Annotated in this window: 51 protein-coding genes (2 of these 51 running past the window's edge); 13 read left to right on the top strand and 38 right to left on the bottom strand. The window is 75.8% G+C overall.

The features are described from left to right. From HNR08_RS15175 to rpsP, 7 genes are all read right to left on the bottom strand, one after another. Window positions 1-195: the start of a ribonuclease HII gene (locus HNR08_RS15175; RefSeq protein WP_146834972.1), read on the bottom strand. 579 nt of this gene lie to the left of the window's left edge; only the first 195 of its 774 coding nucleotides appear in the window; its start codon is at window positions 193-195; its stop codon lies beyond the left edge, outside the window. Next, the gene (gene lepB, locus HNR08_RS15170; RefSeq protein ID WP_146834975.1) at window positions 192-923 is read right to left on the bottom strand and encodes a signal peptidase I; all 732 of its coding nucleotides are present in this window, start codon (window positions 921-923) and stop codon (window positions 192-194) included. Before lepB ends, HNR08_RS15175 begins: the two co-directional genes overlap by 4 nt. A 125-nt stretch (window positions 924-1,048) precedes the next feature. Beyond that, the gene (gene rplS, locus HNR08_RS15165) at window positions 1,049-1,417 is read right to left on the bottom strand and encodes a 50S ribosomal protein L19 (RefSeq protein WP_146834978.1); all 369 of its coding nucleotides are present in this window, start codon (window positions 1,415-1,417) and stop codon (window positions 1,049-1,051) included. A gap of 193 nt (window positions 1,418-1,610) precedes the next feature. Further along, window positions 1,611-2,387, bottom strand: coding sequence for a tRNA (guanosine(37)-N1)-methyltransferase TrmD (trmD, locus tag HNR08_RS15160; protein ID WP_146834981.1), 777 nt, complete (start codon window positions 2,385-2,387; stop codon window positions 1,611-1,613). A gap of 1 nt (window position 2,388) precedes the next feature. After that, complete coding sequence (gene rimM / locus HNR08_RS15155) at window positions 2,389-2,940, bottom strand: ribosome maturation factor RimM (protein WP_146834984.1); 552 nt, start codon at window positions 2,938-2,940, stop codon at window positions 2,389-2,391. A 126-nt stretch (window positions 2,941-3,066) separates the two neighbouring features. Beyond that, window positions 3,067-3,306, bottom strand: coding sequence for an RNA-binding protein (locus HNR08_RS15150; protein WP_146834986.1), 240 nt, complete (start codon window positions 3,304-3,306; stop codon window positions 3,067-3,069). Beyond that, entirely contained in the window at window positions 3,306-3,737 is a 432-nt protein-coding gene (gene rpsP, locus HNR08_RS15145; protein ID WP_146834999.1) for a 30S ribosomal protein S16, read from the bottom strand. Before rpsP ends, HNR08_RS15150 begins: the two co-directional genes overlap by 1 nt. 238 nt (window positions 3,738-3,975) lie before the next feature. Between rpsP and HNR08_RS15140 the strand changes: the two genes are divergently transcribed. After that, window positions 3,976-4,815, top strand: a complete 840-nt coding sequence (locus tag HNR08_RS15140; protein WP_146835002.1) for an alpha/beta fold hydrolase — start codon at window positions 3,976-3,978, stop codon at window positions 4,813-4,815. Here HNR08_RS15140 and HNR08_RS15135 read toward each other — a convergent pair whose 3' ends face one another. The 16 genes from HNR08_RS15135 to HNR08_RS15060 all read right to left on the bottom strand — a co-directional run bounded on the left by HNR08_RS15135 (window position 4,816) and on the right by HNR08_RS15060 (window position 23,727). Further along, window positions 4,816-5,904 carry an amidohydrolase family protein gene (locus HNR08_RS15135; RefSeq protein ID WP_222596002.1) on the bottom strand — a complete coding sequence of 363 codons (1,089 nt, stop codon included), beginning with the start codon at window positions 5,902-5,904 and terminating at the stop codon, window positions 4,816-4,818. Between the two features lie 20 nt (window positions 5,905-5,924). Beyond that, the gene (ffh, locus tag HNR08_RS15130; RefSeq protein WP_146835005.1) at window positions 5,925-7,532 is read right to left on the bottom strand and encodes a signal recognition particle protein; all 1,608 of its coding nucleotides are present in this window, start codon (window positions 7,530-7,532) and stop codon (window positions 5,925-5,927) included. A 27-nt stretch (window positions 7,533-7,559) separates the two neighbouring features. Further along, window positions 7,560-9,326: a [protein-PII] uridylyltransferase gene (locus tag HNR08_RS15125; RefSeq protein ID WP_146835009.1), complete on the bottom strand. Its 1,767-nt coding sequence runs from the start codon at window positions 9,324-9,326 to the stop codon at window positions 7,560-7,562. A 21-nt stretch (window positions 9,327-9,347) separates the two neighbouring features. Next, window positions 9,348-9,689 carry a P-II family nitrogen regulator gene (locus HNR08_RS15120; protein WP_146835012.1) on the bottom strand — a complete coding sequence of 114 codons (342 nt, stop codon included), beginning with the start codon at window positions 9,687-9,689 and terminating at the stop codon, window positions 9,348-9,350. Beyond that, window positions 9,686-11,002 carry an ammonium transporter gene (locus HNR08_RS15115; protein WP_146835015.1) on the bottom strand — a complete coding sequence of 439 codons (1,317 nt, stop codon included), beginning with the start codon at window positions 11,000-11,002 and terminating at the stop codon, window positions 9,686-9,688. Before HNR08_RS15115 ends, HNR08_RS15120 begins: the two co-directional genes overlap by 4 nt. Window positions 11,003-11,159: 157 nt before the next feature. Then, the gene (gene ftsY / locus HNR08_RS15110; protein WP_146835018.1) at window positions 11,160-12,347 is read right to left on the bottom strand and encodes a signal recognition particle-docking protein FtsY; all 1,188 of its coding nucleotides are present in this window, start codon (window positions 12,345-12,347) and stop codon (window positions 11,160-11,162) included. A gap of 12 nt (window positions 12,348-12,359) precedes the next feature. Continuing rightward, on the bottom strand, window positions 12,360-12,809 hold the full coding sequence (locus HNR08_RS15105) for a hypothetical protein (RefSeq protein WP_146835021.1): 450 nt from the start codon (window positions 12,807-12,809) through the stop codon (window positions 12,360-12,362). 88 nt (window positions 12,810-12,897) lie between these two features. Next, window positions 12,898-16,470 (bottom strand): chromosome segregation protein SMC, encoded by a 3,573-nt coding sequence (smc, locus tag HNR08_RS15100; RefSeq protein ID WP_146835024.1) that lies wholly within the window; start codon window positions 16,468-16,470, stop codon window positions 12,898-12,900. Between the two features lie 46 nt (window positions 16,471-16,516). Next, window positions 16,517-16,948, bottom strand: coding sequence for a nucleoside-diphosphate kinase (gene ndk / locus HNR08_RS15095; RefSeq protein WP_146835027.1), 432 nt, complete (start codon window positions 16,946-16,948; stop codon window positions 16,517-16,519). A gap of 10 nt (window positions 16,949-16,958) precedes the next feature. Beyond that, a complete protein-coding gene (locus HNR08_RS15090; protein ID WP_146835030.1) occupies window positions 16,959-17,375 on the bottom strand; it encodes a DUF4233 domain-containing protein in 417 nt (138 codons plus the stop codon). Between the two features lie 10 nt (window positions 17,376-17,385). Beyond that, complete coding sequence (locus tag HNR08_RS15085) at window positions 17,386-19,008, bottom strand: MDR family MFS transporter (protein ID WP_146835033.1); 1,623 nt, start codon at window positions 19,006-19,008, stop codon at window positions 17,386-17,388. Between the two features lie 158 nt (window positions 19,009-19,166). Continuing rightward, window positions 19,167-19,790, bottom strand: coding sequence for a TetR/AcrR family transcriptional regulator (locus HNR08_RS15080; protein ID WP_221286370.1), 624 nt, complete (start codon window positions 19,788-19,790; stop codon window positions 19,167-19,169). Window positions 19,791-19,848: 58 nt separating this feature from the next. Beyond that, entirely contained in the window at window positions 19,849-20,592 is a 744-nt protein-coding gene (gene dhaM, locus HNR08_RS15075; protein WP_146835039.1) for a dihydroxyacetone kinase phosphoryl donor subunit DhaM, read from the bottom strand. Further along, window positions 20,589-21,239: a dihydroxyacetone kinase subunit DhaL gene (gene dhaL / locus HNR08_RS15070; protein WP_146835043.1), complete on the bottom strand. Its 651-nt coding sequence runs from the start codon at window positions 21,237-21,239 to the stop codon at window positions 20,589-20,591. Before dhaL ends, dhaM begins: the two co-directional genes overlap by 4 nt. 61 nt (window positions 21,240-21,300) lie before the next feature. Then, a complete protein-coding gene (gene dhaK, locus HNR08_RS15065) occupies window positions 21,301-22,296 on the bottom strand; it encodes a dihydroxyacetone kinase subunit DhaK (RefSeq protein WP_146835046.1) in 996 nt (331 codons plus the stop codon). A 135-nt stretch (window positions 22,297-22,431) separates the two neighbouring features. Continuing rightward, the gene (locus HNR08_RS15060; RefSeq protein WP_146835142.1) at window positions 22,432-23,727 is read right to left on the bottom strand and encodes a bifunctional folylpolyglutamate synthase/dihydrofolate synthase; all 1,296 of its coding nucleotides are present in this window, start codon (window positions 23,725-23,727) and stop codon (window positions 22,432-22,434) included. 101 nt (window positions 23,728-23,828) lie between these two features. Here HNR08_RS15060 and HNR08_RS15055 point away from each other — a divergent pair, with 101 nt between their 5' ends. Genes HNR08_RS15055 through HNR08_RS15045 form a run of 3 tightly spaced genes read left to right on the top strand, consistent with a single transcriptional unit; the run spans window position 23,829 to window position 26,925 of the window. Continuing rightward, a complete protein-coding gene (locus tag HNR08_RS15055) occupies window positions 23,829-24,509 on the top strand; it encodes an N-formylglutamate amidohydrolase (protein ID WP_146835049.1) in 681 nt (226 codons plus the stop codon). Next, window positions 24,506-25,684, top strand: coding sequence for a hypothetical protein (locus HNR08_RS15050; protein WP_146835052.1), 1,179 nt, complete (start codon window positions 24,506-24,508; stop codon window positions 25,682-25,684). Before HNR08_RS15055 ends, HNR08_RS15050 begins: the two co-directional genes overlap by 4 nt. Continuing rightward, window positions 25,681-26,925, top strand: a complete 1,245-nt coding sequence (locus HNR08_RS15045) for a folylpolyglutamate synthase/dihydrofolate synthase family protein (protein WP_146835055.1) — start codon at window positions 25,681-25,683, stop codon at window positions 26,923-26,925. The genes HNR08_RS15050 and HNR08_RS15045 overlap by 4 nt, the downstream gene beginning before the upstream one ends. A gap of 126 nt (window positions 26,926-27,051) precedes the next feature. Here HNR08_RS15045 and ileS read toward each other — a convergent pair whose 3' ends face one another. Further along, window positions 27,052-30,357 (bottom strand): isoleucine--tRNA ligase, encoded by a 3,306-nt coding sequence (ileS, locus tag HNR08_RS15040; RefSeq protein WP_146835058.1) that lies wholly within the window; start codon window positions 30,355-30,357, stop codon window positions 27,052-27,054. Between the two features lie 441 nt (window positions 30,358-30,798). Between ileS and HNR08_RS15035 the strand changes: the two genes are divergently transcribed. The 4 genes from HNR08_RS15035 to HNR08_RS15025 all read left to right on the top strand — a co-directional run bounded on the left by HNR08_RS15035 (window position 30,799) and on the right by HNR08_RS15025 (window position 34,242). After that, on the top strand, window positions 30,799-31,515 hold the full coding sequence (locus HNR08_RS15035; protein ID WP_146835061.1) for a hypothetical protein: 717 nt from the start codon (window positions 30,799-30,801) through the stop codon (window positions 31,513-31,515). A 65-nt stretch (window positions 31,516-31,580) separates the two neighbouring features. Beyond that, the gene (locus tag HNR08_RS21925) at window positions 31,581-33,035 is read left to right on the top strand and encodes a hypothetical protein (protein ID WP_246802966.1); all 1,455 of its coding nucleotides are present in this window, start codon (window positions 31,581-31,583) and stop codon (window positions 33,033-33,035) included. After that, window positions 32,945-33,583 (top strand): sensor histidine kinase, encoded by a 639-nt coding sequence (locus HNR08_RS21920; protein WP_338075836.1) that lies wholly within the window; start codon window positions 32,945-32,947, stop codon window positions 33,581-33,583. The genes HNR08_RS21925 and HNR08_RS21920 overlap by 91 nt, the downstream gene beginning before the upstream one ends. Continuing rightward, window positions 33,580-34,242 (top strand): response regulator transcription factor, encoded by a 663-nt coding sequence (locus tag HNR08_RS15025; RefSeq protein ID WP_146835067.1) that lies wholly within the window; start codon window positions 33,580-33,582, stop codon window positions 34,240-34,242. Before HNR08_RS21920 ends, HNR08_RS15025 begins: the two co-directional genes overlap by 4 nt. 1 nt (window position 34,243) lies before the next feature. Here HNR08_RS15025 and HNR08_RS15020 read toward each other — a convergent pair whose 3' ends face one another. The 10 genes from HNR08_RS15020 to HNR08_RS14975 form a co-directional block, all read right to left on the bottom strand. After that, window positions 34,244-34,744, bottom strand: coding sequence for a phosphoribosyltransferase (locus HNR08_RS15020; RefSeq protein ID WP_146835070.1), 501 nt, complete (start codon window positions 34,742-34,744; stop codon window positions 34,244-34,246). Between the two features lie 35 nt (window positions 34,745-34,779). Further along, window positions 34,780-35,310 carry a DinB family protein gene (locus tag HNR08_RS15015; RefSeq protein ID WP_146835073.1) on the bottom strand — a complete coding sequence of 177 codons (531 nt, stop codon included), beginning with the start codon at window positions 35,308-35,310 and terminating at the stop codon, window positions 34,780-34,782. A 45-nt stretch (window positions 35,311-35,355) separates the two neighbouring features. Beyond that, window positions 35,356-37,608, bottom strand: coding sequence for a DNA primase (dnaG, locus tag HNR08_RS21915; RefSeq protein ID WP_246802967.1), 2,253 nt, complete (start codon window positions 37,606-37,608; stop codon window positions 35,356-35,358). 63 nt (window positions 37,609-37,671) lie between these two features. After that, window positions 37,672-39,315, bottom strand: a complete 1,644-nt coding sequence (locus HNR08_RS15005; RefSeq protein WP_246802968.1) for a methyl-accepting chemotaxis protein — start codon at window positions 39,313-39,315, stop codon at window positions 37,672-37,674. A 275-nt stretch (window positions 39,316-39,590) separates the two neighbouring features. After that, a complete protein-coding gene (locus tag HNR08_RS15000) occupies window positions 39,591-40,862 on the bottom strand; it encodes a deoxyguanosinetriphosphate triphosphohydrolase (protein ID WP_246802969.1) in 1,272 nt (423 codons plus the stop codon). A gap of 38 nt (window positions 40,863-40,900) precedes the next feature. Continuing rightward, window positions 40,901-41,710 (bottom strand): AAC(3) family N-acetyltransferase, encoded by an 810-nt coding sequence (locus HNR08_RS14995; protein ID WP_246802970.1) that lies wholly within the window; start codon window positions 41,708-41,710, stop codon window positions 40,901-40,903. Continuing rightward, window positions 41,707-43,593 carry a glycoside hydrolase family 13 protein gene (locus HNR08_RS14990; RefSeq protein WP_183835102.1) on the bottom strand — a complete coding sequence of 629 codons (1,887 nt, stop codon included), beginning with the start codon at window positions 43,591-43,593 and terminating at the stop codon, window positions 41,707-41,709. The genes HNR08_RS14995 and HNR08_RS14990 overlap by 4 nt, the downstream gene beginning before the upstream one ends. 2 nt (window positions 43,594-43,595) lie before the next feature. After that, window positions 43,596-44,525: a sugar ABC transporter permease gene (locus HNR08_RS14985; RefSeq protein ID WP_146835076.1), complete on the bottom strand. Its 930-nt coding sequence runs from the start codon at window positions 44,523-44,525 to the stop codon at window positions 43,596-43,598. A gap of 1 nt (window position 44,526) precedes the next feature. Then, window positions 44,527-46,185, bottom strand: a complete 1,659-nt coding sequence (locus tag HNR08_RS14980; protein ID WP_146835079.1) for an ABC transporter permease subunit — start codon at window positions 46,183-46,185, stop codon at window positions 44,527-44,529. 76 nt (window positions 46,186-46,261) lie between these two features. Further along, window positions 46,262-47,509, bottom strand: coding sequence for a sugar ABC transporter substrate-binding protein (locus HNR08_RS14975; protein WP_146835082.1), 1,248 nt, complete (start codon window positions 47,507-47,509; stop codon window positions 46,262-46,264). 228 nt (window positions 47,510-47,737) lie between these two features. Between HNR08_RS14975 and HNR08_RS14970 the strand changes: the two genes are divergently transcribed. The 3 genes from HNR08_RS14970 (at window position 47,738) to HNR08_RS14960 (ending at window position 51,530) form a co-directional block, all read left to right on the top strand. Beyond that, window positions 47,738-48,766, top strand: coding sequence for a LacI family DNA-binding transcriptional regulator (locus HNR08_RS14970; protein ID WP_246802971.1), 1,029 nt, complete (start codon window positions 47,738-47,740; stop codon window positions 48,764-48,766). Between the two features lie 81 nt (window positions 48,767-48,847). Next, entirely contained in the window at window positions 48,848-50,605 is a 1,758-nt protein-coding gene (locus tag HNR08_RS14965) for a glycoside hydrolase family 13 protein (protein ID WP_371862366.1), read from the top strand. Window positions 50,606-50,618: 13 nt separating this feature from the next. Next, on the top strand, window positions 50,619-51,530 hold the full coding sequence (locus HNR08_RS14960) for a carbohydrate kinase family protein (RefSeq protein WP_146835088.1): 912 nt from the start codon (window positions 50,619-50,621) through the stop codon (window positions 51,528-51,530). A gap of 11 nt (window positions 51,531-51,541) precedes the next feature. Here HNR08_RS14960 and dusB read toward each other — a convergent pair whose 3' ends face one another. Beyond that, window positions 51,542-52,732, bottom strand: coding sequence for a tRNA dihydrouridine synthase DusB (gene dusB, locus HNR08_RS14955; protein ID WP_146835091.1), 1,191 nt, complete (start codon window positions 52,730-52,732; stop codon window positions 51,542-51,544). An 83-nt stretch (window positions 52,733-52,815) separates the two neighbouring features. Between dusB and HNR08_RS14950 the strand changes: the two genes are divergently transcribed. Both HNR08_RS14950 and HNR08_RS14945 read left to right on the top strand, forming a co-directional pair. Next, window positions 52,816-54,090 carry a YibE/F family protein gene (locus HNR08_RS14950; RefSeq protein WP_246802972.1) on the top strand — a complete coding sequence of 425 codons (1,275 nt, stop codon included), beginning with the start codon at window positions 52,816-52,818 and terminating at the stop codon, window positions 54,088-54,090. A gap of 146 nt (window positions 54,091-54,236) precedes the next feature. Then, window positions 54,237-54,716 (top strand): 2'-5' RNA ligase family protein, encoded by a 480-nt coding sequence (locus tag HNR08_RS14945; RefSeq protein ID WP_338075805.1) that lies wholly within the window; start codon window positions 54,237-54,239, stop codon window positions 54,714-54,716. 47 nt (window positions 54,717-54,763) lie between these two features. Here the strand turns inward: HNR08_RS14945 and HNR08_RS14940 are convergent, their stop codons facing one another. The 3 genes from HNR08_RS14940 to HNR08_RS14930 all read right to left on the bottom strand — a co-directional run. Beyond that, window positions 54,764-55,165: a RidA family protein gene (locus HNR08_RS14940; protein WP_146835094.1), complete on the bottom strand. Its 402-nt coding sequence runs from the start codon at window positions 55,163-55,165 to the stop codon at window positions 54,764-54,766. A 164-nt stretch (window positions 55,166-55,329) separates the two neighbouring features. Beyond that, window positions 55,330-56,457, bottom strand: coding sequence for a YibE/F family protein (locus HNR08_RS14935; RefSeq protein ID WP_246802973.1), 1,128 nt, complete (start codon window positions 56,455-56,457; stop codon window positions 55,330-55,332). A gap of 93 nt (window positions 56,458-56,550) precedes the next feature. Beyond that, window positions 56,551-57,671, bottom strand: partial view of a glycine--tRNA ligase gene (locus HNR08_RS14930; protein WP_146835101.1) — the 3' portion only. Its footprint extends 265 nt past the window's final position; the window shows 1,121 of its 1,386 coding nt (coding positions 266-1,386); its start codon lies off the right edge, out of view; the stop codon is at window positions 56,551-56,553.

Here is a 57,671-nt window from a genome sequence, read left to right as displayed (position 1 = left end):
CTGGGGCGCCGGCCGGGTCGCGGCCGTGACCACGACGACGCCGACGGTCACCGGCCCGCTCAGGCTGCCGCGGCCGACCTCGTCAGCGCAGGCCAGGGCCGGGACGCCGTCGCGCAGGATCTGCCGCTCGAACCGCAGCGTCGGGGCTGCGGACCGGGGCGGGCGCGGGGCGCGCGCGGGCACGGCGGCGGTCATGACGGGTCCGGGACGTCCGCGAACACGTCGCCGGGGTTGCGCAGCAGGCCGATGCGGTCGACCGGCCACAGCGTGACGAACGCGGTGCCGACGACGTCGGACACCGGCACCGAGCCGCCGCCCGGGTCTCCGAGGTGCCAGCGCGAGTCGGCGGAGTGCTGGCGGTTGTCGCCCATCACCCACAGCGAGTCCGGCGGCACGGTCACGTCGAACTGGATCTCGCTCGGGCTCGCCCCGGGCGCGAGGTACTCCGACTCGTCGACCGGCACCCCGTTGACGGTGATCGGGCTGCCGTCGCCCGCGGACGCCACCCGGTCGCCCGGCAGGCCGATGACCCGCTTGATGAGGTGGTCCTCGGACTGCTGCGGCATGAGCCCGATGGCGATGAGCGCGTCCTGCACGACGTTGGTGTCCGGCACGCTCTGCTCGCCCAGCCAGCCACCGGGGTCCGCGAACACGACGATGTCGCCGCGGTGCAGGTCGAACGGGCCGGGCGCGAGCTTGCTCACCAGCACGCGGTCGCCCTCGACCAGCGTGTCGTGCATCGAGGCGCTCGGGATGAAGAACGCCTGCGCGAGGAACGTCTTGACCACCCAGGACAGCACGATCGCGCTGACGAGGATGATCGCCGTCTCGCGGACGAACGAGGCCACCGGTCCGCGCCGGCCGGCGGGTGCGGGCCCTGCCCGGTGCTCGTGGCTGGCCCGTGCCTCGTCCTGGTCCGTCACCGGCTCACTCTCCCACGTCCCGCAGCCACCTGCCCACCACCCCGCGCGGTGCGCACGGGACCTCCCCGCGAAGACCGGCGGGCGGCCACCCGTGCTGGGTGCCGCCCGCCGTCGAGAACCGGTGCTCAGGCCTTCTTGGCCGGAACAGCGTCGCGCTTCTCCTTGATCTTGGCCTTCTTGCCGCGGAGGTTGCGCAGGTAGTACAGCTTCGCGCGACGGACGTCACCGCGGGTCGCGACCTCGATGGACTCCAGGGTCGGGGAGTGCACCGGGAAGGTGCGCTCGACGCCGACGCCGAACGAGACCTTGCGGACCGTGAAGGTCTCGCGCACGCCGTCGCCCTGGCGGGCGATCACGACGCCCTGGAAGACCTGGACGCGAGAGCGGTTGCCCTCGACGACCTTGACGTTGACCTTCAGGGTGTCGCCGGGACGGAAGTCCGGGACGTCGGTGCGCAGCGAGGCCGCATCGATCTGGTCGAGGATGTGGGACATCGTTCGTCGCTTTCCCGCCGTGCCACAGGTCACGCGCGTCGTCGTCGGCACCCTGCGGCGCCGGGATGGCAGTGAGCGGTCCGCGGCCGATCTCTCGGCAGGTCGTGGTTCGTCTCCCCTGTGGCAGAGACGCGACCGTCGCGCACCAGCCGTCCAGTCTGCCACAGGCGGGGTCCCGGAGAGAAACCCGGGGTCAGGCGCGCGCGACGCCCTCGTCGCCGACGCTCCAGCCCAGCTCGGCCAGCACGGCGCGGTCCGCGCGGTCGAGCGTGGCCGGGTCCAGCCGCTCGACCAGGTCGGGCCGCCGCTGCGCGGTGCGCGCGAGGGCCTGGTCGCGGCGCCAGCGCTCGACGCGGCCGTGGTGCCCGGACAGCAGCACCTCGGGGACGTCGAGGTCCCGCCAGGCCGGCGGCTTCGTGTACACGGGGTACTCGAGGAGTCCGGCGCTGCCGTGCGACTCCTCCACCAGGGACTCCGGGTTGCCGACGACGCCGGGCAGCAGCCGCACCACGGCCTCGACGAGCACCAGCGCCGCCGCCTCGCCGCCGTTCAGCACGTAGTCGCCGATCGAGTACTCGCTGACCCGCACGCCCGGGCGGGTGGCGTAGTGCGCGGCCACCCGCGCGTCGATGCCCTCGTACCGCCCGCAGGCGATCACGAGGTGCTCGTCGCCGGCCCAGGCCTCCGCGTGCCGCTGGGTCAGGGGCGCGCCGGAGGGCGTCGGGAGCAGCAGGTGCGCGCCCTCCGTCACGAGGTCGTCCAGCGCGGCGCCCCAGACGTCCGGCTTCATCACCATGCCGGCGCCGCCGCCGAACGGGGTGTCGTCCACGGTGCGGTGCCGGTCGGTGGTCCAGTCCCGCAGGTCGTGCACCCGCAGGTCGACCAGGCCGGCCGTGCGGGCCTTGCCGACCAGCGACAGGCCCAGCGGGCTCAGGTAGTCCGGGAAGATCGAGACGATGTCGATGCGCACGTCAGTCGTCGTCCCCCGCGGTCTCCTCGGAGACGACGAGGTTCGCCGCGTCGGAGGCGAGCAGCCCGCCGGGCGGGTCCAGCACGACGCGGCCGCCGGGCACGTCCACCACCGGCACGATCGCGCGGACGAACGGCACGAGCGTCCGGGCGCCGTCGGGCTCCCGCAGGACCAGCACGTCGTGCGCCGGCAGGTGCTCCAGGCCGGTGACCTCCCCCAGCACCCGGCCGTCGACGTGCTCGGCGCGCAGGCCCGCGAGCTCGTGCGGGTACCAGGCGTCCTCGTCCTCGTCGTCGTCCGCGACCTCGACGAGCAGGTCCACCCCGCGCAGCGCCTCGGCCGCCGTGCGGTCCGGCACCTCCGCGAACGCGACGTACCAGCGCCCCTGCTGCACCCGGGTGCGCGCGACGGTCAGCGGGCCGCGGTCCGCCGGCTCCGTGGGCAGCACCGCCCCGACCGCCAGGCGGGCGTCGGGGTCGTCGGTGCGCACGTCGAGGGCGACCTCGCCGCGCAGCCCGTGGGCGCGGCCGATGCGGGCGACCGTCAGCAGCATGGGGTGTTCCTCCCGGGTCCGGCGTCCGGACCAGCGTAGGGGTGGCACGGCACAGGCCCGACCCCTCGGGGGGCCGGGCCTGTGCCGGTGTGTCTCACCGGACCGCGGGCGGTCCGGGTGCGCGGCTCACCGCCGGGCGACGTCCACGACGTCCACGCGGACCGGACCCTCGGTCGACAGCGCACCGACGACGGTGCGCAGCGCGCGGGCGGTCCGGCCACCGCGGCCGATGACCCGGCCGAGGTCCTCGGGGTGGACCCGGACCTCGAGCAGGTCGCCGCGACGGAGCGTGCGGGCGTCCACCTGCACGTCGTCCGGGTGGTCGACGATGCCCCGGACCAGGTGCTCCAGCGCGTCGGCGAGCATCAGGCCTGCTCGTCCTCGGCGGGCGCCTCGTCGGCGGCCGGGGCCTCGGCGGCGGCCGCCTTCTTCTCGGACGCCTTCGCCTTGGCCTTCTCGGCGTCGGCGGCCACGGCGTCGATCTTCGCCTGGACGTCGGCCGGGGCGGCCTTGGTCCGCAGGGTGCCCTCGGCGCCCGGCAGGCCCTTGAACTTCTGCCAGTCGCCGGTCACCTTGAGCAGCGCGAGGACCTGCTCGGTCGGCTGCGCGCCGACGGACAGCCAGTACTGCGCACGCTCCGAGGAGATGTCGATGAGCGACGGCTCCTCGGTCGGGTGGTACTTGCCGATCTCCTCGATGACGCGACCGTCACGCTTGGTGCGGGAGTCCGCGACGACGACGCGGTAGTACGGCGCCCGGATCTTGCCGAGACGCTTGAGGCGGATCTTGGTGGCCACGGTGTGGTCTTCTCCTGGATGTCTACGAAGGCGGCCCGTCGCGGTCCGCACGTGGGGCATGCGGTCCGGTCCCGGCCTGGAGGACGCGGCAGCGCGCGGGTAGAGGGGCCGCGCACGCCGAGTACAGCAGGCCATTGTGCCAGACGCGGCCCGCCCCTCGCGACCGACCCCCGCGCGACGCCCGGCTCACCCGCGCCGGGTGCCCCGCCGCCGACCCCCGCCTGCGACGATCGGCGCCATGACCCCCGTCGAGTGGGCGGTGCGCGAGGTGGACGTGGCCGGCAGCCCGGTCACGGTGCGGGTCGGGCCGGAGGTGCCGGGCGCGACCCCGCTCGTGCACGTCCACGGGTTCGCGGTGTCGGGACGGTACCTGCTGCCGACGGCGGCGGCGCTCGCCGACCGCGGCACCACCTACGTCCCGGACCTGCCCGGCCACGGCGCGAGCCCCGGCCCGCGACCGCCGCTGTCCATCCCGCACCTCGCGGAGGCGCTGCTCGGCACGCTGGACGCCCTCGGCCTGGACCGGGTGGTGCTGATCGGCAACTCGATGGGCGGCCCGGTCAGCCTCGAGGCGGCGCACCTCGCCCCCGAGCGGGTGGCCGGGGCCGTCCTCGCCTCCCCCGCCGGCGGGGCGCACAACCAGCCGCTCGCCCGGGCGGTCACCCAGCTGCTGCGCGACTCCGTCCACGAGGACCCGCGGATGGGCCGGTACTCCCTGCCGGACTACGCGCGCTACGGCCCGGTCGCGGGGCTCGCCGCGTTCCGCCAGATGGTCCACTTCCCGTCCCTCGAGCGGCTGCTGCGGACCCCGGTGCCGACCCTGGCCGTGATCGGCTCGCGCGACCCGATGATGCCGCCGCCCCACCGGGTCCGCGAGCTCGCCCACCTCGTCCCCGGGCACGTGACGGTGGTCGTCGTGCTGGGCGCGGCGCACGCCATGAACTACAGCCACCCGGGCGAGCTCGCGCACGCCGTGCGGTGCTGGCTGGACGGCGAGGAGATCACCGACGACCCGGACTCCCCCGGCGTGGCCCGCGTGCTGCTCGTGCCGCGCGCGCCGACGGGGCCGGTGGCCTGACTACGCCACCCGGGACCCGCGCAGCACGACCGCCCGGGGCGCCGCGAGCACCCGCACGTCCGCCCGCGGGTCGGCCTCGTAGACGACGAGGTCCGCGCTCTCCCCCTCGGCCAGCCCGGGCACGCCGAGCCACGCCCGCGTGCGCCAGGACGCCGCGGCCAGGACCTCGCGTGCGGGCAGCCCGGCCGCCACCAGCTCCGCCGCCTCGTCCGCGATCCGCCCGTGCCCGATCGTGCCGCCCGCGTCCGTGCCGACCAGCAGCGGCACCCCCGCGTCGTGCAGGTCCCGCACGTGCGCGTACCGCCGGGCGTGCATGCGCCGCATCCGGGCGGCGTACGCCGGGTACCGGCCGGCGCGCTCGGCGATGGCGGAGAACTGCGCGACCTGGAGCAGCGTGGCGGTCACCGGGATGCCGGCGTCGGCGATCCGGGCGACGTGCCGGTCCTCCGCGCCGGTGGCGTGCTCGAGGCCGTCCACCCCGGCGTCGAGCAGCCCGTCGAGCGCCTCCGCGGAGAAGGTGTGCGCCGTGACCCGCGCCCCCGCCTCGTGCGCGACGCGCACCGCCTCCGCGAGCACGTCGTCCGGCCACAGCGGGCGCAGGTCGCCGTCGGCGCCGAGGTCCCGGTCGATCCAGTCCGCGACGACCTTGACCCAGCCGTCGCCGCGCGCGGCCTCCTCGGCCACGGCCGCGGGCAGGTCACCGGGCGCGGCGAGCTCGCGCCCGTAGTGCCGCAGGTAGCGCTTCGGCAGCGCGAGGTGGCGCCCGGCGCGGATCAGCCGGGGCAGGTCCTCGCGCTGGTGCACCCACGACGTGTCCGCGGGCGAGCCGGCGTCGCGGACGAGCAGGACGCCGGCGTCCCGGTCGGCCCGCGCCTGCGCCTCCGCCGTGGCCCGGTCGACGGCCCCCTCGGCGGCGAGGCCGATGTGGCAGTGCACGTCGACCAGGCCCGGGACGACCCAGCCGTCGACGGTGGTGGCGTCGCCGCCCGGGCGGTCGAACGTGAGGCGCCCGCCGATGACCCACGCCTCGCCGACGACCCGGTCGTCGTCCAGGACGACCGGCCCGGTCAGGTGCAGCACGTCCCCCACGGCGCCTCCTCGGCCCGGGCTCAGCGCCCGAGGAACTTCTGCAGGTCCTCGATGCTCGACGGGTCGAACGCGTCGTCCTGCCGGGGCGCGCCGCCCCCGAGGCCGAACGACGAGCCCTTCGCGGCGGCCGGCGCGGCCGGGGCGATGCCGGCGGCGCGGTCGGCCGCGGCCCGCTCCTGGGCGGCGCGCTTCGCCGGGTTGCCCGACTTGCCCTTGACCTTCTTGGCCGGTGCGACCGTCCGGCCGCGGCCCTTCTTGCCCATGCCGGGCAGGTTGCCCATCCCGGGGACCGGCATGCCGCCGCCCTTGGCCATCTGCTGCATCATCTTCTGCGCCGCGGTGAACCGCTCCAGCAGGCCGTTGACGTCCGACACCTGGGTGCCGGAGCCCGCGGCGATGCGGGCGCGCCGCGAGCCGTTGATGATCTTCGGGTTGTCCCGCTCGGCGGGGGTCATGGACCGGATCATGGCCTCGACGCGGTCGACCTCGCGCTCGTCGAAGTTCTCGATGGCCTCGCGCATCTGCCCCATGCCGGGGAGCATGCCGAGCATCTTCTTCATCGAGCCCATGTTCTTCAGCTGCTGCATCTGCTGCAGGAAGTCCGCGAGCGTGAAGCCCTGGCCGGAGGCGAGCTTGCCCGCCATCTCCTCGGCCTGCTCGGCGTCGAAGGCCTTCTCCGCCTGCTCGATGAGGGTGAGCACGTCACCCATGTCGAGGATGCGGGAGGCCATCCGGTCGGGGTGGAACACCTCGAAGTCGGTGAGCTTCTCGCCGGTGGAGGCGAACAGGATCGGGCGGCCGGTCACCGACGCGACGGACAGCGCGGCACCGCCGCGGGCGTCGCCGTCGAGCTTGGACAGCACGACGCCGGTGAACCCGACCCCCTCCTGGAAGGCGGTCGCGGTGGCGACGGCGTCCTGGCCGATCATCGCGTCGATGACGAACAGGATCTCGTCCGGCTGCACGGCGTCGCGGATGTCCGCGGCCTGGCGCATGAGCTCGGCGTCCACGCCGAGGCGGCCGGCGGTGTCGACGATCAGGACGTCGTGCTGGCGGGCCCGCGCGGTGGCCAGGCCCTCCCGGGCGACGGCGACCGGGTCGGCGCCGACGACGACGTCCTGCTCGGAGCCCTGGTTGCCGGGGTGCGGGGCGAACACCGGCACGCCCGCGCGCTCTCCGACGACCTGGAGCTGGGTCACGGCGTTGGGCCGCTGCAGGTCCGCGGCGACCAGCATCGGCGTGTGGCCCTGGCCCTTGAGGTGCAGGGCGAGCTTGCCGGCGAGCGTGGTCTTGCCCGCGCCCTGGAGGCCGGCGAGCAGGATGACGGTCGGCGGGTTCTTCGCCAGCGCCAGCGGCCGGTTCGCGCCGCCGAGGATCGCGACGAGCTCGTCGTTGACGATCTTGACGACCTGCTGGGCCGGGTTGAGGGCGCCGGACACCTCGGCGGACAGCGCGCGCTCGCGCACCGCGCCGGTGAACTGCCGCACCACGGGGACGGCGACGTCGGCGTCCAGCAGGGCGCGGCGGATCTCGCGCACGGTGGCGTCGATGTCCGCCTCGGACAGCCGCCCCTTGGTGCGCAGGTTCTTGAAGGTCGACGTCAGTCGGTCGGACAGGGTGGCGAACACCGCGCGAACCTCACGCTCTCTCGGCGGTCAGGGACGTCCCAGCGTACCCGCCAGCCGGGCCGACGCCCGCGTCACGAGGTCGTCGACGAGCTGGGCGCGCCACGCAGTCCAGGCGGTCGGCCCGGCGGACGACGCGTCGGCCTCGGTGAGCGCGCGCAGCAGGGTCAGCAGGTCGGGCCGGTGGTCCACCGCGGCCAGCAGCGCGTCCACCGTCGCGGGGTCGTCGGGGTCGGAGCCGGTGGCCAGGTCGGCGAGCGTCAGGTGCTCCCGGACCAGGAGCGCGACGTCCGCCACGTCGGCGGGCCCGAACCCCATCCGCTGCACGATCGGCACCGCCAGCCGGGCGCCCTCCGCGGAGTGGTCGGCGGCGCCCGCGCGCTTGCCGATGTCGTGCAGCAGCGCCGCGACGAGCAGCAGGTCGCCGCGCTCGACGTCCCGGCGCAGCGCCGCGGCCCGCGCCGCCGCCTCGACCAGGTGCCGGTCGACCGTGTGGCGGTGGATCGGCGAGCGCTGCGGCCGGTTCCGCACGCCGGCCCACTCGGGGATCCAGGTGGTGACGACCCCGGCGAGGTCGAGCGCCTCCCAGACCGGCACCTGCGCGGGCCCGGTCGCCAGGAGCTGCACCAGCAGCGTCCGCGCGGCCTTCGGCCACGGCGCCGGTAGCGGCGGCGTCCGCGTCAGGCTCGCGATGGTGATCGGCGACAGCGTCAGCCCGCTGCGCGCGGCGGTCGCGGCGGCGCGCAGGGACAGCAGCGGGTCGGTGGCCGGGCGGGCGTCCGCGGCGAGCACGAGCTCCCCGTCGTGCTCGACCAGCCCCTCGGCGACCGTCCGCAGCCGCGGCGGGGTGCGGCGCCCCCGGACGAGCACGGGCGCGCGGACCGGGCGGGCGAGCGCCTGCCGGGCGTTCCGGGCGGTCGTGTCCAGGGCGTAGGAGATGACGCGGCCGGCCTCCGCGAGGGAGGCGAGCAGGTCGTCCCGGTCGCCGATGCCGATCAGCTCGGCGACCTCGTCCTGGTCCGCCAGCAGCAGGCGGTTGGTGTGCCGGCGCGTCACGGTCTGCACGGCGTCGCGCACGTCCAGCAGGTGCGCGTGCGCGCGGTCGACGGCGCCGTGCGGCCGGTCCGTCAGCCAGGTCGCGGCGAGAGCGGACAGAACGACCGCGTCCCGGATGCCGCCGCGGGCCTCCTTGAGGTCCGGCTCGATGAGGTACGCGAGCTCGCCGTGCCGCTCGGCGCGCTGCCGGGTGGAGGCCAGCAGCTCGGGCAGGCGGCGCCGCGCCGCGGACCGCCAGTCGGCGAGCAGGGCCGAGCGGGCGCGGTGCACGATGCCCGGGTCCCCCGCGACCGGCCGCAGGTCGAGCAGGCCCACCGCGGCGGGCAGGTCCCGCGACGCGACCTGGCGGCACTGCGCGAGCGAGCGCACCGAGTGGTCGAGGTCCAGGCCCGCGTCCCACACCGGGTACCAGAGCCGGTCCGCGAGCCGGGCGAGCTCGTCCGCGGCCCGCCCCCGCCCCTCGTGCACCAGCAGCAGGTCCAGGTCGCTGGCCGGGCTCGCGTCGCCGCGGCCGACCGAGCCGACGGCCCCGAGCGCGACGCCGGGGGTCTCGCGGCCCTCGGTCGCCTGCTCCCAGAGCTCGGCCAGCCGGCGGAGCACCAGGTCGGACACGGCGGTCCGCCGCGCGGCGCCGTCGGCGTCCGGGCCGGACAGGCGGGTCGCCAGCGCGAGCCGCTCAGAGCGGAGGTCCCGCACCCCCACCGGTTCGCGGGGGTGCGGGACCTCAGGGGTCTCAGCCATGCGACGCGGCGCGCCGTCCGGTCACAGGGCGTCCGGGCCGTGCTCGCCGGTGCGGACGCGGGCGACGTCCTCGACCGGGACGACCCACACCTTGCCGTCGCCGATCTTGCCGGTCTGCGCCGCCTTGACGATCACCTCGGTGACGCCGGGGGCGTCCTCGTCGGTGACCAGCACGTCGATCTTCACCTTCGGCACCAGGTCCACGGTGTACTCCGCGCCCCGGTAGACCTCCGTGTGGCCGCGCTGCCGGCCGTAGCCGGACGCCTCGCTGACCGTCAGGCCGCGGACCCCCGCGGCCTCCAGGGCCGACTTCACGTCGTCCAGCCGGTGCGGCTGGATGACCGCCGTCACGAGCTTCGTCATGCCTTCACCTCCGTCACCACGCGGGCTCCGCCCAGCGTCTCGTATGCGGTCTCACCGTGCACCGCCAGGTCGATCCCGCCGACCTCGGCCTCCTCGCTGACCCGCCAGCCGAGGGTGGCCTTGAGGATCAGCCCGATGACCAGGGTCACCAGCCCGGCGAAGACCAGCGCGATGAGCGCGATCACCGTCTGCACGACGAGCTGCTTGACGCCGCCGCCGAAGAACAGGCCGGTGTCGGCCGCCAGGAAGCCGATGCCGATGGTGCCGACGAGGCCGCCGACCAGGTGGACGCCCACGACGTCGAGCGAGTCGTCGTAGCCGAACCGGTACTTCAGCGAGACCGCCAGGGCGCAGAGCACACCGGCGACGACGCCCAGGATGATCGAGGTGACCGGGCGCAGCGAGCCCGCGGCCGGGGTGATGGCGACCAGGCCGGCCACGACGCCCGAGGCGGCACCCAGCGAGGTGGCGTGGCCGTCGCGGATCTTCTCCGTCACGAGCCAGCCGATGACGGCGGCCGCGGTGGCGGCGGTCGTGTTGACCCACGCGAGGCCGGCGTTGCCGTCCGCGGTGAACGCGGAGCCCGCGTTGAAGCCGAACCAGCCGAACCACAGCAGGGCGGCGCCCAGCATGACGAACGGCAGGTTGTGCGGCCGCATCGGCTCCTTGCCGAAGCCCTTGCGCTTGCCGATGATCAGCGCCAGCACCAGGCCCGCGATACCGGCGTTGATGTGCACGACGGTGCCACCGGCGAAGTCGATCGGCGAGACGTTCGCGACGCCCGCCTCAGCGTCCCAGCCGAACAGCAGCGCGGCGATGCCGTTCTCGTCGAGGCCGGACAGGAAGCCGCCGCCCCAGACCATGTGCGCCAGCGGGAAGTAGCTCACCGTCACCCAGAGCGCCGTGAACGCGACCCAGGTGCCGAACTTCACGCGGTCGGCGATCGCGCCGCTGATCAGGGCGACCGTGATGATCGCGAACGTCACCTGGAAGGCGACGCCGACGACCACCGGCACCCCGAACCCGTCGATCGCGAACTCACCCGACTCGTCCCAGATCGTGCCCGCGAGGCCGAACTGGTCGAACGGGTTGCCGAACAGGCCGCCGACGTCGGAGCCGTAGGACATCGACCAGCCCCACAGCACGTAGACCACGACCACCACGGCGATGCTGATGAACGACATCATCATCATGTTGAGCACGGACTTGCCGCGCACCATGCCCCCGTAGAAGAACGCCAGTCCCGGCGTCATGAGCAGCACCAGGGACGCTGACATCAGCATCCAGGCTGTCGCTCCGGTGTCCAGATCCATGTGGAACGCCTCTCCCCTCGCCAGCCGAGCGGCCGGATCGGGGATCAGGTTGCTGAACCGGGGTTACCGCGGATGACGGCGGACGTTACACCGGTGTGACGGCGACCCGGGCCGCGTCAACTTTGTGTTACGCGGCCGGGATCGTCTCAGCCGGTGGTCAGCCGAGGATGCCGTCCACGAACTCCTCGGCGTCGAACGGCGCCAGGTCGTCCGGGCCCTCGCCGAGGCCGACGAGCTTGACCGGGACGCCGAGCTCCCGCTGCACCGCCACGACGATGCCGCCCTTGGCGGTGCCGTCGAGCTTGGTGAGCACGATGCCGGTGACCCCGGCGACCTCCGCGAAGACGCGGGCCTGGTTCATGCCGTTCTGGCCGGTGGTGGCGTCGAGCACGAGCAGCACCTCGGACAGCGGCGCGGTGCGGGTGATGACCCGGGTGATCTTGCCGAGCTCGTCCATGAGGCCGGCCTTGTTCTGCAGCCTCCCGGCGGTGTCCACGAGCACCACGTCCACGCCCTCGGCCACGCCCTCGCGGACCGCCTCGAACGCCACGGACGCCGGGTCGGCCCCGTCGCGGTCGGCGCGCACGGTCCGCACGCCGACGCGGGAGCCCCAGGTCTGCAGCTGGTCGGCGGCCGCGGCCCGGAACGTGTCGGCCGCGCCGAGCAGCACCGCGCGGTCCTCGGCGACGAGCACGCGCGCGAGCTTGCCGACCGTCGTGGTCTTGCCGGTGCCGTTGACGCCGACGACCAGGACGACCGCGGGGACGCGGGCGCCGTCCTCCCCCGACGTCGGGGCAGTCGCGAGCGACCGGTCGAGCGACGGGTCGACCAGCGCGAGCAGCTGCTCGCGCAGCAGCGCCCGCACCTGCGCCGGGTCCTTGAGGCCCTGCACGCGGGCCTGCGTGCGCAGCGCGTCGACCAGGTCGGCGGACGGGCCGGCGCCGACGTCCGCGAGCAGGAGGGTCTCCTCGAGCTCGTCCCAGTCGTCCTCGGTCAGGTGGTCGCGGGACAGCACCTGGAGCATGCGCGCGCCGAGCGGGGAGCCGGAGCGGGCCAGGCGGTCGCGCAGGCGGGCGAGCCGGCCGGGGACCGGCGCGGGGACCTCGATCGCGGGGGGCTGGGCGGCCTCCTCCGGCTCGGGCGCCACGACGACGGGCGCCTCGGGGGCCTCCGCCTCGGGGGCGGGGGCCGGGGCGGCCGGGCGCTCGGCGGTCGTCGTGCCGCCGGCCGGGGCGTCGGAGCCGGGGCGCCCGCGGCGGCGCGTCAGCACCGCGGCGCCGCCGCCCACGATCGCGAGGGCGGGCACGCCGACGAGCAGCAGGGTCAGGAGGTCGTTCGAGTCCACCGGGACAGTGTGTCAGCCGTCGTGGCCGCGCGGCGGCGCGGCCGGGACGTGCCCGGAGCGACGCGCGGCGACGGGGTGCGGCCGCGGCGTGCGCGGCCGGCCGGTGTGCGGCTGCGGCGCCGCGCCGTGCGGGTGCGGCTCACGCTCGCCGGCGCGGCCCGGCAGCAGCCGCCCGGCCCGCTCCCCGGTGCGCTCGATGACCTCCGCCAGCTCGTCGAGCTGCAGGTAGCCGTCGTCCGGCTGGGACGCCTCGGCGAACAGCTGCTCGAACGGCACGTCCACCGGCTCGGCCTCGTCGACCTCGTCGCGGGCGGACCGGTCCTTGACGCGGCGCAGCCCCGCCCGGAGGTCGGCCCAGAACGCCCGCAGGCTCGTCCCGCCGTCGCTCGCGACGCCCGCGGCGGCGATCACCCCCACCGCGGCCAGCACGGCCAGCCCGACCCCCCACAGATATGCGCCCATGGGAGGATTCTCCGTCGCGAACCTGGACGTCGCCCGGTCACGGGCCGGAGCCGTCGGGAACTCCCACGAGATCTTCACAGCGCGGCGCTCAGGCCGGGGCCCCGGCCTCCTCGCGGATCCGCTGGCTGATGACGGTCGTCACACCGTCGCCGCGCATCGTCACGCCGTACAGCGCGTCGGCGATCTCCATCGTCCGCTTCTGGTGCGTGACGACGATGAGCTGGGAGTCCTCCTGCAGCTCGCGGAAGATCTCGAGCAGCCGGCCCAGGTTGGCGTCGTCGAGCGCCGCCTCGACCTCGTCCATCACGTAGAACGGGCTGGGCCGGGCCTTGAAGATCGCGACCAGCAGGGCGACCGCCGTCAGCGAGCGCTCGCCGCCGGACAGCAGCGACAGCCGCTTGACCTTCTTGCCGGCCGGCCGCGCCTCGACCTCGATGCCGGTGGTGAGCATGTCGGACGGGTCGGTGAGCACCAGCCGGCCCTCGCCGCCCGGGAACAGCCGCGGGAAGACCCGGTCGAACTGCGCGGCGGTGTCCCGGTAGGCGTCGGCGAACACCTGCTCGACCCGCTCGTCGATCTCCCGGACGATCTCCAGCAGGTCGGCGCGCGACTTCTTGAGGTCCGCGAGCTGCTCGACCAGGAACTTGTGCCGCTCCTCCAGCGCCGCGAACTCCTCCAGCGCCAGCGGGTTCACCCGGCCGAGCTGGGACAGCGCGCGCTCCGCGGCCCGCAGGCGCTTCTCCTGCTCGGCGCGCACGTACGGCACCTCGGCGGGCGGCGCGTCCTCGGCGTCCGGGCCGGGCGGGGTCAGCACGGGCACGGCGCGGTGCGGCCCGAACTCCTCGACCAGCACCGCCGGGTCGATGCCCAGGTCCTCGACGGCCCGGGCCTGGAGCTGCTCGACCCGCAGCCGCTGCTCGGCGCGGGCCACCTCGTCGCGGTGCGCCGCGTCGGTGAGGTGCGCGACCTCGCGCTGCCGCTCGTCCACCTGCGTGCGCACCGCGCCCAGGGCGGTCTCCCGCTCGGCGCGGGCGGCCTCGGCGGCGTCCCGCTCGTCCGCGGCGCGCTGCAGCGCGTGCTCGATCAGGCCGAGGGCGTGCGCGGCGCCCTGCGCCACCGCCGCCGCGACGGCGACCTGCCGGGCCCGGGCCCGCTCGCGCTCGGCGGCCTTCTCGCGCGCCGCGCGCTCGGTGCGGGCGGCGCGGGCCAGCGACTCGGCGCGGCCGGACAGCGCGCGGGCGCGCTCCTCCGCGGTGCGCAGCGTGAGCCGGGCCTCGGTCTCCCGGGCGCGCGCGGCCGTGGCGGCCTCCCCCGCGGCGTCGCGCTCCGCGGTGCGCTCCTCGATCGCCGCGTCGGTGTCGGCGGGCTCGGCCTCGGCGGCGGCGAGCCGCTCGGTGAGCTCGGCGAGCTCGGCCGCGCCCTCGGCGAGCGCCTGCTCGGCCGCCGTCAGCGAGGCCTGCACCCGCTCCGCCTCGGCGCGGGCGGCCCGCGCGGTCGCGCCCAGGTGACCGAGCTGTTCCGCGACCGCGGCCAGCGCCGCGTCGTTCTCGTTCAGCCGGTCGAGCGTGTCCTGGAACTCCGCGCGGGCGCGCTCCTCGGCCTCGCGCGCGCCGACGATCGCGAACCGGGACTGCTCGGCCCGCGCGGCCGCGGCGTCCGCCCCCTGCCGCGCCTCGTCCAGGGCGGCCTGCAGGTGCAGCGCGCTCGGCGCGGTCGCGGAGCCGCCCGACGCCCGGTGCGCGGCCAGCACGTCGCCGCCGCGGGTGGCCACCACCAGGTCGGGCCGGTCCCGCAGCACGACGCGCGCGGCGACCAGGTCGTCCACGACCGCGACGCCGCGCAGCAGCCGGCGCACCGCGGGCAGCACCGTCGGCGGGGCCTGCACCAGGTCGAGCGCCCACGCGGCCCCGGCCGGCGCGTCGCCGGGGGCGTCGTCGGCCACCCCGGCGTCCGCGACCACGAGCCCGGCGCGCCCGGCGTCCTGCTCGCGCAGGTACCGGATCGCGTCCACCGCGGCCTCGACCGACTCGACCGCCACCGCGTCGGCGGACGCCCCGAGGGCGGCGACGACGGCCTCCTCGTCGGCGGGCGCCACGGCGATCAGCGCGGCCAGCGAGCCGACGACGCCGGCCAGGCCGTCCGAGGCGAGCAGCGCGCCCGCGCCGTCCTTGCGGGTCAGGCTCAGCTCGAGCGTCTCGATCCGGGACTGCAGGGCGGCGCGCTCCCGCTCGGCCTCGTCCAGCGCCTGCACCAGCTCCCGGACCCGGGCGGACGTCGTCTCGACGGCCTCCGCGGCGACCTCGTGCGCCGCGTCCAGGCCCTCCTCGCCCTCCTCGACGCCCGCGACCTGCGTCTCCAGGGCGGCGAACTCGACGGTCGCCTCGTGCCCCCGGCGCTCCGCCTCGGTGAGCGTGCCGCGCAGCCGGCCGATCTCCGCCTCGGTCGCCTCCAGGCGGCTGCGGCGCGCGCCGACCTGACCGGCCAGCCGGGCCAGGCCCTCGCGCCGGTCCGCGGCCCCGCGCAGCACGGTGGCCAGCGCCTTCTCCGCCGCGGCCGCGTCGGCCTCGGCCTGCTGCCGGGCCTCCTGCGCCGTCGTGAGCCCGGCGCGGGCCACGTCCACCTCGGCGGCGAGCTCGGCCTCGGAGGCGCGCACGCGCTCCGCCTGCCGCTCGAGCTCGTCCGGGTCCTGGCCGCGGGCCGGCTCCGGCGCCGCGGTGCCCAGCAGGCGCGCGCGGTCCGCGGCGAGCGACGCCGTGCCGCGCAGGCGCTCGCGCAGGGAGGACAGCTGGTACCAGAGGTTCGACGCCTCCCCCAGCGCCGGCGCCGCCTCCGCCGCCTCGCGCTCCAGGGCCGCCAGGCGGGCGCGGGCCGCGTCCAGGGCGGCCTCCGCCTCGGCGCGGCGGGCGCGCAGGGCGGTGTCGTCGGCGATCTCCTGCTCCAGGGTCGCCGTGAGCTGCGCCAGGTCGTCGGCGAGCAGGCGGGCCCGGGCGTCGCGCAGGTCGGCCTGCACGGTCTGCGCCCTGCGGGCGACCTCCGCCTGCCGGCCCAGCGGCCCGAGCTGGCGGCGCAGCTCCCCGGTGAGGTCGGTCAGGCGCGTGAGGTTCGCCTGCATCGCGTCGAGCTTGCGGAGCGCCTTCTCCTTGCGCTTGCGGTGCTTGAGGACGCCCGCGGCCTCCTCGATGAACCCGCGCCGCTCCTCGGGCGTCGCGCGCAGCACCGCGTCGAGCTGCCCCTGCCCGACGATGACGTGCATCTCGCGGCCCAGGCCGGAGTCGGACAGCAGGTCCTGGATGTCCAGCAGCCGGCAGGCCCGGCCGTTGATCGCGTACTCCGACCCGCCGTTGCGGAACAGCGTCCGCGAGATCGTCACCTCGGTGTACTCGATCGGCAGCGCGCCGTCGGCGTTGTCGATGGTCAGCGACACCTCGGCACGGCCGAGCGGCGGGCGCCCGGCCGTGCCGGCGAAGATGACGTCCTCCATCTTGCCGCCGCGCAGGGACTTGGCCCCCTGCTCGCCCATCACCCAGGCGAGCGCGTCGACGACGTTCGACTTCCCGGAGCCGTTCGGCCCGACGACGCAGGTCACGCCCGGCTCGAGGTGCAGCGTCGTCGCCGAGGCGAACGACTTGAACCCCCGCAGGGTGAGCGTCTTCAGGTGCACGGCGGCAGCCTAGTGGCGTGCGGCCGCCGGACCCGCGAGGCGGGGGTCAGCGCGCGAGCGCGGGGAACCACAGGGCGATCTCGCGCTCCGCCGACTCCGGGGAGTCCGACCCGTGCACGAGGTTCTGGGTGACCTTCAGGCCCCACTCCCGGCCGAGGTCGCCGCGGATGGTGCCGGGCGCGGCGGTCGTCGGGTCGGTGGCGCCGGCCAGCGACCGGAAGCCCTCGATGACGCGGTGCCCCTCGGCCACGACCGCGAGCACCGGGCCGGACTTCATGAACTCGACGAGCGGGCCGAAGAACGGCTTGCCCTCGTGCTCGGCGTAGTGCGCCTGGAGCAGGGCGTCGTCGGCGGTGCGCAGCTCGACGGCCGCCAGGGTGTAGCCCTTGGCCTCGACGCGGCGCAGGACCTCCCCCGCCAGTCCACGGGCGATGCCGTCGGGCTTGACCAGGACGAGGGTGCGCTGGATGTCGCTCATGGGCGTCACCCTAACCGGCGGCGCCACCCGAGTCGGGGTGCGCCGCGTCGTACTCCGCGCGCTCCCGGTCGATGCGGGCGCCGAGCCGCAGCGACACCACCCAGAGGACGGCGAACAGGATGCCGAGGGCGTACATCAGCGGGATCACCACGCCGCACGCGATGACGAGCACCTGCGCCACCGACCCGGCCACGTAGCCGCCGGGGGCGGTCACGAGCCGGGACAGCACGACGAGGACCACGAACATCGCGCCCGCGACCGGCCAGAGCACCTCCGGCGGGGTCGCGGTGACGCCCGCCGCCGCGAGCCCGTGCGCCGTCAGCGCCGCGAACAGCACCAGCACGCCCTCGAGGACCAGGATCATCGAGGTGAACTGGGGCTTCGCGGGACGCTTCGGGCGCCCGGGCCGCGGGGCGTGCATGCTCATCCCGCGCAGGCTACCGGGCGTCCGAGCCGACCGGGTCGGCGGCCGCCGGTGCGGCCGGTGCCGCCGTGGCCTCGCCGCGCGCCACCATGCCCGCCACGTCGGACAGCTTCACCTCGCGCAGGAACAGCGTGAGGACGAAGCCGAGCGCCAGCAGCGGCACCAGGTACCAGAACGCCGGGGCCAGCGCCTCGGTGTACGCCGTGACCACGCCGTCGTGCAGCGCCTCGGGGAGCTGCGCCACGAGGCCCGGGGTCAGCGACTCCGCGCCGCCCGAGGCGTCGACGCCGCCCGCGGGCACCCCGGCGAACACGTCCTCGAGCCGGGTCGACAGGCGGGTGGTGAAGATCGTGCTGAACAGCGCCGTGCCGACCGCCGCGCCGATCTCGCGGAAGAAGTTGTTCGCGCTGGTCGCGGTGCCGAGCTCGTGCGGGTCGACGGAGTTCTGCACCGCCAGCACGATCGTCTGCATCACGAGGCCGAGGCCCGCGCCGAGCACGAAGATCATCACGCCGAACAGCACCATCGACATGTCGCCGGTGATGGTGGTCAGCCACGCCAGGCCGACCGTCGTGATGCCCATGCCGACGATCGGGAACGCCTTGTACCGGCCGGTCCGCGTGATCGCGACGCCGGAGCCGATCGCGGTGAGCATGACGCCCACGGTCATCGGCAGCATGAGCAGGCCGGACTCGGTCACGCCCGAGCCGGTGGACATCTGCAGGAACGTCGGCAGGAACGCCAGCGAGGCGAACATGCCCATGCCGATGACCAGGCCGATCCCCGTGGCCAGGGTGAACGTCGGGTTCTTGAACAGCCGCAGCGGGAGGATGGGCTCGACGGCGCGCAGCTCGACCGCGATGAACAGGCCGATCGCGACGACGGTGCCGACCAGCAGGCCGACCAGGCGCGAATCGGACCAGTCGTAGCCGCCCGCGCCCGTCAGCGACGTCCACGACGTCACGAGCACGATGCCGGAGGTGGCGAGCGTCAGCAGCACGATGCCCGCGACGTCCAGGCGGCGGCCCGAGCGGTGCGACGGAAGCTTGAGCGTGAACCACGCGGTGACGAACGCCGCGATGCCGACCGGGATGTTGACCCAGAAGCACCAGCGCCAGTCCGCGTGGTCGGTGAACAGGCCGCCGAGGAGCGGACCCGCGACGGCCGAGACGCCGAACAGCGCGCCCATCGGCCCCATGTACTTCCCGCGGTCCTTCGCGGGCACGATGTCCGCGATGATCGCCTGCGACAGGATGATCAGCCCGCCGCCGCCGAGCCCCTGGATGCCGCGCCACGCGACGAGCTCCCCGAACGACTGCGCGAAGCCCGCGCCGGCCGAGGCCACCGTGAACAGCCCGATGGCCACGAGGAACGGCCAGCGCCGCCCCCAGAGGTCGCCGAACTTGCCGTACAGGGGCATGACGATCGCGATGGCCAGGATGTAGATCGTCACGACCCACCCCTGGTGCTCGACGCCGTCCAGCTCGCCGACGATCGTGGGCATCGCGGTGCCGACGATCGACTGGTCGAGGGACGACAGCAGCATGCTGGCCAGCAGCGCGCCGAAGATCAGCCAGACGGTGCGCTGGTTGAGCTCGACCAGCGGCTTGTCCGGGGCGGGGGCGGGGGTCGCCATGGGTGGGTCCGTTCTCGTACGGGCGGACGGCGGGCGCGCGCCGCGCGACGGCTCGCGGGCGGCGCCGTCGTCGGCGGGGTGGTGGCGTCCGGCGCCCGGGGGTGCGCCGGCGGAGGTGGTCGTGCGGGTGGTGCGGGTGGTGCCGGTGGGCGGCGGGGTCAGCCGGCCGGGCGCGCGGCCGGGGCGAGGATGCCCGCCAGGTCCGCGACCACCGACGGCAGGTGGTCGTGCACGTCGCCCGCCCCGCCGGTGGCGTCCCACCGGACGAACGTGGCGTGCGACAGCAGCATCAGCAGGGCACCGACCATCGTGACCACCGACTCGTCGGTGGCCGGGCCGAGCCGGCGCCGGACCAGGGCCGCGATCTCGTCGTGCAGGCCCTGCACGTGCGTGTAGGCGCGGACGAACAGCTCGGGGTGACCCTTGGCCACCTCGAACGCGCGCTCCATCCGCTCCTTGCCGAGCGGCGGGTGGTCGAGCACGCTCGCCACCAGCACCTGCATGTCGGGCAGCAGGTCCCCGCTCGGGCCGCCCGCGGCGAACGCCTCCGCCGCGACCGGGTCGATCCGCCAGTGCGCCATGCCGAGCACGGCGTCGTCCTTGGACTCGAAGTAGTTGAAGAAGGTGCGCACCGAGACCCCGACCTCGGCGCAGACGGCCTCCACGGTGACGTGGTCGAGGCCGTGCTCACCGGCGAGCCGGTGGGTGGCGTCGACGAGCGCCTCGAGCCGGGCGCGCTTCTTGCGCGCGCGCAGCCCCTCGGGCTCGTCGGATGCCTGCATGCCATGCATTCTTGCACGTCATGCAGAGTTGCTCCAGGCGACTACCGGGTGAACCGGCTCACACCTCGCCGAAGCCCTCCTCGACCGCCCCGACGAACGCGTCCACCGCCACCCGGGCCTGCGGGCCGGTGGCCGAGACCTCGAGCGTGCGGCCCTGCGTGGCGCCGAGCTGCATGAGCTCCAGCACGCTCGCGCCGTTCACCCCGTCCACCTGCACGGCGGCGTCGAAGCCGGCCATCATGCGGGCGAGCACCGCCGCCGGGCGCGCGTGCAGGCCCATCGGGTTCCGGACGACGACCTGCGCGGTGATGGGGTGCTCGGGCTCGTGCGCGGCGGGCGGCGCGACCGCTGCGGGCGCGGCGGCCGCCGGCTCCTCCGGGGGCACCTCGCCCGCCCCGACCGCGTGCGGGAACCCGGCCCCGGCCGCGACGGCCGCACCGAGCACCTCGCCGACCGGCGCCCCGCCCGCCGCGGTGACCCCCGCGGCGACCGCGGCCTCCACCAGCGGCGCGTCCGCGAGGTGCACCCGGGCCGCCACGTCCTCGTCGAGGAACTCGAGCACGGACTCCGCCGTGAGCACCGCCGAGCCGAGGTCCGTGAGCACCACCGCGGACCGGCGGTCGGCCGTCGCTTCGGTCAGCGCCTGCTCGACCAGGTCGAAGCTCGTGCCCAGCCCGCCCGACCCGTCCCCGCCCGCGGCGAGGATCAGCACGTCGGGCGCCATCTGCGCGGCGAGCTCGCGGACGCCCTCGGCCAGCCGCGCCGAGTGCGAGACGAGCACGAGCGCGACCGGCGCGGTCACGACGCGCCCCCCGCCGCGGTCGCCGCCGCGGCCTCGAGGATCAGCGCGCTCGACGTCGCGCCCGGGTCCTGGTGGCCCGCGGACCGCTCGCCGAGGTAGGACGCGCGGCCCTTGGTGGCGACGAGCGGGATCGTGGCCTCCGCGCCGGCGCGCGCGGCCTCGGCCGCCGCCGCGAGCACCGCCGCGGGCGAGGCCCCGGCGTCGGCCGCCTGGACGGCCGCCTCGACCGCGGGCGTCCAGGCGTCGACCATCGTCTTCTCGCCGGTGGTGGCCTTGCCGCGCACGACGATGCCCTCCAGCCCCGCCTCGAGCATCGCCACGACCGCGGCGCTGTCGAGCTCGGGCAGGCCGGTGACCTTCGCGGCGCGCAGGTAGGCGGTGCCGTACAGCGGGCCCGCCGCGCCGCCGACCGTGGACATCAGCGTGGTGGCGACGAGCTTGAGCACGGAGCCGACGTCGCCGGGCGGCGCGTCCAGGGCGTCGAGCTTGCCCAGCACCGCGGTGAACCCCCGGGACAGGTTCTCGCCGTGGTCGCCGTCCCCGATCTGCCGGTCGAGCTCGATGAGCTCCTCCCGGTTCTCGGCGACGACCTGCGCCGTCCGGCGCACCCAGGCGACCGCCCAGGCCGCACCCAGGGAATCCGTCATGCTCCGCTCCCACCTCCGCCGTCGGGACGACGGCCACGCACCCGGGAGGACGGCGAACCGGCTACCAGTGCAGCGCAGCCGTGCGCACCGGCGCGTCCCACAGCGCGGTGAGCTCGTCGTCCAGCCGGAGCACAGTGACCGAGGCGCCCTGCATCTCCAGTGATGTCACATAGTTGCCCACGAGCGACCGGGTCACGGTGACCCCGCGGCCCTCGAGCAGCCTGCGTGCCTGACGATAGACGACGTAGAGCTCGCTCAGCGGCGTGCCCCCCATGCCGTTGACGAACAGGAGCACGCTCTCGCCGGACGCCAGGGCGAGGTCGTCGGCCACCGGGGTCAGCAGCATCTCGGTGATCTCGTCCGCGCCGGCCAGCGGGATGCGCCGCCGGCCCGGCTCGCCGTGGATGCCGATGCCGATCTCGATCTCGTCCTCGGGCAGGTCGAACGACGGCTTGCCCGCGTGCGGCACCGTGCAGGCGGTGAGCGCCACGCCCATCGACCGCACGTTCGCGACGACCTTCTCGGCCACCGCGACGACGGCGTCCAGGTCGTCGCCGCGCGCGGCGGCGGCACCCGCGATCTTCTCGACCGCGACGGTGCCCGCGACGCCGCGGCGGCCGGCGGTGTACAGCGAGTCCTCGACGGCGACGTCGTCGTTCACCACGACGGTGCGGACCGTGAGGTCGTCGGCGTCGGCCAGCTCGGCGGCCGTCTCGAAGTTGAGGACGTCGCCGGTGTAGTTCTTCACGATCGCGAGCACGCCCGCGCCGCCGTCGGCCGCGGCGAACGCGGGGGCGATCTGGTCGGGCGTCGGCGAGGTGAACATGGCGCCGGGGACGGCGGCGTCGAGCATGCCGTCGCCGACGAACCCCGCGTGCAGCGGCTCGTGGCCGGAGCCGCCGCCGGAGACCAGGCCGACCTTGCCGCTGACCGGACCGCCCGCGCGGGACACGAACAAGGGGTCGGTGTGCACCTGCACCACGTCGGCGTGCGCGAGGCCGAACCCCTCGACGGACTCGGCGACGACGTCCTGCGGGTCGTTGATGAGCTTCTTCACGTCGGGATCCCCTTCGCAGCGACCGGGCGCGGCGCCGTCGCCGCGACAGTGCTCACACTCGCCGCGCAGGTGGCGGGCGTCAAGGGGCGACCGTGCGGCGCCCGTGCACGTTCGTGCAGGGCCGGCGGGGGCCCGTCACGCCCGGCCGGTCAGGACCCGGGCCTCGGCGACGAGCGGGAACGAGCCCGTGACGACCACGGCCGCGCCCCGGTCCACCTCGCGCTCGGCGAGGTCGGCCGCGAGGGTCACCGCGTCGTCCAGCCGCTCGCGCACGTGCACGCGGTCCTCGCCGAACACCTCGACCGCGATCTCGGCCAGGTCCTCGAGGTCCATCGCGCGCGGCGAGGACGACCGGGTGACGACGATCTCCGCGAACGACGGCTCGAGGACGGACAGGAAGCCCTCGGCGTCCTTGTCCGCCATGACGCCGACCACGCCGACGACGCGCTGGAACGCGAACGCCTCCTCCACCGCCGTCACGAGCGCCTGCGCGCCGGCCGGGTTGTGCGCGCCGTCCACCAGCACCGTCGGGCTGGACCGGACCAGCTCCAGCCGGCCCGGGGAGTCGACGTCCGCGAAGGCGGCCTCGACCACGGAGCCGTCGAGCGCGCCGCCGCCGGCCATCAGCGCCTCCACGGCGGCGAGCGCCGCGAGCGCGTTGTGCGCCTGGTGCTCGCCGTGCAGCGGGAGGAACACCTCGGTGTAGACGCCACCCGTGCCCCGCAGGTCGAGCAGCTGCCCGCCGACCGCGACCCGCCGGTCGACGACGTCGATGTCGACGCCCTCGCGGACCACCCGGGCGCCGTGCTCGGCCGCGGCGTGCAGGATCACGCCCTCGGCGTCCTCCTCCTGGCGGGACAGCACGAGGGTGGCGCCGTCCTTGACGATGCCGGCCTTCTCCCCCGCGATCTCGACCAGGGTGTGCCCGAGGTACCGCTCGTGGTCGTAGGCGACCGGGGTGATGACGGCGACCTCGCCGTCGGCGACGTTGGTGGCGTCCCAGCGGCCCCCGAGGCCCACCTCGACGACCGCGACGTCCACCGGGGCGTCCGCGAACGCGGCGAACGCCATGACCGCGAACACCTCGAAGAACGACAGCCGCGGCCGGCCCTCGGCCTGCTCGCGCGCGTCGACCATGTGCACGTACGGCGCGACGTCCTGCCAGACCTCGACGAACCGCTCGTCGCTGATCGGCTCGCCGTCGATCGCGATGCGCTCGGTCACCCGGTTCAGGTGCGGGCTGGTGAACCGGCCGGTGCGCAGGCCGTGCTCGCGCACCAGGCGCTCGACCATGCGGGCCGTCGAGGACTTGCCGTTGGTCCCCGTCAGGTGCACCACGCGGTACGCCCGCTGCGGGTCGCCGAGCAGCTCGCACACCGCCCGCACGCGCTCCAGGGTCGGGTCGATGTCGTCCTCGGGGGCGCGCTCCATGATGCCGCGCAGCACCTCGTCCAGCGGGTCGGTCACGAGGCACGAGCATACGGGCCGCCGGACCGGCCCGGCGGGCGGGGACGCCGTGGCACCCTGGGGCGGTGCACACCCCACCAGGTCAGACGGCCGTCGCCACCCCGTTCGCGCTGCGCTGGGCCGCGCTCGAGGCGCCGTTCGCCGCGGACGGCTACGCGGGCGACCCGGACGCCGGCGACCCGGACGGGCTCGTGGTCGTGGGGGCGGCCGCGCCGACCGTCGTCGTCACGGCCCCGCACGCGTGCAACCACCGGCGCGACGACCGCACCAAGCTCGCCGACCGGGGCACCGGCGGCCTCGCGCTGCTGCTGGCGGAGGTGACCGGCTGCGCGGCGGTCGTGGCCCTGGGCGCGGCCGGCGGTGACGCGAACTGGGACGCGCACCACCCGCTGAAGGACCGGCTCGCGGCGCTGCGGCCCGCGGCCGTGGTCGACCTGCACGGGATGCGGACCCGGCCCGGCTACGACCTGGACCTCGGGCTCGGCCCCGGCGTGCGGCCGGCCGGCACGGACGCCGCCGTCGAGGCGCTGCGCGCGACCGGGCTGCGGGTGACGACGGACGGGCTGTTCGACGCGATGCGGCCGACGACGGTCACCGCGTGGGCGCAGGCGCAGGGGGTGCCGGCCGTGCAGGTCGAGGTGGGGGCGCACCTGCGGCCGCCGGTCGCCGGGGAGCAGGGCCAGGAGCGTCTCGCCGGGGCGCTGCTCGCCGCGCTGGGGGCGATCGCGGCGGGGATCCGCGCGTGACGGCGACGCCGGAGACGACGGCGCTGGCGCCCCGGGTGGTGCCGGTCGCCGCGGGCTTCCCCGTCGCCGTGCTGCCGCCGGAACGCCTGGACCGGGACGCCGACCCCGTCCTGGTGACCGTGCGCCGCGGCGACCGCGCCGAGCACGCGTGGGCGTGGAGCCGGGACGACCCCGCCCTCCCGCCGTCCGCCGCCGGCCTCGGCCCGGGCGAGGTCGGGGTCTCCCGGCGGCTCGCGACGCTGCTCGGCGGCCCCGAGGACGCGCCGGTCGAGGTGACGGTGCCCCCCGTGCGCGCGCTGCGGGTGCTCTCCGTCCGGATCGACGACATGCCGGGGCCGGGCGAGGTGCAGGTCAGCCCCGGGGACCGCCCCGGCGGCCCCGCGCGGGCGCTGCTCGTGCACGAGGGGGTCGCCGCGGTGGTCACCGCCGTGCCGGCCGACCACGTCCCGGCCGGCGCCGTGCGGATGTCGTACGCCACCCGCGTGCTCCAGCACGTCGCCGCCGACACCCGGGTGCGCGTGGTGGACCTGCCCGCCCCGCTGCCGCCGTCCGGCACCCGGCGCGTACGGCCCGACCGCGCCCGGCGGGCGGTCGGCCGCGGGGTGGAGCGCACGCTCCGGGCGGTGTTCCGCGCGCCGTCGGTCGCGGTCCGGGTGACGCAGGCGCACGCCGGCGACGACGAGGCGGCGGTCGTCGCGCTGCACGGGTCGGCGTTCGAGCGGCTCGGCATCCGCCCCGGCGACCAGGTGCTCGTGGCCTGGGGCGCCCGCGAGGTGGTGGCCCTGGCGGTCACCGACCACGAGCCGCACACCACGGGCGGCCCGCTGCCCGGGGCGAAGGGCGCGCAGCGCGTCAACCTGCAGTCGGCCGCGCTGCCCGACGACTTCTCGCCGCACCTGGTCGCGCGGCTGTCCGCCCCGGCGCGCCGGGCGCTCGGCTGCCCGCCGGCCACCGTCGTGACCGTGCGGCGCCGCGTCCGGCCCGCCCTGGCGCGCAACCTCAACCAGCTCGTGGTGCCGGCCGCCGGCCTGCTGCTCGCGGGCGCCGCGCTGCCCGACCCGAACTGGCTCCTGCTCGGCGGTGGCACCGTCGTGATCTCCGCGCTCGCGCTCGCATCCGTGCGGATCCCGGACGTCGGCCGCCGGGCCGCGCCGGAGGGGGACGAGCTGCCGTGACCGGCACGCACCTGCCCGGCGACGAGGCGTACTTCGCGGAGTGGGCCGCCCGCCGCCCCGGGGACCGGCGGTCGCTCCCCCGCGCCCGGGCCGTGGCCGACCGGCTGCTCGCCGGGGCGACGCCCCCGCCGGTGCTGGCGGTCGTCGGGTCCAAGGGCAAGGGCACGGCCGCGCTGCACGCCGCGGCGACGCTGTCGGCGGCGGCGCGGCCCGGCGGCGGCGCGCCCCGGGTCGGGCTGGTGACGTCGCCCGGGCTGCGGTCGAACCTGGACCGGATCCGGCTGGACGGCGCCGCGATCGACGTCGCCGCGTACGAGGACCTCGGCGACCGGCTGCGCGCCGCGCGGGCCGCCGTGCCCGCCGAGCCGGGCGGCTACCTGTCCCCCACCGGGGCGTTCACCGTGGCGGGGGTGGCGTGGCTGACGGAGCGGGGCGCCGACGCGCTCGTGCTCGAGGAGGGCCTGGGCGGGCGCTCGGACGAGGTCAGCCTGTTCCCGCCGGCGGTCGTCGCGGTGACGCCGGTGTTCCGGGAGCACGGCGACCTGCTCGGCGGGACCGTCGAGCGCATCGCCGAGGACCTGCTCGGCGTCGTCGTCCCGGGCACCGCGGCCGTCGTCACCGTGCCGCAGGACCCGGCGGTCGCGGCGGTCGTGCACCGCGCGGCGAGTGCGGCGGGCGCGGAGGTCGTCGTCGTGGACGCCCCCGACCCGGCGCTGCCCGGCGGGCTGCCGCCGCTGGTCCGGTCCGCCGCGGGGCTCGGGGTCGCCGCGGGGCGTCGGCTGGCGGCGCGGCTCGGCGCGGAGGCGCCCTCGGACGGCCTGCGGGACCTGCTCGGCACGGTCCGGCTGCCCGGCCGGTGCAGCCGGCACGTCGCGCCGGGCGGCGCCCAGGTCGTGGTGGACGGCGGCATCACCCCCGAGGCCGTCGCCGCCGCGGCCGCCGAGTACGCCGCCTGGCGCGGGGTCCGGGACACCGCCGTGGTGTGCCTGCCGGACGACAAGCCCGTCGACGACTGCCTCGCCGCGCTGGCCGGGTTCGACCGCGTGCTGCTCGCCCGCACGGGCACGCACCTGCCGTTCGCCGCGCTCGCCCGGCACGGCGCGGTGCTGGACGCGGCGGACGCGCTGCGCGAGGCGGCCCGGGGCGGTGGCTTCCTCGCGGTCGGCACCCAGTCCTTCGTGGCGGACGCGCTCACGTGGCTCGACGTGGACACCGCGCCGGGCTACGGCCCGCGCCCCTGACCCACCCGGCGCACCCGGCGCCGGGAGTGCACGCGCACGCCCGGGGTACCCAGTGGAGGGTTCCGCCACGACACGCCGGGCGTGTCGGGCAGAACCCTCCACTCGAGAGGCGGAGGGCGCCGGCCGTCAGACCCGGGCGACCTCGACCGTCAGGTCGGCGGCCTGCTCGACCACGACCTCCGTCGCCAGGGTCTCCCGGGCGATGAAGTCCCGGTGCGCCGCGACCGCCGCCTCGTGCTCCGCAGGGACGCCGAGCGTGAGCCGGATCCGGTCGGTGACGACGAGGTCGGCCGCCTTGCGGGCGTCCTGCACGGCGCGGACCACGTCGCGGGCGTAGCCCTCGGCGCGCAGCGCGTCGTCGAGCGCCAGGTCGAGCACCACGAACCCGCCCGAGGGCAGGACCCCCGCGGCCAGGGTCGGCGCCTCGCCCTCGGCGGACGTGACGTCGATCGTCGTCGTGAGCTCGTACTCGCCGTCCAGCACCGGGACGTCGCCCTCGTCCGTGCGCACCACGACCCGGCCCTCGTCGTCGGCCGACCAGTCCCCGGCCTTGGCGGCGCGGATGACGGACTGCACGCCCCGGCCCAGGCGGGGTCCGGCCGCGCGGGCGTTCACCGCGAGGGTGCTCCGGACCGCGACGCCCCCGGCCGCGGCCTCCTCGACCGTGGACAGCGCGACGTGCTTGACGTTGAGCTCGGCGGCCAGCAGGTCGGCGAACGGGGCCAGCGCCTCGGGCGACGCGGTGGCGACCCGGAGCTCGTTCAGCGGCTGCCGGACGCGCAGGCCGTTGGCCTTGCGCAGCGCGAGCGCCGCCGAGACGGCCTCCCGCACGCCGTCGACCGCGGCGACCAGGTCGTCGTCGGCCGCGAGCGCGAGGTCGTCCGCTCCGCCGTCGCCCAGCACGGGCCAGTCGGTGAGGTGCACCGAGCGCCCGCCGGTCAGGCCGCGCCACACCTCCTCGCTCAGCAGCGGGGCCAGCGGCGCCATGACGCGGGTCAGCGTCTCCAGCGCGGTCCACAGCGTGTCGAACGCCGCCTGGTCCTCCGCCCAGAACCGGTCGCGCTGCGTGCGGACGTACCAGTTGGTCAGCAGGTCCAGGTGCACCCGCACGGTCTCGCACGCCCCGGGGACGTCGTACGCGTCGAGCTGCGCGGTCACCGTCTCGACGAGCCGGCGGGTCCGGGCCAGGACGTAGCGGTCCATCGTCGTGACGGGGGTGTCGGGCGTGACCCGCCGCGCGGTGATCCCGGCGCCGCCGTCCGCCGCGTTGGCGTACAGCGCGAAGAAGTACCAGGTGCTCCACAGCGGGAGCAGGACCTGGCGGACCTCCGAGCGGATGCCCTCCTCGGTGACGACCAGGTTCCCGCCGCGGAGGATCGGCGACGCCATGAGGAACCAGCGCATCGCGTCGGAGCCGTCGCGGTCGAACACCTCGTTGACGTCCGGGTAGTTCCGCAGCGACTTGCTCATCTTCCGGCCGTCGGAGCCCAGCACGATGCCGTGGGAGACCGACGTCCGGAAGGCGGGCCGGTCGAACAGCGCGGTGGCCAGCACGTGCAGCAGGTAGAACCAGCCGCGCGTCTGCCCGATGTACTCCGTGATGAAGTCGCCCGGGTAGTGGCGGGCGAACCAGTCCGCGTTCTCGAACGGGTAGTGCACCTGCGCGTACGGCATCGACCCGGAGTCGAACCACACGTCCAGCACGTCCGGGATGCGGCGCATCGTGGACGTGCCCGTCGGGTCGTCCGGGTTCGGGCGGGTCAGGTCGTCGATGAACGGCCGGTGCAGGTCCGGCTCGCCGGCATCGTTCAGGGGCAGCCGGCCGAAGTCGGCCTCCAGCTCGGCGAACGAGCCGTACACGTCGACGCGCGGGTACGCCGGGTCGTCGCTCACCCACACCGGGATCGGCGTCCCCCAGTACCGGTTGCGGGACACGGACCAGTCGCGGGCGTTCGCGAGCCAGTTGCCGAACTGCCCGTCCTTGATGTGCTCCGGCACCCAGGAGATGTCCTGGTTGAGCTCCACCATCCGGTCGCGGAACGCCGTGACCTTGACGAACCAGGACGACACCGCCTTGTAGATCAGCGGCTTCCGGCAGCGCCAGCAGTGCGGGTAGGAGTGCACGTACGACGCCTGGCGCAGCAGCCGGCCGTCGGCCCGCAGCCGCTGCGTGATCGGCTTGTTCGCGTCGAACACCTGCAGGCCCTGGAAGTCCGGGACCAGGGAGGTGAACCGGCCGCCCTCGTCGACGCTGAGCACGGTCGGGATGCCCGCCGCCTCGCAGGTCTCCTGGTCGACCTCGCCGTACGCCGGAGCCTGGTGCACGACGCCGGTGCCGTCCTCGGTCGTGACGTAGTCGGCGAGCAGCACCTGGTAGCCGTGCTCGGCCATGCCGGGCTGGTCGGCGAGGTAGCCGAACAGCGGCGCGTACCGCACGCCGAGCAGCTCGGCGCCGCGCAGCTCGCGGGCCACGGCGGCCAGGGCGTCGTCGGCGGACGCGTAGCCGAGGTCCTTGGCGTACCGGCCGACGAGGTCCCGCGCGAGCAGCAGCTGCCCGGCCGACGCGGTGGTGCCCTCCGGGCCCGCGGGCACGACGGCGTACGTGATGTCGGGGCCGACCGCGAGCGCCGAGTTGCTCGGCAGCGTCCACGGGGTCGTCGTCCAGGCGAGCGCGGCGACGCCGGCGAGGCCGAGCTCCTCGGCCCGGTCCCCGACGAGCGGGAACGTCACCGTCACGGTCTGGTCCTGGACGTCCTTGTAGACGTCGTCGTCCATCCGCAGCTCGTGGTTCGACAGCGGCGTCTGGTCGTTCCAGCAGTAGGGCAGCACGCGGTAGCCCTCGTACGCCCAGCCCTTGTCGTAGAGCTGCTTGAACGCCCAGATCACCGACTCCATGTACGTGGGGTCGAGGGTCTTGTAGTCGTGGTCGAAGTCGACCCAGCGCGCCTGGCGGGTGACGTACACGCGCCACTCGTCGGTGTACCGCAGCACCGAGGTCCGGCAGGCGTCGTTGAACGCCTGGATGCCCATCTCCTCGATCTGGGACTTGTCGGTGATGCCGAGGATCCGCTCCGCCTCGAGCTCCGCCGGCAGGCCGTGCGTGTCCCAGCCGAACCGGCGCTCCACGCGGCGCCCGCGCTGCGTCTGGTACCGGCCGACGATGTCCTTGGCGTACCCGGTCAGCAGGTGGCCGTAGTGCGGCAGGCCGTTGGCGAACGGCGGGCCGTCGTAGAACACGAACTCGTTCGCGCCGTCCTCGCCGGCCTCGCGGGCGTCGATCGACGCCTGGAAGGTGCCGTCCGTCTCCCAGTACGCGAGGACGTCCTTCTCCAGCGCCGGGAGGTCCGGGGACGCGGGCAGCCCGAAGGAGGCGCCGGGGGCGACCGGGGCGGCGCGGCGGCCGGTGGGGGTGCGGTGCAGCGGGTAGGCCATGGCGGATGGCGCTCCTGTGGTCGGCGTCCCGGCGGGCGGGGCGCGGTGCGGTGCGGTCCACGGGGACGACGCCCCGGGCCGAGACCCGGGGGCACCGCGGTACCACCCCGCTTGCCGTCCGCCGGCTCCCGGTGACCCGGGGTCCGGCGCGCGACCACTCTCGCTGCGGCTGTGACGGGCCTGCCCCGTCCGGTTCTACTGGGGGCCCCGCCGCAGCGGCGCCCTGTTCTTCCGGAGGCTCCCCGGTGATGGCCGGATCGGTGCCTGTGCGCACGAGTGTAACGACGACGCCGCCCGGCCCGCACCGCGATACCGCGGCCGGGGCGCCCGGCCGAACTGCCCGGCCACCCGGGCGCCGCGCCCTTCCGCCCGGGACGCCCGCCCGCCGAGCGTCGTGGTCAGCGGGAGGCGCACCGCCTCCCCTCGACCGAGGAGCACGACATGACCACGCACGACACCACCACCGCAGGGCGCTCGGCCGCCGTCGGTGCCGCAGCAGGGGGCGGCACCGGCGAGGCCCGCGTCCGGCCGCAGCCGCGGGGCTGGGCGTTCGCCGGGATCGGCGCGGGGCTCGCCGGCCTCGTCTCGATCCAGGCGTCCATGGCGCTCGGCGTGAACTGGGAGGAGACCGCCGGCGACGCCGAGGCGATCGTCGCGGACCTCTCGGGCCGGATCGCCACGCAGCTGCTGTTCCACACCGCGACGCTGATCGCCACGGTGCTCGTGGTGGTCTTCGCGGCCGGGCTGTCCCGGCGGCTCGCGCAGCAGGCACCCGCGGGGAGCCTGCTGCCGTCCGTGGCGTCCGGCGGGCTGCTGCTCGTGGCCGTCGCCGGGCTGCTCGGCTCCGGCCTGGACACGCAGTTCCTGTTCGGCCTGGGCGACACCGACCTGATCGTGCCGGAGTCCGGGGCGTTCTACGCCGACTGGGTCGCGACGATCCCGTGGCTGTGGGTGGGCGCGGGCCTGGCGGGGGTGGCGGTCGCCGTCGCGGCGCTGCGGCACGGCGCCGCCCCGCGGTGGATCGGCTGGGTGAGCGCGGTGCTCGGCGGCCTGACCCTGCTGCTCGGCATGTCGCCGCTGCAGTACATGGCGGGCTTCACCGGGCCGCTCTGGCTGCTGGTCGTCGCGATCGGGTTCGCCGCCGGCGACCGGAAGTGACGATCACCCGCACCGACCTGTCCGATCCCTCCCGCTCTGTGGTGGTTTGCCCCTACGGTGACGCCATGGTGCGGGAGGGGTCGGCGGCGCGCGCGGGCGGCGGCCTGCCCCGGGTCGCCGTCACCATCGCGCTGGTGGCCTGGCTGCTCGCCGGGACCGCGACCGTGCTGCACGTCGCGGCCGGGGGCGGCATGACCGCCGGGGACCTGCTCTTCACCGCCGTGGACGTCACGGTCGCGGCGGTCTACGGCACCGTCGGGGCGGTCATCCTGTCCCGGCGGCGGCACCCCGTCGGCTGGCTGGTGGCGTTCACCGGCCTGGCCGGCGGGGTCTCCGCCGTCGGCGGCGCCTGGGGCACGTTCGCCGCCGGGCGGCCCGGCGTGCCGCCGCTCGACTGGCTGGTGGGGACGTTCAGCTGGATCTGGGTGCCCGGCACCGTGGCCCTGTTCACCGTGGTGCCGTGGCTCGCCCGGGACCGGCGGCTGGGCCCGTGGGCCTGGGCCGGGGTCGCACTGGGGACCGGGTCGGCGCTGCTGCTGACCGGGACCCGGCTGCTGACGCCGTGGTCCGACGCCGCACTGGCCATCGGCCTGGTCGTCGTCGCCGGCCTGGTGACCGCCGCCGCGACCTGGTGGCGGTTCCGCCGCGGGCCCGAGGCCGAGCGGCGCGGCCTCGGGGTGCTGGCCGTGGCGACCGGGATCATGGCGGTGTCCTTCGTGCCGCTGCTGCTCGCGGACCCCGGGCCGGCGGCGTTCCTCGCGATCCCGGTGAGCCACCTGGTCTGCCAGGCGCTGTTCCCGGCCGCCCTGCTGGTGACCGTGCTGCGCAACCGGCTGTGGGGTCTGGACCTCGCCGTCAGCCGCGCCACCGTCGCCGCGCTGCTCGCGCTCGTGCTGGCCGGTGTGTACGCCCTGGTCACCGCGGGCGTGTCCGCGCTGGCGGGCACCAGCACGCCGGGTGCCCAGGTCGCCGCCGCCGTCGGGGTGGTGCTGCTGCTGCAGCCCGTGCGCGGGTGGCTCCAGACGCGCGTGCGGCACCTCGTGTACGGCGAGGCCACCGACCCGGGGCGCGCCGCGCTGCGGCTCGGGCGCAGCCTGGCCGGGACGGGCGGGGCGGCCGACCTGCTCGACGGGCTCGTCGGCAGCGTCGGCGAGTCGCTGCGGCTGGAGTCCGTCCGGCTCGCGACCACCGACGCCGACCCGCTCGCCGCGGCCTGGGGCACACCCACCTCCGCGCCGGTGCACGTGCCGGTCGTCCGCGGCGGGGTGGTGGTCGGCGACCTCGCCGTCACCGCGCCGCCCGGCGAGCGGCTGGACGCCCGCAGCCACGCCGCGCTCGACCAGCTCCAGCCCGTCGTCGCGGCCGGCCTGGCGCTCGCCGCCGGGCGCGGGACCTGGAGCGCGCCCGGGACGCCGCGACGTCCGCCCGCCTGCGGGAGCGCCGCGCGATCCGGCGGGAGCTGCACGACGGGCTCGGGCCCTGGCTGTCCGGCGTCCGCCTCGGCCTGCAGGGCGCGGTGAACCTGCTGGACAGCGGCCGGCCCGCCGACGTGGCCGCCGCCCGCGAGACCCTGGGGGCGCTGCACGACGAGGCGGAGCGCCGGGTCGAGGACGTCCGCGACCTCGCGCGCAGCCTGCTGCCGCCGGTGCTCGACGAGCACGGGCTGGGTCCCGCGCTCGCGGACCTCGCGGACCGGCTGGGCCGCGACGGGTTCGCCGTCGCGGTGGCCGGCGACGACCCCGGCGACCTGGACCCCGTCGTGGCCGCGGCGGCCTACGCGGTGCTGAGCGAGGCGGCGCGCAACGCGCAGCGGCACTCCGGCGCGGCCGGCTGCCGGCTCACGGTGCTGCGCCACACGGAGTCGATCGAGGTGCGGTGCGAGGACGACGGGCGCGGACCGGGCGGGACGGTCGGGGTCGGCACCCGGTCCATGCGCGAGCGCACCGAGGAGCTCGGCGGCTGGGTCGCGGTCGCCGACGCGGCGCCCGGGACGCGGGTGCGGGCGGTGCTGCCGCTGGTGCCCGGCTCCCCCGTCGCCGACGCGGCCGGGGCGGCGGTGACGACGTGACGGTGCGGGTGGCGCTGGTCGACGACCACCCCGTCTTCCGGATCGGCATGGCGGCGCTGCTCGGGTCCCTGCCCGGCGTCGAGGTGGTCGGGTCGGCGGCGAGCGCGGCGGAGGCCCGCGCGCTCCTGACCGGGCCGGGCGGCGCCGACCGGCCGGACGCCGACGTGGTGGTCATGGACCTCGACCTCGGCGACGGCTCCGGCGTGGACGTGACCCGCGACCTGGTCGAGGCGCGGCCCGGCGTCGCGGTGCTCGTGATGAGCATGCGCGAGGACGACGACGCCGTGGTGGCCGCGGTGCGGGCCGGGGCGCGCGGGTACCTGGTGAAGTCCGCGCCGCCGGAGCAGGTCGAGCGGGCCGTACGCGCGGTCGCGGCGGGCGAGATGATCCTCGGCCCCAGCGTCGCGGCGCGGGCCATGTCCTACGTGCTCGGCGGCCGGACCGCGGTGCGGGTGCCGTTCCCGCGGCTGACCGACCGGGAGCGCGAGGTGCTGGACCTGGTGGCCGGCGGGCACGACAACGTCGTCATCGCGCGCCGGCTCGGGCTGTCCGCGAAGACGGTGCGGAACCACGTCGCGAACGTGCTCACCAAGCTCGAGGTGCCCGACCGGTCCGCGGCGATCGTGCGCGCCCGGGCCGAGGGCCTCGGCGGGGCGTGACTCAGACCGGCGGCAGCGCCGACCAGGGGAACGTGATCCACCGGTCGGTCCGGCGCCACACGAAGTCCGGCGCGACGATCGAGTGCGACTTGGCGTACAGCACCGCGGTGCGCGCCTCCTCGCAGTGCCCCGCGACCAGCCGCTGCACGAGGGCCAGGGTCTCGCCGGTGTCCGCGACGTCGTCGACGACCAGCGCGCGCCGGCCGACCAGCGCGGCGGTGTCCAGCAGCGGCGGCAGCACCACGGGGTCGGGCAGCCGCGCGTCGATGCCGGTGTAGAACTCGACGTTCAGCGTGCCGCACGCCTTGAGCCCCAGCGCGTAGGACAGCGCGCCGGCGGGCAGCAGCCCGCCCCGGGCCACCGCGACGACCACGTCCGGCTCGAAGCCCGAGTCCCGCACCTCGCGCGCCAGGTCCCGCGCGGCCTCCCCGAACTGGTCCCAGCCCAGGATCTCGCGCTCGTCGGGCAGGTCCTGGCCGGGGGCGGCCTCCGCAGTCGTCATGGGCAGCAGGGTAGACGCCCCGGGCCGGCGCGCCGTCACGCCCCCGGTCGCGACGCCGCCGCGTGCTCGACGATGCGGCGGACGTCGTGCAGGTGGTGCAGCGCGTCGTGCGCGTTGTTCCGCGCCACGTCCTGCGCGCGCTGCGGGCCGCGGGTCGCGTGGTCCAGGACGACGCCCTCCGCGAGCGCCGCGCCCACCGCGTCCGCCCAGCCCGGCACCGCGCGGCGCAGGGCCAGCAGGGACGCCCCGACGGTGGCGTGCCGGTAGTCGCGCACCCGGGCGAGCTCGTCCGGGTCGTAGCCCTGCGTGGCGGTGCGGCCGTCCACCCGGGCGGCGTCCAGCCGGTACGCCCAGATCTCCAGGTTGTCGGCGACGTGCCGCAGGTACCCCGCGGTGGACCAGCCGAGGTCGGGGTGCCACAGCGGCTCGGGGGCGGTCACCAGGACGGCCGCGAACCGCCCGGGGACGTCCTCCACGGCGTGCACGGCCTCCTGCGGCGTGCGGTCCCAGACGTAGCCGCACTCCCGGCACGGCTCCCCGTACAGCGCGGCGCCCCACTGCTCCATCCGGGCACCGTACCGCCGGGCGGCGCGGACCCGGGCGGGAGCTCGTCAGGCGCTCTCGCGCAGCGCCCGCCGGCGGTTCTCGTGGTCGAACAGCTCCGCCGCCAGCGCGCGGTACCCGTCCGGGTCGGCCTGCGCGTCCATCCGCTGCAGCCGGCCCCGCAGGTCGGCGATGTGGCGGGTGATCTCCATCTCGACCAGCGCCATCACCAGGCCGCGCGCGTAGCCGGGCAGCCGGTCGGCGCGGTCCTCGGGCAGGGGCGCGACCGCGAGCTGCGTGATGAGCCCCTCGACCGGGCCGGCGGCCTCCTCGCGGACGGCCTCGACCCAGCCGACCGTGGCGCCCGGTCCCGACGCCGCGACCCGCTGCCGGGCGGCCGCCGCTCCCCCGGCCGCGCGGATGGCGGCGTGCACGGCGCGGTACGCCGGGGCGGTGAACGCGTCGGGCGCGAGGTCGTCGAACTCCGGCGGCACCAGGTCGGGCATCTGCAGCACGGCCTCGAGCGCCCGGCGCTCGGTGGCGGCGACGGGGTCGCGGGGGTCGGGCAGCGACATCCGCGGCGCGGGCAGCGCGACGGCGCCCTCGCCGGGGTCGTGGTGGTCGAGGTCGTGCGGGGGCTCCTGCGACGGGTCGTGGGGCGGCTCGCTCGGCGGGGGGTCCCAGCGGCGGTCGTCGCGCCGGCCGGGTCCGCCGCCGCGCTCCCAGCGGCCGCCGCCCGACCCGCCCGGGCCGCCGCCGCCCGGCCCGCGCCCGCCGCCGTACGCACCGCCGCGCCCGCCGCCGTAGGCACCGCCCCGGCCGCCCCGGCCGCCGTCCCGGCGCCAGTCCTGCTCCGGGCCCGGCGGCACGAACGCGGACCGGCCCTGCCGCGCGCCGTCCTGCCCGTGCGCCGCCGACCCCGCGCCGCGGCCGGCGCCGCCCCCGGCCGCGCGCCCGCCCGAGCGCGCCGCCGACTGCACCGCGCGCTGCACGCCGTCCATGTCCATGCCCAGCCAGCCGGCCAGCATCCGGGTGTACTCCGGCCGCAGCGCGGTGTCCCGGATGCCGCCGATGACCGGCGCCGCCGCGCGCAGCGCCCCGACCCGCCCCTCGGCCGTCCCGAGGTCGAAGCCGTCGAGCGTCGTCCGGATGACGAACTCGAACAGCGGCGCGCGGGACCGCACCAGCGCGCGCACGGCGTCCGGGCCCTGGGCCTGGCGCAGGTCGCACGGGTCCATGCCGCCGTCGGCCACCGCGACGAACGTCTGCGCGCTGAACGCCTGGTCCTCGCCGAACGCGCGCATCGCGGCCTTCTGGCCCGCGGAGTCGCCGTCGAACGTGAAGACGACCTCGCCGCCGACCGACTCCCCCGACGCGAGCTGGATGCCGCTGCCCGCGCCGCCGGCGCCCATCAGCCGCCGCACGATCCGCGCGTGGTCCGAGCCGAACGCGGTGCCGCAGGTCGCCACCGCGGTGCCCACGCCGGACAGGTGCATCGCCATGACGTCGGTGTAGCCCTCGACGACCACGACCTGCTTGTTCTTCGCGATCTCGCGCTTCGCCAGGTCGATGCCGTAGAGCACCTGGGACTTCTTGTAGAGCGGGGTCTCCGGGGTGTTGAGGTACTTGGGCCCCTGGTCCTCCTCGTACAGCCGGCGGGCGCCGAACCCGACGACGTCGCCGGTGACCTCCCGGATCGGCCACACCAGCCGGCCGCGGAACCGGTCGTACAGCCCGCGGTTGCCCTGGCTCATCAGGCCCGAGGCGGTGAGCTCCGCCTCGGTGAACGACCGGCCGCGCAGGTGCCGCAGGAGCGAGTCCCACCCCTGCGGGGCGTAGCCGACGCCGAACTGCTCGGCCGCCGAGCGGTCGAAGCCGCGCTCCGCCAGGAACGCCCGCGCCGCCGCCGCGCCCGGGGTCAGGAGCTGCTCCGCGAAGTACTCCGCCGCGACCCGGTGCGCCTCCAGCAGCCGCTGCCGCTTGCCGGGCTCGTGGCCGGGGCGCGGGGCGCCGCCCTCCTCGTACCGGAGCGTGACGCCCGCGCGGCCGGCCAGGTACTCGACGGCCTCGGTGAACGGCAGGCCGTCGATCTTCTGGATGAAGTCGATGACGTCGCCGCCCTCGCCGCAGCCGAAGCAGTGGTACAGCCCCACCTGCGGGCGGACGTGGAACGACGGGGACTTCTCGTCGTGGAACGGGCACAGGCCCTTCATGGAGCCGACGCCCGCGGACTTCAGGCTGACGTGCTCGCCGACGACGTCCTCGATCCGGGCACGCTCGCGGACCGTCTGCACGTCCTCCCGCCGGATCCGTCCCGCCACGGGGACGATCCTAGGTCCCCGTGGCGGGCGGTCCGGGCGCGTCCCCGCGCCGCGCCGCCGGCCTCAGTAGCGGAAGCGGCTGACGCGCGCCTCGAGGTCGGACGACAGCTGCGCGAGCTCGACCACCGACTGCCCGACCTGCCCGAGCACGTCGGACTGCGACGCCGCCGCGGCGGCCACGCCGGTGATGTTCGTGGCGATCTCGCCCGAGCCCGTCGCGGCCTCGGCGACCGACCGGGACATCTCGTTCGTCGTGGCGGTCTGCTCCTCGACCGCGCTCGCGATGGTCAGCTGGTAGTCGTTGATGCTCGCGATGATGTGCGAGATCTCCCCGATCGCCGCCACCGCACCGCTGGTGTCGTCCTGGATCGCCTCCACCCGGCGCGCGATGTCCTCCGTCGCCTTGGCGGTCTCCTGCGCCAGCTCCTTGACCTCGCCCGCGACCACGGCGAAGCCCTTGCCCGCCTCACCGGCCCGCGCCGCCTCGATCGTCGCGTTCAGCGCCAGCAGGTTCGTCTGCTCCGCGATGCTCGTGATGACCTTGACCACGTTGCCGATCTCCTGCGACGAGACGCCCAGGCGGGACACCTGGTCGTTGGTCGACGCGGCGACGTCCGTGGCCTGGCCCGCGACCTTGGCCGCCTGCGAGGAGTTCTGCGCGATCTCCCGGATCGAGGCGCCCATCTGCTCGGCACCCGCCGCGACCGTCTGCACGTTCCGCGACACCTGCTCGGCCGCCGCGGCCACCACGCCCGCCTGCGTCGAGGTCTCGTCCGCGCTGGACGTCACCTGGCTGGAGGCCGCGGACAGCTGCTCGGCCGCCGCCGCGACCGCCTGGGCCGAGTCGCGCACGCCGCCGACCGTCGCCCGGAGCGCCTCCTGCGCGGTGCCGAGCGCCCGGGCCATGTCGCCGATCTCGTCGCGGGACCGCGCGTCGGCCGGCACCGTGAGGTCGCCGTCCGCCATCGCCACCAGCGACGTCCGGACCGCGGCCGCAGACGCCCGGATGCGCCGGGCCACGACCACCGCGACCGCGATCGCCGCGGCCGCACCGACGCCGAGCCCGATCCAGGTCACCGTGATCGCCTGCGAGGTGCGGGCGGCGACGTCGTCGGCCTCCGTGTCGATCGTCGCGGCGATCTCCTCCTGCACGGTCGCGACGCTCTCCACGAGCGCGGTGCCCTTGGCGCCCGCGCCGCCCTCGCGCATCTGCGCGAACCCGGCCCGGTCGTCCGCCTCGGCCAGCGGCATGAGGTCCTGCTCCAGCATCTGCCGGTACTCGACCCACGCGGTCTGGTACTCGTCCCAGCCGGACGGCGTCGCGTCGAACGAGACGCGGTACGCGTCCTCCAGGTCCGCGGCGGCGGCCTCGACGGCGGCGTAGCCGTCGGTGATCTTCTGGATCTCGCCGTCCTTCGTGCCGAGCGGGTACGTCGCGACCATGCCGGTGAGCATGCGGACGTTCCACAGCGCGGCCTGGAACTGGGACAGCGCGCCGTTCACCCGCGCGTCCGACGCCGACATCGCGGCGGTCATCGAGCGGATCTGGGACATCTGCGCGACGGCGAACGCGCCGACCGCGAGCGAGAACAGCACGGCGACCGCGGCGGCGCCGACGATCTGGGTGGCGAGCGGCAGCCGCACCCCCGCGGCGCGCGCGGGGCGGGACGGAGCAGGCACGGCGGCGGCCCGGGACTCGGCAGGCACGATGGGTCTCCTGTGGGTCGGCCCTCCCCCTGCGGCCCACGGTGCGGGCCCCTTTCCTCGGGCTCGTGTCCCCTATCGGACCGAGCGCGTCACCCGTGAGGACCACGTGCCGGTCGCAACCGGGTGAAACCGGACGGACCGGCCGCGCGGCCGCCCCACCCGGGGGTACGGCCGGCCGCCCAGGTCGACGGTTGCGCCTCCTGGCGGGGGCGCGGGACCGACGACCTCGGGCGCAAGCGACGACCTCGCCGCGCGCCCGCGGGCGCCCGCCGGCGTCAGAAGCGCGGCGGCGGGGCCAGGCGGGCGTGCCAGGCGGCGGCGGAGACGTCCGTGAGGCTCGCCACCTGGTCGATCACCACGCGCAGCCGCGCGGCGTCGTCGGCCGCCGCCTTCCAGTCCGCCGCGAACGGCGGCTCCAGCGCGAGCGGCGCCCGCTCGGACAGCACGTGCACCAGGTCCGCGAGGATCTCCCGCTGCCGCTGGTAGAGCGGCTCGAGCTCGCGCGGGGCCATGACGTAGGCGACCGCGAGGCCCTTGAGCACGAGGATCTCGGCGGTCGTGGCGTCCGGCACGATGAGGTCGGCGCCGTACCGGGTGAGCGGCCCGGGGCCGTAGACCTCCCGGGTGGCGACCTGCGCGGCGCGGGCGAACCGGCCGATGAGCTGGCTGGTCGTGTCCTTCAGCGTGGCCAGCGCGCCCCGGGAGCCGTCGAAGCCCGGCACCCAGAGGTCGGCCGCGACCAGCCGGTCCATCGCCGCCTCGAGCCCGGGGCCGTCGACCGCGTCGCCGTACCAGGTCTGCACGGCCTCGACGACCCGCGCGCGCTCCTCGGCGACGGTCAGCACGGACAGGTCGAACCGGCCGCCCACCACCGCGTCCTCGACGTCGTGCACCGAGTAGGAGATGTCGTCGGCGAGGTCCATGACCTGCGCCTCGAGGCACTTGCGCCCGGCCGGGGAGCCGTCCCGCAGCCAGGTGAAGACCGGCAGGTCGTCGGCGTACACGCCGAACTTGTGCGTCGGGCGCCCGGTCGCGGACAGCGGCCCCTCCCCGAGACCCCAGGGGTACTTGACCGACGCGTCCAGGCTGGCCCGGGTGAGGTTGAGGCCGACCGACTCGCCGCCCGGGCCGGTGACCTTCGGCTCCAGGCGGGTGAGCAGCCGCAGCGTCTGGGCGTTGCCCTCGAAGCCGCCGATGCCGCGCGCCAGGTGCGCGAGCGCCCGCTCGCCGTTGTGCCCGAACGGCGGGTGCCCGAGGTCGTGCGCCAGGCACGCGGTGTCCACGACGTCGGGGTCGCAGCCGAGGGTCTTGCCGATCTCGCGGCCGACCTGCGCGACCTCCAGGGTGTGCGTCAGCCGGGTGCGGACGAAGTCGTCGGTCGACGGGCCGAGCACCTGGGTCTTCGCCCCGAGCCGGCGCAGCGCCGAGGAGTGCACCAGGCGGGCGCGGTCGCGCTCGAACGGGGTGCGGGACAGCGACTTGGGCGCCTCGGGGACCCAGCGCTCCCGGTCGGCGTCGACGTAGCCGTCGGGGTGGTCGTGGGTCACGGGTCCCAGCCTAACGACCGGGCCGGGCCCGGCCCGGGTCAGACCCGGGCCGGGCGGGTGCGCGCGAACCAGTCCGCCGCGTGCGCGACCAGCGCGCGCTGGTCCATCAGGCGCGCCGTGGCCCCGCCGACCGGGCCGGTGCGCTCGCCGCCCGCCGCCGCGAAGTCCCGCCCCACCGCCACGAAGTCGCTGTCGTCCACGACCGGCTCGGTGAACGGCACCCAGACCCGGCGCCCCCGCTCGAGCAGCGGCGCCGCGTTCGCGACCCGGGCCGTCGCCGTGCCCGACCGCGCCTCGGCGAGGTGCAGCGACGTGTTCTTGTCGTGGTCCACCCCGAGCAGCAGCACCTGCCCGTCGCGCCGGTGCACGGCCGACAGCGGCGAGCCCTCCCCGACCGGGTCGTCCAGGTCGTGCCGCGCGAGGATCTCCGCGGCGAGCGGCCCGCGCGCGGCGAACGACCGGTGCGGGTGCCCCGAGCGGAGCGTGCCGGGCTGCGTGCGCACCGCCTCGGCGACCGCGCCCATCGACCGGCTCGGCGTCCACCGCGGGTCGTAGGGCGGCAGCGCGGCCCGGACCGCCTCCCACGCGGCCGGCGGGACGCTCGGGTCGGCCAGGTACTCCGGGTCGCACAGCTGCCAGCTCTGCGACGGCACGACCAGCGTGCCGTCCGGCCCGAGGGCCGACTCCAGGGCCAGCGCCACGGCCTCGGCCCCGCCCACGACCCAGCCGAGCGACGACAGGCTGACGTGCGCCAGCAGCACGCCGCCGGGCCGGATCCCGAGCGCCCGCAGGTCGTCCACGAGCCGCTCGGGCGTCACGACGGGGCCGCCGCCCGGGCCGGCCGTCACGCCAGCCGCCAGACCTGCACCCCCGGGCCGTCGCCCGGCAGGTGCACCCCGTCGGCGTCGACCCGCAGGTCCGCGCCGCCGTACAGGTTCTCCGCGCCGGACGCGAGGCGCCCGGGCAGCGTCGCGCCCCGCCACGGCGCGCGGGCGGCGAGCACGAGCACCCGCTCGTCAACGGTCTCCCGCAGGTAGGCGACGGCGTCGTCCTCGACGACGGCCCAGCGCAGGCCGCCCTCGCGCAGCGCCCGGCTCGACCGGCGCAGCGCGATGAGCCGGCGGTACACCTCGAAGGTCGCAGCGTCCCACCCCGGCCCGCGGCCGGGGTCCCGGCCCTCGATGGCGTCCCACGGCATCGGCACCCGGGCGTTCTCCCCGTTCCAGCCGGTCAGCCCGCCCTCGTCGCCCGCGAACATCGCCGGGGTGCCGGGGTAGGTGAACAGCAGGCCGGCGGCGACCTCGACCAGCTCGCGGCTGCCCACGACGGTCCGCAGCCGCGGGGTGTCGTGCGAGCCGAGCATGTTCCACTGCGAGCGCGTCACCCGCCACGGCACGGTCGAGTCGAACTCGCGCATCGTCGCGACCGCGGAGGGCCCGGTGCGGCGCGGGATCAGGGTCGGGATGCCGAGGAAGTCCAGCGTCGTGGCCGGGTCCACCAGCCAGGTCCACACCGGCTTGGTGAAGGCGCCGTAGTTCATGTTCGCCTGCCAGCCCGCGCCCGAGAGGTCCCCGCCCGCGTCGTGGAAGTGCTCGCTGACCAGCACCGCGTCCGGGTTGGCGGCCGCCATGGTGGCGCGGACCGCCCGGGCGACCTCGTGCGCGAAGTCGTCCCCGCCGAACCGGCCGGTCATGTTCGCCACGTCGATGCGCCAGCCGTCGAGCGCGTACGGCTCGGCCAGCCACCGGGCGATCACGGAGTCCGGCCCGTCCACCAGCCGGCGCGCCAGCTCGCGGGAGCGGTAGGAGAGCTTGGGCAGCGACGGCACGTCGAGCCACGCCGCGTAGCCCTGCTCCGAGGAGTCCCAGTAGTAGAACTCCCGCTCCGGGGCCCCGGGGTCGGCCGACGCGCGGCGGAACCACTCGTGGGCGTCGCCGGTGTGGTTGGTCGTGAGGTCCCCGACCAGCCGCATGCCGCGCCCGTGCAGCGCGCGGCTGAGCGACGCCAGCGCCTCGTCCCCGCCGAGCAGCGGGTCCACGTGCCCGAACGTCGAGGCGTCGTACCGGTGGTTCGACCGGGACGGGAACACCGGCGTCAGGTAGACCGTGTCCACGCCGAGCCGCTGCAGGTGGTCGAGCCGCTGCTCGATGCCGAGCAGGTCGCCGCCGTACAGCTGCACCGGCGTCACCGGACCGCGCCCGACCGGCTCCTCGTCCCACGCGGCCGGGACCGCCCAGTCCGGGAACGGCCGCTCGGCCCCGGAGCGCGCGAACCGGTCCGGGAAGATCTGGTAGACGACGGCGTCCGAGGTCCACGCGGGCGCGCCGGGGTGCACGGTCAGCCGGAAGTCCCCGGCGTCGGTGACGTCCCGGTCGAACGCGCCGCGGCCGGTCAGCCAGCGGTACCCGCCGGGCTCGTCGAGCAGCCAGCGGTAGGAGGTCACGGGGTTGTGCACCGGCACCTCGGCGACGTACCAGCGCTCGTCGCCGTCCTCGCGGTCGAGGCGCGCCGGCACGAGGTGCGGCTCGGCGTCGCGGACGGTGCGCACCCAGACGGCGCGCTCGGGCGTGCCCGCGGGCACCCGCAGCCGGACCGGGACGACGTCGCCCAGCGCGGGCACGTCCTGCGGCGCGTAGAGCTCGCTGCCGTCGTGGTGCGGCACGTCGAGCAGGTGCGCCGCGCGGGGCCCGGCGCCCCGGGCCGGTGCGGGGACGGTGGTCGTGGTGGCCATGCTCACCCCTTCACGGAGCCGGCGGTCAGGCCGGAGACGATGTAGCGCTGCAGGAACTGGAACAGCAGGATCACGGGCACCGCGGCCAGCACGGCACCGGCGGCGAACACGCCCCAGTACTCGGAGAACCGCTGGCTGACGTACTGGTAGAGCCCGACGGCGAGCGTCTGCTTGTCGGGGTCGACCAGCACGATCGACGCGATGAGGAAGTCGGAGAACGTGCCGACGAACGACAGCAGGCCGACGACGGCGAGGATCGGCGCCACGAGCCGCAGGATGATCGTGAAGAACGTCTGCGCGTGGCTCGCGCCGTCGAGCTTGGCCGCCTCGTCGAGCTCGCGCGGGACCGTGTTGAAGAACCCGTACATGAGGTACGTGTTCACCCCGAGCGCCCCGCCCAGGTAGACGAGGATCAGGCCGAGCCGGCTGCCCAGGCCGATCGCCGGGAACAGGTCCCGGAGCATCACCATGAGCAGGAAGATCGCCACGTACGCCAGCAGCTGCGGGAACATCTGGATCAGCAGCAGCGACAGCAGCCCGCCGCGCCGGCCGCGGAACCGGAACCGCGAGAACGCATAGGCCGCGCACGAGCCGAGGAACACGGTGCCGATCGCCGTGACCCCCGCGATCACCAGCGTGTTGACGAACCACTTGGCGTACGGGTGCACCGGGTCGCTGAACAGGTCGACGTAGTTGTCGAGGGCCAGCGTGCCGAAGAGTCGGTTCGAGCCGATCAGCGACCCGCTCGGGTTCAGCGACGACGACAGGATGTACAGGATCGGGAAGATCGCGAACACGAGCGCCGCGAGCGCGACGACGTGGCGCCAGCCGATCTCGCGCCACCAGCGGCGCGGGGACAGCCGCCGGGGGGCGTCGGGGGCCGAGCGGGCGCCGCGGGCGGCCGGGACGGCGGTGGTCTGGTCGGTCGCCATGTCAGCTCAGCTCCTCGAGCGCGCGGGTCTTGCGGAAGCTGATCGCGGAGATCGTCGCGACGATCAGGAAGATGAGGATCGAGATCGCGCAGGCCAGGCCGTACTGCCGGTTCACGCCGCCGAAGGCGATCTTGTAGACGAAGGTGATGAGGATGTCGCTCGCCCCGACGTCCACCGGGGCGGACAGGTCCTGCGGTCCGCCCTCCGTGGTCAGGTAGACGACGTTGAAGTTGTTGAAGTTGAAGGCGAAGCTCGAGATCAGCAGCGGCGCGGTGGACACCAGCAGCAGCGGCATCGTCAGCGACCGGAACATCCGCCACGGCTTCGCGCCGTCCAGCCGGCCCGCCTCGTACACCTCGTGCGGGATGGACTGCAGCGCGCCGGTGCAGATGAGGAACATGTACGGGAAGCCGAGCCACAGGTTGACGGTCAGCACGGCGACCTTGGCGAGCACGGGGTCGGTCAGCCACGGGATCTCCGCGCCGCCGAGCAGGGTCTGGTTCACGAACCCGAAGTCCCGGTTGAGCATCCCCCGCCACACCAGGGCGGACAGGAAGGCCGGGAACGCGTACGGCAGGATCAGCAGCGACCGGTACACGGTCCGGCCGCGCACCCGCCAGTCGTTCAGCGTGATGGCGAGGAACAGCCCGAGCCCGAAGGTCAGGACCACCGAGCCGATTGCGAACCCGAACGTCCAGAGCAGCACGCCCACGAAGGGCCCGCGCAGCGAGCCGTCGGTCAGGACGCGGGCGAAGTTCTCGAAGCCGACGAACACCCGCCAGCCGGTGCCGAGCGCGGTGCCGTCCGCGGCGACGAAGGACCCCTCGGACTCGTCCGCCGTGTACACGGTCCCCGTCGTGGTGTCGGTGATCGTCCCGGCGGCCTCGTCGTAGACCATGGTCGACGCGTAGACGTACCCGGACGACCCGTCGGTCGTGCGCAGGCTGCCGTCGTTCGGGTCGTCCGACATCGGCACGCGCATCGCGAACACCTCGGACTGCCGGGCGACGACCTGCGCGAAGTCGAGGACCTCGTAGCCGTCGACCGCGACCACGCGGCCGCCCTCGACGTCGGCCCCCTCGGCGGGCGCGAGCGGCTGCTCGGCCGCGCCCAGCAGGGCGTCCCCGTCGGGGTCCACCACCGCGAACGCGAGCTCGTCGCCGCGGGTCACCACCGACAGCGGGTAGGTCGGCGAGTCCGCGACCCGGGCCTCGTCCTGGATGAGGATCGCCTCGACGGCGTCCGCCCGGGTCGAGTTGTGGCCGTCGCCGTAGTTGGTGAACGCGGTCCAGCCCGTGTAGGCGACGACGAACACCTGGTACACGAGCAGGAAGATCAGGCCGGGCACCAGGTACTTCGCCGGCACGGCCCGCCGGGAGAAGTAGACGACGTTGACGACGAGCAGCGCCGCCACGAGGAACGCGAGGACCCCCCACTGCTGCTGCGCCGCGGAGGCCAGCACGCCGTAGACGCCGAGCGCGTCGACCAGGCCGACGAGCACCAGCTTCGCGACGAAGCCCACCGAGAACGTCTGGGCGCCGATCCAGGTCCGGGGGCCGCGGGGGCCACCGGGCCCGCCCGGCCCGCCGGGCCCGTCGTCCGGCCCGCGGGCCGTCCGGGAACGGGGGGACGCCTCGGGGGGCGTCGTCGTGCGGTTCATGCTCTCTCCACGCTGAGGGGTCCGACGAGGGTGAGCCGGGCGGGCGGCGGGTGCGCCGCCCGCCCGGCGGGGCCGGTCAGGCCGCGGCGATCTTCGCGGCGATGGACGCGCTCATCTGCGTCCAGAGCTCGCCCGGGTCGCCCTGCTGGTTGATGATCGCCACCTGCGTGGCGCCCCAGTCGGACCAGACGGAGTCCATCGCGGGGATGGACGGCATCGGCACGCCGTTCTTGCCGACCTCGGCGAAGCCCGCCACGACCGGGTCGTCGGCGATCATGTCGACCGCGGCGCTCAGCGCGGGCGCACGGCCGCCGGCCTCGTAGAGCTCGAGCTGCACGTCCTCGGTGCCCAGGTAGTTCACGACGAACTCGTTCGCGAGCAGCGCGTTCTCGCTCTTCGCCGAGATGAAGAAGCCCTGCACGCCCACGAACGGCTGCGACTCGCCGCCGCCCGCCGACGGGATGCCCTCGATCGACACGTCCATGCCGGCGTCGACGAAGTCGCCGACGTTCCACGGGCCGGTGATCATGTACGGCGCCTTGCCCTGCAGGAACGCCTCCTTGGCGATGTCGCCGGAGACGGTGGTCTTCAGCACGCCCTCGGCGCCGAGCTTGCCGACGTACGCGGCGAACGCGCGGCCCTGCTCGGTGTCCATCGCGAGCTGCGACCCGTCGTACGCTCCGGTGTCGTCCTGCGCGAACACGGGGGCGCCGAACGAGGTCTGCAGCGGGTACAGGTGGTACGGGTCGCCGTCCGTCTCGTCCTGCTGGATGAGGACGGAGTGCTCGGTGCCGACCGCCTTGGCCTGCTCCACCAGCGCGTCGAACGTGTCGGGCGTGGGCTCGGTGACCAGCGCGTTGTTGCGCACCAGGCCGATGTTCTCCACCGAGTACGGCAGCCCGTACAGCGTGCCCTCGTAGCTCATGGCCTCCACGGACACGTCGAGGAAGTCGCCGGCCTTGTCGCCCAGCTCGATCGGCGCGACGACGCCGTTCTGCACGAGCTTCCCGAGCCAGTCGTGCGCGCCGACGATGATGTCCGGGCCCTGGCCGGTCGGCACCTGCGAGATGAAGTCGTCGCGGATCTTGCCGAAGTCCTTCTGGACGAACTTCACGGTCACGCCGGTGTCCGCCTCGAAGGTCTCCGCGACCTTCTTCACCGGGCCGGACCGGGTGTCGTCCACCCAGACCGTCAGGGTGCCGGCGGACTCCGCCGGCTTCGTGGACTCGTCGCCGGTCGCGGCCTCGCCGCCGCCGCCCGAGCAGCCGGCGAGCACCAGGGACAGGCCCAGGGCGGTCGCCAGCGCGGGGATGCTCCGTCGCATCGTGGTCTCCGTATCGCAGGAAGGGTGCCGGGCGGCACATGCGCCGGCCCTGGCTTGACGGGTGTGGACGCTAACGCTGTTCCGGGGCTCTTCGCAAGGGGTTGCAGCAAGTTTCAGAACACGCATACAGTGAGGCCCGGCCGCACCGACGACGGCGCCGCCCGGGGCTCTGCCCTGCATCCGGAACGATGAGGACGAGGAGGCCGGGTGTCGCCTACGCTCGCCACCGTGCGCACCCGTCTGACGGACCTCGCCGACCAAGCGGGGGTCTCCACCGCGACGGTCTCGCGCGTCCTCAACGGGAAGTCGGGCGTCTCGACCCAGGCGCGGGAGGCGGTCCTCGCCGCCCTCGACGTCCTCGGCTACGAGCGCCCCGAGAAGCTCCGCACCCGCTCGACCGGCCTGGTCGGGCTGGTCGTGCCCGAGCTGTCCAACCCGGTGTTCCCGGCGATGGCCCAGGCCGTCGAATCGGTGCTCACGCGCCGCGGGTACACCCCCCTGCTGTGCACCCAGTCCCCCGGCGGCACGACCGAGGACCACTACGTCGAGATCCTGCTCGAGCACGACGTGGCGGGCATCGTGTTCGTCTCCGGCCTGCACGCCGACACCACCGCCTCGACCGAGCGCTACCACGCGCTGCGGGGCCGGGGGGTGCCGATCGTTCTGGTCAACGGGCGCGCGGACGACGTGGACGCCCCCGCGGTCGCCTCGGACGACGCGGTGGCCGTCGACCAGGCGTTCACCCACCTGCTCGCGCTCGGGCACCGGTCGATCGGCCTGGCCACCGGCCCGACCCGGTTCGTCCCCGCCCGGCGCAAGCACGCCCGGTTCGCCGAGCTCCTGCGCACCCGGCTCGGGGTCGAGGACCCGGACGGGCACGTCGTGGCGACGCTGTTCTCCGTCGAGGGCGGCGTGCAGGCGGCCCACGAGCTCCTCGACTCCGGGCACACCGCGATCATCTGCGGGTCCGACCTCATGGCCCTGGGCGCCATCCGCGCCGCGCGGTCCCGGGGCCTGGACGTCCCCGGCGACGTGTCCGTCGTCGGCTTCGACGACTCCCCGCTCATCGGGTTCACCGACCCGCCGCTGACCACCGTGCGCCAGCCGGTGCAGGCGATGGCGCAGGCCGCCGTGCAGGCGCTGATGGGCGAGATCGCCGGGACACCGGCCTCCCGCACCGAGCTGCTGTTCCACCCCGAGCTGATCGTGCGGGGCTCCACCGGCGCCGCGCCGGGCCGCCCCGACGCGACCGTCTGACCCCGCGCGGGTGCTCCCGCGCCCGCGCACCGCCCCTCCGGTCCTCCACCGGACCACACCCTGCGACCCGAAGGCACGCCCGTGACCGCACTCGCCCCCTCGCCGCTGACCACCGCCGACCCCGCCGTGGTGCACGAGCCCGGCCCCGCCGACGGCCCCTGGTGGCGCGACGCCGTCATCTACCAGGTCTACCCCCGCTCGTTCGCCGACGGGAACGGCGACGGCATCGGCGACCTGCCGGGCGTCACCGCCCGCCTGGACCACCTCGCCGCGCTCGGCGTGGACGCGGTCTGGCTGTCGCCGTTCTACCGCTCCCCGCAGGCCGACGCCGGCTACGACGTCGCCGACTACCGGGACGTCGACCCGCTGTTCGGCACGCTCGCGGACTTCGACGCCCTGCTCGACCGGGCGCACGCGCTCGGCCTGCGCGTCGTCGTCGACCTCGTGCCGAACCACTCCTCCGACGAGCACGTGTGGTTCCAGCAGGCGCTGCGCACGCCGCCCGGGTCGCCCGAGCGCGCGCGGTACCTGTTCCGCGACGGCCGCGGCGCCGACGGCTCGCAGCCCCCGAACAACTGGGACTCCATCTTCGGCGGCCCCGCCTGGACCCGGCTCACGCCCGAGCAGCACGGCGTCGACGACGGCCAGTGGTACCTGCACCTGTTCGACTCCAAGCAGCCCGACCTCGACTGGACCAACCCCGAGGTGCGCGCCGAGTTCGAGGACGTCCTGCGGTTCTGGCTGGACCGCGGCGTCGACGGGTTCCGGGTCGACGTGGCGCACGGCATGGTCAAGGCCGACGGCCTCCCCGACTGGGACGGCCACGTCGCGATGATCGACGGCGCCGAGGGCGACGGCGCGGCCGACGGCGAGCCGATCGGGTCCGGCAACCAGGGCCCGATGTTCGACCAGGACGGCGTGCACGAGATCTACCGCTCCTGGCGCGCCGTGCTCGACGAGTACGACGGCGACCGGATGCTCGTCGCCGAGGCCTGGGTCGAGCCGCTGTCCCGCCTGGCCCGGTACGTCCGGCCGGACGAGATGCACCAGGCGTTCAACTTCGCCTTCCTCGCGACCGGCTGGGACGCCCCGAACCTGCGCAAGGTCATCGCCGCGTCCTACGCCGTGAACGACTCCGTCGGCGCGCCGACCACCTGGGTGCTGTCCAACCACGACGTCGTGCGGCACCCGTCGCGGCTCGGCCTGCCCGTCCCGGGCTCCCGCCCGAACGGCATCGGCCACGGCGACGACCAGCCCGACGAGGTCCTCGGCCTGCGCCGCGGGCGCGCCGCCACGCTGCTCATGCTCGGCCTGCCCGGCTCGGCGTACCTGTACCAGGGCGAGGAGCTCGGCCTGCCGGAGCACACGGCGCTGGACGACGACCTGCGCCAGGACCCGGCGTTCTTCCGCACCGGCGGCGCCGAGCGCGGCCGCGACGGCTGCCGCGTCCCGCTGCCGTGGTCCGCCGCCGAGCCCGGGTTCGGGTACTCCCCGACCGGCGCGACGTGGCTGCCGCAGCCCGCGTCGTGGGCCGCGTACGCCGCCGACGCGCAGGACGGCGTGCCGGGCTCGACGCTCGAGCTGTACCGGGCCGCGCTGCGGCTGCGCCGCGACGAGCTGCTCGGCGGCGGCGGGGCGGCCTGGGAGCCGGCCTACGCCGACGAGCCCGACGTGATCGCGGTCCGGAACCGGGACGTGCTCGTCGTCGCGAACCTCGGCTCCGCGCCGGTCGCGCTGCCCGCGGGCGCCGAGGTGCTGCTGTCCTCCGGCCTGCCGGGCGACCCCGCCGTGGGCGCCGAGCTGCCGGGCGACACCACCGCCTGGCTCCGGCTCCGCTGAGCGCGGCGACCCGATGACGACCGGGGGGCCGGCCGCGGGCCACGTGCTCGTGGTCGGCCCCGCGTCGTGGAACACGCTGGTCCACCTCGACCGGCTGCCCGAGCCGCGGCCGCAGACCCTGTTCGCGTCCGCGCACCACGACGGGCTCGGCGGGACGTCCGCGGGCAAGGCCGTGACGCTCGCCGCGCTCGGCCTGGACGTGCGCCTGCGGACGGTCCTCGGGGACGACGAGCCCGGTGCCCGGGTGCGCGCCGCGCTGGCGCACCCCCGCATCGCGCTGGACGCCCGGGCCGCGCGCGGCGGGCGCACCGAGCGGCACGTCAACCTGCTCGCCGCCGACGGGTCGCGGGTGTCGCTGTATCTGGAGCTCCCGGTCCCCGCCGCCGAGCCGTCGCCCGCCGACGGGCTCGCCGGCGCCCGGGCCGCGGTCGTCGACCTGGCCGGGCACGCGGTGCCGGTGCTCGCCGCCGCCCGCGCCGCCGGGGTGCCCGTGTGGTGCGACCTGCACGACGACGACGGGACCGCGGAGTTCCAGCGACCCTTCGCCGACGCCGCGGACGTGCTGCTCGTGTCCGAGGCCCGGCTCGCCGACCCCGCCGGGTACCTGCGGGCGCGCGTCGCCGGCGGCGCCCGGCTGGCCGTCTGCACGCGCGGGGCCCGGGGGGCGCTGGCGTGCGACGCCGACGGGTTCTGGGAGGTGCCCGCGGCGCCGGTCGCCCGGGTGGCCGGCACGGACGGGGCCGGGGACGCGTTCCTCGCGGGACTGCTCGCGGCTGACCTGGCGGGGCTCGGGACGGCGTCCGCGCTCGCGCGCGCGGCAGCCGCCGGGGCGCTGGCCGTGGGGACCGCGGACCTCGGGGCACCCGGGGCGACGCCGGCGGCCGTGGCGGCGCTGGCCGCGGGCGTGGCGGTGCGGCGGGCCTGAGACGCGGCGGGTCAGCCGCCCGAGACGCTGAGCTCCGCCTCGTGCAGGGACCGGCGGAACTCCTCCGACAGCTCGCGCGAGTCCAGCCAGCCGTCCGGCAGGTGCGGCCGCTTCGGGGTGCCCGCGCGGCCGCGCTGACCCTCGGCCGCGACGCCGGGGTACGGCTGGTCCAGGTCGATCGCGGCCAGCCGGTCGTCGAGCTCCGCCAGGCTGGACACCAGCGCGAGCGCCTGCCGCTGCTCGCCGCCCACCACGTAGCCCTTCCAGTACCAGGCCATGTGCTTGCGCAACTCGCGCAGCGCCTTCCCCTCGTCGCCGAAGTGCTCGATCATCAGCTCGGCGTGCCGGCGGATCACCTGCGCGACCTCCCGGGCGCCGGGACGCACCCGCACCTCCGAGCCCGCGAACGCCGCCGCCAGGTCGGCGAACAGCCACGGGCGCCCCTGGCAGCCGCGACCCACGACCACGCCGTCGCAGCCGGTCTGCCGCACCATCTCCAGGGCGTCCTCGGCGGACCAGATGTCCCCGTTCCCCAGCACCGGGACGTCCGTGACCGTCTCCTTGAGCCGGGCGATGGCCTCCCAGTCGGCGGTGCCGGAGTAGTACTGCTCCGCCGTCCGGGCGTGCAGCGCCACCGCGGCGACCCCGAGGTCCTGGGCCCGCAGCCCTGCCTCCAGGTAGGTGAGGTGGTCGTCGTCGATGCCCTTGCGCATCTTCACCGTGACGGGCACGCCGTACGGCTTCGCCGCGTCGACGGCCGCGCGCAGGATCGACTCGAACAGCTCCCGCTTCCACGGCAGGGCCGACCCGCCGCCGCGCCGCGTGACCTTGGGCACCGGGCAGCCGAAGTTGAGGTCGACGTGGTCCGCGCGGTCCTCCGAGGCGATCAGGTGCACCGCGGCGCCGACCGTCGCCGGGTCCACGCCGTACACCTGCACCGAGCGCGGCTTCTCGTCCGGGGCGTGCGAGATGATCCGCATCGACTCCTCGCCCCGCTCGACCAGCGCGCGCGACGTCACCATCTCCGCGACGTACAGCCCCGCGCCCGACTCCCGGCACAGCCGACGGAACGCCGCGTTCGTCACGCCGGCCATCGGGGCGAGCACCACGGGGGTGTCGATCGACAGCGGCCCGATGCGCAGCGGGGGCAGCACGTGGCCCGCCGGGGCGGGCTCGCGGGTGTCGGCCGTCAGGGAGGTCATGGGGTCGATTGTCCCCCAGCACGCCGGGGCCGCCCGAATCGGGGGTCCGCGCACGCGCGCCCGGCACCCGGCAGAATCGGCGCGTGCCCACCCCCGCCGCCCTGCGCACGCGCCGCGTCATCGCCGCCCTGCTGATCCCGCTCGTGCTCGCCGCCGCGATCGGGATGGCCCTGACCTGGCCGCACGGCGACCGGACCACCGCCCGCACCGTCGAGGCCGTGGCCCTCGACTACCCGACCGCCACCGTGACCGGCACGTCGACCGAGCGGTGCGAGGGCACCGTCGAGGACCGCGCCACCGACGGCTCGATCCCCGCGACCGTCCCCTGCCTGCGCGTGTCCGCGACGGTCACGAGCGGCTCGGAGCGCGGGCGCGACGTCGAGGTCTGGGCGACGGCCGGCACCACGGCGGCGGACGTCCCGGAGGGCACCCGGATCCGCGTCGAGCACTACCCCGCCACCGGGCAGGACGCCGAGGTCTGGGCGTGGCACGACTACGACCGCACGCTGCCGCTGGTGACGATCGCGCTCGCGTTCGCGCTGGCGATCGTGCTGGTCGCGCGGGCCCGCGGCCTGCGGGCGCTGCTCGGCCTGGTCATCGCCTTCGCGGTCATCGGGGTGTACCTGCTGCCGGCCCTGCTCGCGGGCGAGAACGCGGTCGTCGTGGCGCTGTGCGCGTCCACGCTGATCATGACGGCCGTGCTGTACCTGGCGCACGGGCTGTCGCTGCGGACGTCGACGGCCCTGCTCGGCACGCTCGCCGGCCTCGCGCTGACCACGGGGCTCGGCGTGCTGTCCGCGGGGTGGGCCCGGCTGTCGGGGGTGAGCTCGGAGGACTCGTACCGGCTCGCGCAGCTGCTCGGCGAGTCCGGGGCGACCTCCCTGCGCGGGCTGTTCCTGTGCGGCCTCGTGCTCGCGGGGCTCGGCGTGCTGAACGACGTGACGATCACGCAGGCGTCGGCGGTGTGGGAGCTGCGTGCGGTGTCCCCGGGGGCCTCGCGGCGCGAGCTGTTCGCGGGCGGCATGCGGATCGGCCGCGACCACATCGCCTCCACCGTGTACACGATCGCGTTCGCGTACACCGGCGCCGCGCTGCCCGTCCTGCTGCTGCTGGAGATCTACCAGCTGCCCCTCGGGCCGACGCTCACGAGCGGGGAGTTCGCCGAGGAGCTCGTGCGGACGATGGTCGGGTCGATCGGGCTGGTGCTGGCGATCCCGCTGACCACGGCGATCGCGGCCCTGGTGGTCACGCGCGCGGGCGCGGGCGCGTCGGCGCGGCACCGGGACCCGTCGGCCGACGGGCACGCGGGCCACGGCGGGCACGGCCACGCCGCCGCGCTGCCGGCCGCCGGCTCCTGAGCGCACCCGCCGCGCCCCGCGAACCGCCTGCGCCCGGCCGCCTCGCCGCCCTAGGGTCGACGGGTGCACAGCCTCGACGACCCGAGCGCCCCGCCGGCACCGACCCGGACCGCCGTCATCGTGCCCGTGGCCGCCGCGGACGCCACGTGGGCCCGCACCGGACGGCACTCGACCGCGCCGCGGGATGGGGCATCCCCGCGCACGTGACGGTGCTCTACCCGTTCGTCCCGCCGCCGGCGCTGACGGCCGACCAGCTGGACCGGCTCGCCGCCGCGGTCGCGTCCGAGCGCGCCTTCGACGCGACCTTCGCCGGGACCGGCTGGTTCGGGTCGGACGTGCTCTGGCTGGCGCCCGACCCCGCGGAGCCGTTCCGCCGGCTGACGCTCGCGGTCTGGCGGGAGTTCCCCGAGCACCCGCCGTACGAGGGCGCGTTCGCGGACATCCACCCGCACCTGACGGTCGCCGACCGCGCGCTGGGCGGGCCGGGAGACCTCGAGCGCGCCGAGGCGGCGGTGCGGCACGGGCTGCCGATCACGCAGCGCGTCGACCACGCTTTGCTCGTCGCCGGCACCGACGCACCGCGCTCCTGGCGGACCGTCCGCCGCCTCCCGCTCGCACGCGGGTAGCGGGCGGTCAGCGGACCACCGCGGGCTCGCCGGCGGGTAGCCCGCGGTCAGCGGACCACCGCGGCGACGGCCGAGATCTCGACCACGGCCCCGGGCGGCCCCAGGCCGGAGACCCGCGCGACCGTGATGAGCGGCGACGGACGGTGCGGGTCGAGCACCTCCCCCGCGACCGCGGCCCCGGCGGCGAGGTCGACGCCGTCCTCGACGAGGATCGACCACGAGACCACGTCCGCGACGCTCGCCCCGACGGACTCGAGCGCCGTGCGCAGGTTCGCGAGCGCCTGCCGGGTCTGGCTGACGACGTCGTCGCCGACGACCTTCCCGGAGGCGTCGACGCCGTTCTGGCCGCCGACGTGGATCGTGGTCGCCCCGGGCGGGACGACGGCGACGTGGCTGAACGCCGGGCTCTGCACGAGCCCGGCCGGGCTGAGCAACCTGATCGTGTCCATCCCCCGACGCTAGGCCCGCCCTCCGACACGCCCTCACCTCCCGCCGCCTCCCGCGCCCGGGGACGTCCGCCGAGGCGACAGGATCCGACTGCGCGGAGCGGCCGGGATCCCGCGGATCCTGCAGTCTCGGCGCCACGGCCCCCGGGGCGCGCGGCGGCGGGAAGTCAGGCCTCGGCGCGGGTCTCCGCGGGGGCCGGGGGCGAGGCGGCTGCCGCGGGGATGGCCGGCGCGGCCCCGGCGGCCGGGGGCGGGACCAGGGTCGCGGCGATCGCCGTGGTCAGCGGGATCGCCAGGACCAGCCCGATCGACCCGACGAGCGTCCGGACGACCTCCTCGGCGATCTCCCCGCTGGTCAGCGAGTCGAGCAGCGTCCGGTCGGACATCGCCACCAGCAGCACGAGCGGCAGCGCCGCCCCCAGGTACGCGAACGCCACCGTGTACACCGTGGAGGCGATGTGGTCGCGGCCGATCCGCATGCCGCCGGCGAACAGCTCGCGCCGCGAGGCCCCCGGGGACACCGCACGCAGCTCCCACACCGCCGACGCCTGGGTGATCGTCACGTCGTTCAGCACGCCGAGTCCCGCGAGCACCATGCCGCACAGCAGCACCCCGCGCAGGCTCGCCTCGGGCGCGAGCGACAGCAGGTCGAGGGCGTGCTCGCCGCTGAGCCCGGTCAGGTGCGTCGCGCCGGTCGCCCAGGCCGCGAGCGCGCCGGTGGCCAGCAGCCCGCCGAGCGTGCCGAGCAGGGCCGTGGAGGTCCGCACGGAGACGCCGTGCGCGAGGTAGAGCAGCGCGTACATCAGCGCGGACGCCGTGACGAGCGCGACCGGCAGCGCGGGCTGCCCGTCGAGCAGCGCGGGCACGGTGAAGCCGAGCACCCCGGCCACCGACACGACGAGCCCGAGCAGCGCCCCGATCCCCCGCAGCCGCGCGACGGCCAGCACCAGCACGACGAGCACCGCCGCGAGCAGGGCCATCGGGGGCCCGCGCACCAGGTCGACGAACACGTACGGCGCCCCGCCGGTCGCCTGCGGCAGGGTGAGCACCCGGATGCGGTCCCCCGCGGCCACGACGTCGAGGTACTCCGGCGCGATCTGGACGGTGACGGGGTCGCCGTCCGCGGTCTCGGCGAGCAGGGCCGGGCCGGCCTCGGCGTCGGCCAGCAGGTCGGCGTCCGTGACGGTCACGACCTGGTACGACGACCCCTCGGGCGTCGTCTGCAGCACCGGCCGGTCCCCGGACCCCGGCCACAGCCACGCGAGGCCGGCGAGCGTCACGACCGCCGCGGCCACCAGCAGCGCGACGACGACGGCGCGGGCGGGCCGCCCGACCGGGAGGTCGGGGACGTCACCCGCGCCGTGCGCGTGCGTGTGCTGGGTCAGCGGTCAGGCCCCGACGAGGCGCTGCGCGAGGTAGCCGGTCACCTGGTCGAGCGCGACCCGCTCCTGCGTCATGTCGTCGCGGTGCCGGATGGTGACGGCCTGGTCCTCGAGCGTGTCGAAGTCCACCGTGATGCAGAAGGGCGTGCCGATCTCGTCCTGGCGGCGGTACCGGCGGCCGATGGCCCCCGCGTCGTCGAAGTCGACGTTCCACGACTTCCGGAGCTCGGCGGCGAGGTCCCGGGCCTTCGGGGACAGGGCCTCGTTGCGGGACAGCGGCAGCACGGCGGCCTTGACCGGGGCCAGGCGCGGGTCCAGGCGCAGGACGGTGCGCTTGTCGACGCCGCCCTTCGCGTTCGGGGCCTCGTCCTCGGTGTACGACTCGACGAGGAACGCCATGAGCGACCGGGTCAGGCCCGCAGCCGGCTCGATGACGTAGGGCACCCAGCGCTCGTCCTTCGTCTGGTCGAAGTACGACAGGTCCTGGCCCGAGTGCTTCGTGTGCGTGGTCAGGTCGAAGTCGGTGCGGTTCGCGATGCCCTCGAGCTCGCCCCACTCCGAGCCGCTGAAGCCGAACCGGTACTCGATGTCCACGGTCCGCTTGGAGTAGTGCGACAGCTTCTCGGCCGGGTGCTCGTAGTGCCGCAGGTTCTCGCGCGAGATGCCCAGGTCGACGTACCAGTCGGTGCGGGCGTCGATCCAGTACTGGTGCCAGGTCTCGTCCGTGCCGGGCTCGACGAAGAACTCCATCTCCATCTGCTCGAACTCGCGGGTCCGGAAGATGAAGTTGCCGGGGGTGATCTCGTTGCGGAACGACTTGCCGATCTGGCCGATGCCGAACGGCGGCTTCTTGCGCGCGGTGGTCAGCACGTTCGCGAAGTTCACGAAGATGCCCTGCGCGGTCTCGGGCCGCAGGTAGTGCAGGCCGGACTCGTCCTCGACGGGGCCGAGGTACGTCTTGAGCATCATGTTGAAGTCGCGGGGCTCGGTCCACTGGCCGCGGGTGCCGCAGTTCGGGCAGGCGATCTCGGCGAGACCGCCCTCGGGCGCGCGGCCCTTCTTCTCCTCGAACTCCTCGAGCATCTGGTCCTCGCGGAACCGCTTGTGGCAGGAGAGGCACTCGGTCA

The organism is Cellulomonas hominis (assembly GCF_014201095.1).
Classification (GTDB): Bacteria; Actinomycetota; Actinomycetes; order Actinomycetales; family Cellulomonadaceae; genus Cellulomonas; species Cellulomonas hominis.
This window is presented reverse-complemented; position numbering and strand designations above follow the sequence as displayed.

Coding starts and splice junctions, on each gene's coding strand:
- rplS (WP_146834978.1), bottom strand. CDS start 1,417: ATGTCCCACATCCTCGACCAGATCGATGCGGCCTCGCTGCGCACCGAC.
- rimM (WP_146834984.1), bottom strand. CDS start 2,940: ATGCTGCTGACGGTCGCCCGCATCGGCCGCGCCCACGGGCTGCGCGGC.
- HNR08_RS15150 (WP_146834986.1), bottom strand. CDS start 3,306: ATGCTCGCCGACGCGCTGGAGCACCTGGTCCGGGGCATCGTCGACCAC.
- HNR08_RS15140 (WP_146835002.1), top strand. CDS start 3,976: ATGACCCCCGTCGAGTGGGCGGTGCGCGAGGTGGACGTGGCCGGCAGC.
- HNR08_RS15125 (WP_146835009.1), bottom strand. CDS start 9,326: ATGGCTGAGACCCCTGAGGTCCCGCACCCCCGCGAACCGGTGGGGGTG.
- HNR08_RS15120 (WP_146835012.1), bottom strand. CDS start 9,689: ATGACGAAGCTCGTGACGGCGGTCATCCAGCCGCACCGGCTGGACGAC.
- HNR08_RS15115 (WP_146835015.1), bottom strand. CDS start 11,002: ATGGATCTGGACACCGGAGCGACAGCCTGGATGCTGATGTCAGCGTCC.
- HNR08_RS15105 (WP_146835021.1), bottom strand. CDS start 12,809: ATGGGCGCATATCTGTGGGGGGTCGGGCTGGCCGTGCTGGCCGCGGTG.
- ndk (WP_146835027.1), bottom strand. CDS start 16,948: ATGAGCGACATCCAGCGCACCCTCGTCCTGGTCAAGCCCGACGGCATC.
- HNR08_RS15090 (WP_146835030.1), bottom strand. CDS start 17,375: ATGAGCATGCACGCCCCGCGGCCCGGGCGCCCGAAGCGTCCCGCGAAG.
- HNR08_RS15085 (WP_146835033.1), bottom strand. CDS start 19,008: ATGGCGACCCCCGCCCCCGCCCCGGACAAGCCGCTGGTCGAGCTCAAC.
- HNR08_RS15080 (WP_221286370.1), bottom strand. CDS start 19,790: ATGCAGGCATCCGACGAGCCCGAGGGGCTGCGCGCGCGCAAGAAGCGC.
- dhaL (WP_146835043.1), bottom strand. CDS start 21,239: ATGACGGATTCCCTGGGTGCGGCCTGGGCGGTCGCCTGGGTGCGCCGG.
- HNR08_RS15060 (WP_146835142.1), bottom strand. CDS start 23,727: ATGGAGCGCGCCCCCGAGGACGACATCGACCCGACCCTGGAGCGCGTG.
- ileS (WP_146835058.1), bottom strand. CDS start 30,357: ATGGCCTACCCGCTGCACCGCACCCCCACCGGCCGCCGCGCCGCCCCG.
- HNR08_RS15035 (WP_146835061.1), top strand. CDS start 30,799: ATGACCACGCACGACACCACCACCGCAGGGCGCTCGGCCGCCGTCGGT.
- HNR08_RS21925 (WP_246802966.1), top strand. CDS start 31,581: ATGGTGCGGGAGGGGTCGGCGGCGCGCGCGGGCGGCGGCCTGCCCCGG.
- HNR08_RS15020 (WP_146835070.1), bottom strand. CDS start 34,744: ATGACGACTGCGGAGGCCGCCCCCGGCCAGGACCTGCCCGACGAGCGC.
- HNR08_RS15015 (WP_146835073.1), bottom strand. CDS start 35,310: ATGGAGCAGTGGGGCGCCGCGCTGTACGGGGAGCCGTGCCGGGAGTGC.
- HNR08_RS14990 (WP_183835102.1), bottom strand. CDS start 43,593: ATGGCCACCACGACCACCGTCCCCGCACCGGCCCGGGGCGCCGGGCCC.
- HNR08_RS14985 (WP_146835076.1), bottom strand. CDS start 44,525: ATGGCGACCGACCAGACCACCGCCGTCCCGGCCGCCCGCGGCGCCCGC.
- HNR08_RS14980 (WP_146835079.1), bottom strand. CDS start 46,185: ATGAACCGCACGACGACGCCCCCCGAGGCGTCCCCCCGTTCCCGGACG.
- HNR08_RS14975 (WP_146835082.1), bottom strand. CDS start 47,509: ATGCGACGGAGCATCCCCGCGCTGGCGACCGCCCTGGGCCTGTCCCTG.
- HNR08_RS14960 (WP_146835088.1), top strand. CDS start 50,619: ATGACGACCGGGGGGCCGGCCGCGGGCCACGTGCTCGTGGTCGGCCCC.
- dusB (WP_146835091.1), bottom strand. CDS start 52,732: ATGACCTCCCTGACGGCCGACACCCGCGAGCCCGCCCCGGCGGGCCAC.
- HNR08_RS14940 (WP_146835094.1), bottom strand. CDS start 55,165: ATGGACACGATCAGGTTGCTCAGCCCGGCCGGGCTCGTGCAGAGCCCG.